This window comes from Streptomyces sp. NPDC087263, from assembly GCF_044744645.1.
GTDB lineage: Bacteria > Actinomycetota > Actinomycetes > Streptomycetales > Streptomycetaceae > Streptomyces.
Map to the genome: position 1 here is coordinate 171,876 of NZ_JBIUYT010000003.1, position 57,671 is coordinate 229,546.

General features: G+C 70.7%; 41 protein-coding genes and 3 pseudogenes (1 of these 44 only partly in view). 14 read left to right on the forward strand and 30 right to left on the reverse strand.

The window, feature by feature from the left end; genetic code table 11:
- Window positions 1-788, forward strand: the 3' portion of a protein-coding gene (locus tag ACIPC1_RS10085; RefSeq protein WP_402515157.1) for an SAM-dependent methyltransferase. It extends 25 nt beyond the left edge of the window; only the last 788 of its 813 coding nucleotides appear in the window; the start codon falls outside the window, past its left edge; it ends in the stop codon at window positions 786-788.
- Window positions 785-2,920: a putative bifunctional diguanylate cyclase/phosphodiesterase gene (locus ACIPC1_RS10090; protein ID WP_402515158.1), complete on the forward strand. Its 2,136-nt coding sequence runs from the start codon at window positions 785-787 to the stop codon at window positions 2,918-2,920. Before ACIPC1_RS10085 ends, ACIPC1_RS10090 begins: the two co-directional genes overlap by 4 nt.
- 549 nt (window positions 2,921-3,469) lie before the next feature.
- On the opposite strand, the gene ACIPC1_RS10095 is transcribed toward ACIPC1_RS10090, so the two are convergent.
- Complete coding sequence (locus ACIPC1_RS10095; RefSeq protein WP_402515160.1) at window positions 3,470-3,880, reverse strand: ester cyclase; 411 nt, start codon at window positions 3,878-3,880, stop codon at window positions 3,470-3,472.
- A gap of 135 nt (window positions 3,881-4,015) precedes the next feature.
- Complete coding sequence (locus tag ACIPC1_RS10100; RefSeq protein WP_402515163.1) at window positions 4,016-4,900, reverse strand: LysR family transcriptional regulator; 885 nt, start codon at window positions 4,898-4,900, stop codon at window positions 4,016-4,018.
- A 120-nt stretch (window positions 4,901-5,020) separates the two neighbouring features.
- On the opposite strand from ACIPC1_RS10100, the gene ACIPC1_RS10105 reads away from it, so the two are divergent.
- The 3 genes from ACIPC1_RS10105 to ACIPC1_RS10115 are packed head-to-tail and all read left to right on the forward strand — an operon-like array spanning window position 5,021 to window position 8,390.
- Window positions 5,021-5,692: a succinate dehydrogenase gene (locus ACIPC1_RS10105; RefSeq protein WP_402516265.1), complete on the forward strand. Its 672-nt coding sequence runs from the start codon at window positions 5,021-5,023 to the stop codon at window positions 5,690-5,692.
- A 2-nt stretch (window positions 5,693-5,694) separates the two neighbouring features.
- Window positions 5,695-7,644 (forward strand): fumarate reductase/succinate dehydrogenase flavoprotein subunit, encoded by a 1,950-nt coding sequence (locus ACIPC1_RS10110; RefSeq protein ID WP_402515164.1) that lies wholly within the window; start codon window positions 5,695-5,697, stop codon window positions 7,642-7,644.
- The gene (locus tag ACIPC1_RS10115; protein ID WP_402515167.1) at window positions 7,641-8,390 is read left to right on the forward strand and encodes a succinate dehydrogenase/fumarate reductase iron-sulfur subunit; all 750 of its coding nucleotides are present in this window, start codon (window positions 7,641-7,643) and stop codon (window positions 8,388-8,390) included. Before ACIPC1_RS10110 ends, ACIPC1_RS10115 begins: the two co-directional genes overlap by 4 nt.
- Window positions 8,391-8,605: 215 nt before the next feature.
- Here the strand turns inward: ACIPC1_RS10115 and ACIPC1_RS10120 are convergent.
- From ACIPC1_RS10120 to ACIPC1_RS10165, 10 genes and pseudogenes are all read right to left on the reverse strand, one after another.
- A pseudogene (locus ACIPC1_RS10120) lies at window positions 8,606-8,716 on the reverse strand (GNAT family N-acetyltransferase); the annotation flags it as partial.
- A 216-nt stretch (window positions 8,717-8,932) separates the two neighbouring features.
- On the reverse strand, window positions 8,933-10,573 hold the full coding sequence (locus ACIPC1_RS10125; RefSeq protein WP_402515169.1) for an amidase family protein: 1,641 nt from the start codon (window positions 10,571-10,573) through the stop codon (window positions 8,933-8,935).
- Window positions 10,574-10,769: 196 nt separating this feature from the next.
- The gene (locus ACIPC1_RS10130) at window positions 10,770-12,152 is read right to left on the reverse strand and encodes an acetamidase/formamidase family protein (protein WP_402515171.1); all 1,383 of its coding nucleotides are present in this window, start codon (window positions 12,150-12,152) and stop codon (window positions 10,770-10,772) included.
- Between the two features lie 230 nt (window positions 12,153-12,382).
- Window positions 12,383-13,120 carry a FadR/GntR family transcriptional regulator gene (locus ACIPC1_RS10135; protein WP_402515173.1) on the reverse strand — a complete coding sequence of 246 codons (738 nt, stop codon included), beginning with the start codon at window positions 13,118-13,120 and terminating at the stop codon, window positions 12,383-12,385.
- Window positions 13,121-13,224: 104 nt separating this feature from the next.
- Entirely contained in the window at window positions 13,225-14,340 is a 1,116-nt protein-coding gene (locus tag ACIPC1_RS10140; protein ID WP_402515175.1) for an acetamidase/formamidase family protein, read from the reverse strand.
- Window positions 14,337-14,768: a RidA family protein gene (locus tag ACIPC1_RS10145; RefSeq protein WP_402515177.1), complete on the reverse strand. Its 432-nt coding sequence runs from the start codon at window positions 14,766-14,768 to the stop codon at window positions 14,337-14,339. The genes ACIPC1_RS10140 and ACIPC1_RS10145 overlap by 4 nt, the downstream gene beginning before the upstream one ends.
- On the reverse strand, window positions 14,765-15,568 hold the full coding sequence (locus tag ACIPC1_RS10150) for an amino acid ABC transporter ATP-binding protein (RefSeq protein ID WP_402516267.1): 804 nt from the start codon (window positions 15,566-15,568) through the stop codon (window positions 14,765-14,767). The genes ACIPC1_RS10145 and ACIPC1_RS10150 overlap by 4 nt, the downstream gene beginning before the upstream one ends.
- 186 nt (window positions 15,569-15,754) lie before the next feature.
- Window positions 15,755-16,369 (reverse strand): annotated as a pseudogene (locus ACIPC1_RS10155) (amino acid ABC transporter permease); the annotation flags it as partial.
- Entirely contained in the window at window positions 16,369-17,262 is an 894-nt protein-coding gene (locus tag ACIPC1_RS10160) for an ABC transporter substrate-binding protein (RefSeq protein ID WP_402515178.1), read from the reverse strand. The gene ACIPC1_RS10160 and the pseudogene ACIPC1_RS10155, both read right to left, overlap by 1 nt.
- A 326-nt stretch (window positions 17,263-17,588) precedes the next feature.
- Window positions 17,589-17,898 (reverse strand): annotated as a pseudogene (locus ACIPC1_RS10165) (ATP-binding protein); the annotation flags it as partial.
- 261 nt (window positions 17,899-18,159) lie between these two features.
- Here ACIPC1_RS10165 and ACIPC1_RS10170 point away from each other — a divergent pair.
- Complete coding sequence (locus ACIPC1_RS10170; RefSeq protein WP_402515180.1) at window positions 18,160-18,930, forward strand: GNAT family N-acetyltransferase; 771 nt, start codon at window positions 18,160-18,162, stop codon at window positions 18,928-18,930.
- A gap of 227 nt (window positions 18,931-19,157) precedes the next feature.
- A complete protein-coding gene (locus ACIPC1_RS10175; RefSeq protein ID WP_402516270.1) occupies window positions 19,158-19,964 on the forward strand; it encodes a lysophospholipid acyltransferase family protein in 807 nt (268 codons plus the stop codon).
- Window positions 19,965-20,020: 56 nt separating this feature from the next.
- Here ACIPC1_RS10175 and ACIPC1_RS10180 read toward each other — a convergent pair whose 3' ends face one another.
- From ACIPC1_RS10180 to ACIPC1_RS10215, 8 genes are all read right to left on the reverse strand, one after another.
- The gene (locus ACIPC1_RS10180; protein ID WP_402515182.1) at window positions 20,021-21,058 is read right to left on the reverse strand and encodes an LLM class flavin-dependent oxidoreductase; all 1,038 of its coding nucleotides are present in this window, start codon (window positions 21,056-21,058) and stop codon (window positions 20,021-20,023) included.
- Between the two features lie 117 nt (window positions 21,059-21,175).
- Window positions 21,176-22,945: an ABC transporter ATP-binding protein gene (locus tag ACIPC1_RS10185; RefSeq protein WP_402515184.1), complete on the reverse strand. Its 1,770-nt coding sequence runs from the start codon at window positions 22,943-22,945 to the stop codon at window positions 21,176-21,178.
- A complete protein-coding gene (locus tag ACIPC1_RS10190) occupies window positions 22,942-24,135 on the reverse strand; it encodes a glycosyltransferase (RefSeq protein WP_402515186.1) in 1,194 nt (397 codons plus the stop codon). The genes ACIPC1_RS10185 and ACIPC1_RS10190 overlap by 4 nt, the downstream gene beginning before the upstream one ends.
- On the reverse strand, window positions 24,136-24,936 hold the full coding sequence (locus ACIPC1_RS10195; protein ID WP_402515189.1) for an alpha/beta fold hydrolase: 801 nt from the start codon (window positions 24,934-24,936) through the stop codon (window positions 24,136-24,138). It abuts the gene before it with no gap.
- 2 nt (window positions 24,937-24,938) lie between these two features.
- Window positions 24,939-25,277 carry a phosphopantetheine-binding protein gene (locus ACIPC1_RS10200; protein WP_402515192.1) on the reverse strand — a complete coding sequence of 113 codons (339 nt, stop codon included), beginning with the start codon at window positions 25,275-25,277 and terminating at the stop codon, window positions 24,939-24,941.
- On the reverse strand, window positions 25,267-29,793 hold the full coding sequence (locus ACIPC1_RS10205; RefSeq protein ID WP_402515193.1) for a beta-ketoacyl synthase N-terminal-like domain-containing protein: 4,527 nt from the start codon (window positions 29,791-29,793) through the stop codon (window positions 25,267-25,269). Before ACIPC1_RS10205 ends, ACIPC1_RS10200 begins: the two co-directional genes overlap by 11 nt.
- A 5-nt stretch (window positions 29,794-29,798) precedes the next feature.
- Entirely contained in the window at window positions 29,799-36,872 is a 7,074-nt protein-coding gene (locus tag ACIPC1_RS10210) for an SDR family oxidoreductase (RefSeq protein WP_402515194.1), read from the reverse strand.
- A 692-nt stretch (window positions 36,873-37,564) separates the two neighbouring features.
- Window positions 37,565-37,738 (reverse strand): hypothetical protein, encoded by a 174-nt coding sequence (locus ACIPC1_RS10215; protein WP_402515197.1) that lies wholly within the window; start codon window positions 37,736-37,738, stop codon window positions 37,565-37,567.
- A 17-nt stretch (window positions 37,739-37,755) separates the two neighbouring features.
- Here ACIPC1_RS10215 and ACIPC1_RS10220 point away from each other — a divergent pair, with 17 nt between their 5' ends.
- The gene (locus ACIPC1_RS10220) at window positions 37,756-38,724 is read left to right on the forward strand and encodes an aldo/keto reductase (RefSeq protein ID WP_402515199.1); all 969 of its coding nucleotides are present in this window, start codon (window positions 37,756-37,758) and stop codon (window positions 38,722-38,724) included.
- A gap of 568 nt (window positions 38,725-39,292) precedes the next feature.
- Complete coding sequence (locus ACIPC1_RS10225) at window positions 39,293-41,161, forward strand: ricin-type beta-trefoil lectin domain protein (RefSeq protein WP_402515201.1); 1,869 nt, start codon at window positions 39,293-39,295, stop codon at window positions 41,159-41,161.
- A gap of 294 nt (window positions 41,162-41,455) precedes the next feature.
- On the opposite strand, the gene ACIPC1_RS10230 is transcribed toward ACIPC1_RS10225, so the two are convergent.
- The 4 genes from ACIPC1_RS10230 to ACIPC1_RS10245 form a co-directional block, all read right to left on the reverse strand.
- Window positions 41,456-42,205, reverse strand: coding sequence for a DUF4232 domain-containing protein (locus ACIPC1_RS10230; protein WP_402515203.1), 750 nt, complete (start codon window positions 42,203-42,205; stop codon window positions 41,456-41,458).
- Between the two features lie 125 nt (window positions 42,206-42,330).
- The gene (locus ACIPC1_RS10235; protein ID WP_402515205.1) at window positions 42,331-43,728 is read right to left on the reverse strand and encodes a serine/threonine-protein kinase; all 1,398 of its coding nucleotides are present in this window, start codon (window positions 43,726-43,728) and stop codon (window positions 42,331-42,333) included.
- A 255-nt stretch (window positions 43,729-43,983) separates the two neighbouring features.
- On the reverse strand, window positions 43,984-44,880 hold the full coding sequence (locus ACIPC1_RS10240; RefSeq protein WP_402515207.1) for a transposase: 897 nt from the start codon (window positions 44,878-44,880) through the stop codon (window positions 43,984-43,986).
- On the reverse strand, window positions 44,881-45,273 hold the full coding sequence (locus tag ACIPC1_RS10245) for a transposase family protein (protein WP_402515210.1): 393 nt from the start codon (window positions 45,271-45,273) through the stop codon (window positions 44,881-44,883).
- A 180-nt stretch (window positions 45,274-45,453) separates the two neighbouring features.
- Here ACIPC1_RS10245 and ACIPC1_RS10250 point away from each other — a divergent pair, with 180 nt between their 5' ends.
- The 3 genes from ACIPC1_RS10250 (at window position 45,454) to ACIPC1_RS10260 (ending at window position 50,832) form a co-directional block, all read left to right on the forward strand.
- On the forward strand, window positions 45,454-46,521 hold the full coding sequence (locus tag ACIPC1_RS10250) for an LLM class flavin-dependent oxidoreductase (RefSeq protein ID WP_402515212.1): 1,068 nt from the start codon (window positions 45,454-45,456) through the stop codon (window positions 46,519-46,521).
- Window positions 46,522-46,832: 311 nt separating this feature from the next.
- Window positions 46,833-47,165: a hypothetical protein gene (locus ACIPC1_RS10255; protein WP_402515213.1), complete on the forward strand. Its 333-nt coding sequence runs from the start codon at window positions 46,833-46,835 to the stop codon at window positions 47,163-47,165.
- A gap of 295 nt (window positions 47,166-47,460) precedes the next feature.
- Complete coding sequence (locus ACIPC1_RS10260) at window positions 47,461-50,832, forward strand: S8 family serine peptidase (RefSeq protein ID WP_402516271.1); 3,372 nt, start codon at window positions 47,461-47,463, stop codon at window positions 50,830-50,832.
- Window positions 50,833-51,018: 186 nt separating this feature from the next.
- Here ACIPC1_RS10260 and ACIPC1_RS10265 read toward each other — a convergent pair whose 3' ends face one another.
- Window positions 51,019-51,171 (reverse strand): hypothetical protein, encoded by a 153-nt coding sequence (locus tag ACIPC1_RS10265; protein ID WP_402515215.1) that lies wholly within the window; start codon window positions 51,169-51,171, stop codon window positions 51,019-51,021.
- 270 nt (window positions 51,172-51,441) lie between these two features.
- Here ACIPC1_RS10265 and ACIPC1_RS10270 point away from each other — a divergent pair, with 270 nt between their 5' ends.
- On the forward strand, window positions 51,442-51,993 hold the full coding sequence (locus ACIPC1_RS10270) for an RNA polymerase sigma factor (RefSeq protein WP_402515216.1): 552 nt from the start codon (window positions 51,442-51,444) through the stop codon (window positions 51,991-51,993).
- Window positions 51,994-52,246: 253 nt separating this feature from the next.
- Window positions 52,247-52,738: a hypothetical protein gene (locus ACIPC1_RS10275; protein ID WP_402515219.1), complete on the forward strand. Its 492-nt coding sequence runs from the start codon at window positions 52,247-52,249 to the stop codon at window positions 52,736-52,738.
- Window positions 52,739-52,771: 33 nt separating this feature from the next.
- Here the strand turns inward: ACIPC1_RS10275 and ACIPC1_RS10280 are convergent, their stop codons facing one another.
- The 5 genes from ACIPC1_RS10280 to egtA form a co-directional block, all read right to left on the reverse strand.
- Window positions 52,772-52,987, reverse strand: a complete 216-nt coding sequence (locus ACIPC1_RS10280) for a dodecin (RefSeq protein ID WP_384382552.1) — start codon at window positions 52,985-52,987, stop codon at window positions 52,772-52,774.
- Between the two features lie 156 nt (window positions 52,988-53,143).
- On the reverse strand, window positions 53,144-54,106 hold the full coding sequence (gene egtD / locus ACIPC1_RS10285) for an L-histidine N(alpha)-methyltransferase (protein WP_384382551.1): 963 nt from the start codon (window positions 54,104-54,106) through the stop codon (window positions 53,144-53,146).
- Window positions 54,103-54,894: an ergothioneine biosynthesis protein EgtC gene (gene egtC / locus ACIPC1_RS10290; RefSeq protein ID WP_402515222.1), complete on the reverse strand. Its 792-nt coding sequence runs from the start codon at window positions 54,892-54,894 to the stop codon at window positions 54,103-54,105. Before egtC ends, egtD begins: the two co-directional genes overlap by 4 nt.
- Complete coding sequence (egtB, locus tag ACIPC1_RS10295; RefSeq protein ID WP_402515225.1) at window positions 54,894-56,252, reverse strand: ergothioneine biosynthesis protein EgtB; 1,359 nt, start codon at window positions 56,250-56,252, stop codon at window positions 54,894-54,896. Before egtB ends, egtC begins: the two co-directional genes overlap by 1 nt.
- On the reverse strand, window positions 56,249-57,655 hold the full coding sequence (gene egtA, locus ACIPC1_RS10300) for an ergothioneine biosynthesis glutamate--cysteine ligase EgtA (protein ID WP_402515228.1): 1,407 nt from the start codon (window positions 57,653-57,655) through the stop codon (window positions 56,249-56,251). The genes egtB and egtA overlap by 4 nt, the downstream gene beginning before the upstream one ends.
- Window positions 57,656-57,671 lie beyond the last annotated feature (16 nt).

The following is a 57,671-nucleotide window of genomic DNA, read 5'->3' on the forward strand; positions in this document are numbered from 1 at the left end:
GGAGCATTGACATCTCGGCGCCGAGCGTGTCCCGCATATACGACTACTACCTTGGCGGTTCGCACAACTTCGAGGTCGACCGGGACGCGGCCCGCAGGGCGATGGAGTTCATGCCGGGACTTCCCAAGATCATGCAGGCGAACCGGGCGTTCATGCGCCGCGCGGTGCGTTTTGCCACCGGCGAGGGCATCACGCAGTTCCTCGACATCGGCTCCGGCATCCCGACCTTCGGCAACGTCCATGAGATCGCCCAGGAATCCAGACCCGGCGCGCGCGTCGTGTACGTGGACAACGACCCCGTGGCCGTCGCGCACAGCCAGGCCGTCCTGGAGGGCAACGACGACGCGGACGTCATCGCCGCCGATCTGCTCAAGCCCCGGGAAATCCTGGCGAGTTCCCAGGTTCAGCGGCTGATCGACCTGAACCGGCCGGTCGCCCTCCTGCTCGTTGCCATACTTCACTTCGTGGAGGACGCGGACGACCCGTACGGAGCGGTGGCCGAGCTGCGCGACGCGCTCGCGCCGGGCAGCCTGCTCGTCGTCACGCACGCCTCGTACGAGGGAATCCCACTTCCCCAGGAGCAGGCCGAGGGCACGGTCGACGTGTACAAGAACATCCGCAACCCGCTGATCATGCGCTCGCGCGAAGACGTCGCGCGGTTCTTCGAGGGGTACGACATGGTGGAACCGGGACTGGTGCCGATGCCGAAGTGGCGGCCCGACACGGCACCGGAGGACGAGGATCCGTATTCCTTCTCCGGATTCGCCGGCGTGGGACGCACATCGTGACCGCCGAACCGGACGGGCCGGAGGACAGACTCCGCAGATTCGCGACGATCTGGAGCCGGGCGGTCTTTCCGGTCACCTCGACGTCGCTGACCAGGCTCGAGTTCGAGGTCCAACTGCTGCCGCTCGCCCGCCGGTTGAGCGACGCGCTGCTGGCCAGGACCTTCGAGGGCGCCGAGGGCCAGGCGGTCGGCGCCGCGCTCATCGACGCGCACTGCACCGACCCGGAGGCACTCAGCCGCACGCTCGACTGTGTCGACGCCTATCTGGTGCTCTACTGCGGCGAGGACGGGCCCCAGGAGGCGCTGCGGACCCGTTCGGCGCGGTTGCAGCACGCCATGGCCGCCGGGTTCGCGCATGCGCTGCGGGAGCGGACGCTGGCCGAGCAGGAGGCCATCTCCCGGGCCGCACTGAACGCCCGCAGTCTGGTGGCGGAGGCGCTGCACGCGAGCGAGGCCCGCTTCCGTGCGGTGTTCGAGGGCGCGGCCATAGGCATCGGCATCGCCGACCTCGAAGGCAACATCCTCCAGGTCAACGGAGCGCTGCTGCGCATGTTCGGCGGCTCCGAGCAGTCGATGCGCGGCCGCCGGGTCCCGGAGTGGACGCACCCCGATGATGCTCCCCAAGTATGGCCGCTGTATGAGGAGTTGGTCCGTGGCGAGCGCGAGCACTACCACGTCGAGAAGGCCTTCTACCGCCCCGACGGCACGGCCCTGTGGACCAATCTGACGGTCTCCTTGCTGCGTGACGCGGACGGCGTGCCGCAGTACCAGCTCGCGCTCATGGAGGACACCACCGAGCGGCGGCTGCTGAATCTGCGGCTGCGCTACGAGGCCACCCACGACGCGCTCACCGGGCTGCCCAACCGGACCCTGTTCTTCGAGCGCCTGGAGAAGGCGTTGTCCGCGGGCGACGGTCAGCGCTTCGGGCTCTGCTATCTCGACCTCGACGGTTTCAAGACCATCAACGACAGCCTCGGGCACGCGGCCGGCGACCGGCTGCTCGTCGAGGTCGCCGACCGGCTGCAGTCCTGCGCGACGGCCTCCGGTGAGATGGTCGCCCGTCTCGGCGGCGACGAGTTCGTGGCGTTGACCATCGGACCCGACACCGAGCGCGAGGTCGACGAACTCGCCGGGCGCATCATGAACGCGCTGGTCACCCCGATCAGTATCGACGGGCGTGACCTGACCGTGCGTGGCAGCATCGGCGTCGTCGAGGGTCCCGCCGGGGAGCGCGGCCCCGCGGAGGTGCTGCGCAGCGCGGACATCACCATGTACCGGGCCAAGTCCGCGGGCGGCAACCGCTTCGAGCTCGCCGACCCCGAGGCCGACGCCCGCGCCATCACGCGGCACGGGCTCACCACGGCGCTTCCGGCCGCCCTGGAACGGGGTGAGTTCTTCATCGAGTACCAGCCCCTGGTCCACCTTGGTGACGGCAGCGTGCGGGGCGCCGAGGCGCTGGTGCGCTGGCTGCACCCGCAGCACGGCGTCCTCGGCCCGGACCAGTTCATCCCGCTCGCCGAGCACACCGGGCTGATCGTGCCGCTGGGCCGCTGGGTCCTGGAGCAGTCGGTCCGCCAGGCCCGCCTCTGGCAGGAACGGCACTCCGACGCGGGCTCGTTGCGCATCAACGTCAACCTCTCGCCGTGCCAGCTGACCCACCCCCGCCTGGTCCAGGACACGGTCGACATCCTGGAGCGGTCCGGGCTCGCCCCGGACGGACTGTGCCTGGAGGTCACCGAGTCCGCGCTGATCGGCGCGGACGACGATCTCCTCAAGCCGCTCCGCCGGCTGGCCGAGATGGGCGTCGACATCGCCCTCGACGACTTCGGCACGGGCTACTCCAACCTCGCCAACCTGCGCCGTCTCCCGGTCAGCGTCCTCAAGCTGGACCGGTCCTTCACCCAGAGCATGCAGCGGTTCCCCGCGGACCCGACCGACCTGAAGATCGTCGAGGGCATCGTCACGCTGGCCCACAGCCTCGACCTCGCGGTCACGGTCGAGGGCGTGGAAACCGGCGCCCAGGCCGAGCAGTTGCGGATACTGGGCTGTGACACGGCCCAGGGCTGGTACTACGCCCGGCCGGGCCCGCCGGACCGGCTGCACGATCTGGCGCTGGTGGACGCGGTCGGCTGAGGCGTACGTGGCGGGCGCGGTCTCCGGTGCGGAGACCGCGCCCGCCCTTCGGGCGCCCGTCCCCGTGCCCGGTCAACGCCACCATGCCCGACCCCTTGTGATCGACTACAACGCGGGGAAAGCCCCTGGTCGCCTTCTCCGAAGCGCTGTCCAAGGAGGTCGGTCCCAAGGGCGCTGTCGGTCGGACGCGGGTCACCGGGTGGGTCGGCCGCGGTGTCCGGAATTGGCGAGCGATGGAACGCCGACACGGCACATACTGTTCCTGAAGCCGCGGCCGCGACTGAGAACGCCCGGGTCTTCCATCGCGATGGCTGGTTGCCCGCACGGGCCACGGGTACGGCTCCCCCCCGCCGCAGTTACGTGGTGGGCCATGCCCGTCCGCCCTGGGGTCTTACGCTTCCGTCGAAGCGCCAATTAGTGGACTGGGCAAGCGTGTTGGATCGCCCTGCCGCACTCGTGTGCCGAGGCTGAACTCGTGAGGACGTTGGGTACCCCGGGGCGATGACTGGGCCGGTTCGGTCCAAAAGGCTGCCCCGTGACGGAAAGCCTTCAGTCGGCGGCGCGGTCGATCGCTTCGAGGACGCGTAGGTCGTCGCGTACCGCCCAGTGCTCGACGATCTGGTCGCCCGCCACGCGGAACACGTGGAGTTGGGGCCAGGCGATGGGGCGTCCGCTGGGCGCTCGGCCCTTCATCCAGGGGAAGGCGCTGCCCACGTGGTTGGCGCGCAGGGTCAACCACACGAGTACGCGGTCGCCGTCATGGGCCGCGGCGTGGAGATCGACCTCGACCGCGGCGAAGCTGTGGGAGAGCCACTCCTCGACCGCGCGCCAGATTCCGACGCCGCGTCGGCCGCTGACGTGGTCCAGGACGTCGGGTGCGAGCAGGGCCAGAAGTGGTGCTGACGAGCCCCGTAGGAAAGCGACGTAGGCATCGGCAATGTCCGTCTTTTCCCTTGGCATGCCGCCGATGCTACGCATCCGTCCGACTCGTGATCCGGACGTTCTACGGAAGCTGGCGTCGGCGGACGGGCCACCACGGTCAGGCAGGTGTGGGCACCGATGACAACCTGCGTGATGAGCGTCGAGACCTGACGCTCAGCGCTCCAGCAGCATCCGCTGCAACTCCCTGGCCGCCCGCGGCGGAGCCACATCGCTGCGGTGCGCCAGCGCGATCGTGCGGTGCAGTCCGGGCCGGGCCAGCGGAGTCACCCGCAGCCCGCGCCCGGAACGGGTGGCGACCATGCGGGGGACGACGGCCATGCCGAGCCCCGCCCGGACGAAGCCCAGGACCGCGTCCATCTCACCGCCCTCGACGGCGAAGTCGGGCTCGAAGCCCTCGGCACGGCAGGCCGCGACCGTCAGTTCGCGCAGGTCGTAGCCGTGCCGGAACATCACCAGGCGTTCGCCCTCCAGGTCGCGGACGCGTACGGTACTGCGGCCCCACCCGGGCGCGGGCGCGGCCGGTGACGACACCACCACCAGGTCCTCGCGCAGCAACTCCACCGTCGTCAGGGCCGGGGACGGCGTGGGCAGCGGCAGCACGACCAGGGCGAGGTCGAGGGCGCCGCGCGCGAGTTCCCGTACGAGATCGTGGGAACCCCCCTCCTCGATCAGCAGCTGGATGCCCGGATAGCGGTCGTGGAAGGCGCGCAGCACGTCCGGGAGCAGGCCCGTGCACAGGCTCGGAGTCGCGCCGAGACGGACCCGGCCGCTGCGCAGCTGGGCCAGCTCCTGCACCTCGTGCCGGGCGGTGTCCGCGTCGGCGAGGATGCGGCGGGCCAGCGGGAGGAGTGCCTCCCCGGCGTCCGTCAGCGTGATGTTGCCCCGCGCCCGCAGGAACAGATCCGCCCCCAGTTCGCGCTCCAGCGACTTGATCTGCTGGGAGAGCGACGGCTGCGCGACATGCACCAGCTCGGCGGCCCGGGTGAAGTGCCGGGTCTCGGCGACGGCCACGAAGTACTGAAGCTGTTGGAACTGCACACCAGCCACGATAGGGCATGCCTATGGAAACGAGCCGGACCATGTCTTGGACCGATCACCCTCCTCGGCCCTAGCGTGCGTGGCATGGCACTGGCAACGCGGACGGACCGAAAACCGTCCTTGACGCGCACCGTGTGGGACTCGTCCCTCGGCAAGAAGACCGTGATGGCCGTCAGTGGCCTGATCATGCTGCTGTACCTGGTCGTCCACATGCTCGGCAACCTGAAGATCTTCTTCGGGCCGGGCGAGTTCAACCACTACGCGCACTGGCTGCGGACCCTCGGCGAGCCCTTCCTGCACTACGAGTGGGCGCTGTGGATCATCCGCGTCGTCCTCGTCGTGGCCGTCGTCGCGCACGCCACCGCGGCGTACCAGCTCAGTCGCCGCGACATCAGGGCGCGCCCCAGTGGTTACGTCCACAAGAAGAAGCGGGCCACCTACGCCACACGAACCATGCGCTGGGGCGGGATCATCCTCGGCCTCTTCATCGTCTGGCACATCCTCGACCTGACGACCGGCACCGTCCACCCGGACGGCTTCCAGGCCGGACACCCCTACCAGAACGTCATCGACACCTTCTCGACCTGGTACGGCGACACCGTCTACATCGTCGCGCTGCTCGCGCTCGGCCTGCACATCCGGCACGGCTTCTGGAGCGCCGCTCAGACGCTCGGCGCCGGCAGCCGCTCCCGCGACCGCGCCCTCAAGATCGTCGCGAACGTCCTCGCACTGGTGCTGACGGCGGGCTTCCTCGCCGTACCCGTCGGCGTCATGACCGGATTGGTGAGCTGACCATGACCTCCTACGCGGACTTCGCGACCGGTGAGCCGGTCGTCGACGGCAAGGCCCCGCAGGGCCCGGTCAACGAGCGCTGGGACACTCGCCGTTTCGAGGCCAAACTCGTCAACCCCGCCAACCGCCGCAAGCACACGGTGATCGTCGTCGGCACGGGCCTCGCGGGCGGCTCCGCCGGTGCCACGCTCGCCGAACAGGGCTACCACGTCGTGCAGTTCTGCTACCAGGACTCGCCCCGCCGCGCCCACTCGATCGCCGCGCAGGGCGGCATCAACGCGGCGAAGAACTACCGCAACGACGGGGACTCCGTGCACCGGCTCTTCTACGACACCGTCAAGGGCGGGGACTTCAGGGCACGGGAGTCCAACGTGCACCGGCTGGCCCAGATCTCGGTCGAGATCATCGACCAGTGCGTCGCCCAGGGCGTGCCTTTCGCGCGCGAGTACGGCGGCCTCCTCGACACCCGTTCCTTCGGCGGCGTCCAGGTGTCCCGGACCTTCTACGCCCGCGGGCAGACGGGCCAGCAGCTCCTTCTCGGCGCGTACCAGGCGTTGTCGCGGCAGATCGCCGCAGGCAACATCGAGATGCACGCGCGGACCGAGATGCTCGACGTGATCGTCGTCGACGGCCGGGCACGGGGAATCGTCGCCCGCGACCTGATCACCGGGAAGATCGACACGTACTTCGCGGACGCCGTCGTGCTGGCCAGCGGTGGCTACGGCAACGTCTTCTACCTCTCGACCAACGCCATGAACTCCAACGCGACCGCGATCTGGCGGGCACACCGGCGCGGCGCCCACTTCGCCAACCCCTGCTTCACCCAGATCCACCCCACCTGCATCCCGCGCACCGGCGAACACCAGTCGAAGCTCACCCTGATGAGCGAGTCGCTGCGCAACGACGGCCGGATCTGGGTGCCGAAGGCGCAGGGCGACACCCGCCCCGCGAACGAGATCCCCGAAGACGAGCGCGACTACTACCTGGAGCGCATCTACCCCGCCTTCGGCAACCTCGTGCCCCGCGACATCGCCTCCCGGGCCGCCAAGAACGTCTGCGACGAGGGGCGCGGTGTCGGCCCCGGCGGCCAGGGCGTCTACCTCGACTTCGCCGACGCCATCCAGCGGATGGGCAGGGCCAAGGTCGAGGAGCGGTACGGCAACCTCTTCGACATGTACGCCCGGATCACCGCCGAGGACCCGTACACCGTGCCGATGCGGATCTACCCCGCCGTGCACTACACGATGGGCGGACTGTGGGTCGACTACGACCTCCAGACCACGATTCCGGGCCTGTTCGCGATCGGCGAGGCCAACTTCTCCGACCACGGCGCGAACCGGCTGGGTGCCTCGGCCCTGATGCAGGGTCTCGCCGACGGCTACTTCGTCCTGCCGTCGACCATCAACGACTACCTCGCCCGCAACCCCCACCCCGAGCAGGTCACCGACGAACACCCCGACGTCCAGGAGGTGCTGGCCGAGACCGAGGACCGGCTGCGGCTGCTCCTGGCCGTCGACGGCGACCGCACCCCCGATTCCTTCCACCGTGAACTCGGCGAACTCATGTGGGAGTTCTGCGGCATGGCCCGCACCGAGACCGGACTGCGCAAGGCACTTGAGCGCATCCCGCAGATCCGTGAGGAGTTCTGGCGGCGCATCAAGGTGCCCGGCACCGGCGAGGAGTTCAACCAGTCGCTGGAGAAGGCCAACCGGATCGTCGACTACCTGGAGCTCGCCGAGCTCATGTGCCTCGACGCCCTGAACCGGTCCGAGTCCTGCGGCGGGCACTTCCGCGAGGAGTCCCAGACCCCGGACGGCGAAGCGGCCCGCAAGGACGAGGAGTTCTCCTACGCGGCCGCCTGGGAGTTCACCGCCACCGGCGACGCGCCCGTCCTGCACAAGGAAGACCTGGTCTTCGAGTACGTCCACCCCACTCAGCGGAGCTACGCATGAAGCTCACCCTGCGCGTCTGGCGGCAGCGCAACGCCGGCGCCGACGGAGCGATGTCCACCTACGAAGTGGACGACATCTCGGCCGACATGTCCTTCCTGGAGATGCTCGACACCCTCAACGAGGAACTCATCCTCAAGGGCGAGGACCCCGTCGCCTTCGACCACGACTGCCGCGAGGGCATCTGCGGCGCCTGCTCGCTCGTCATCAACGGCGACGCGCACGGCCCCGAGCGCACGACCTCCTGCCAGCTGCACATGCGGTCCTTCAAGGACGGCGACACCATCGACGTCGAGCCGTGGCGCGCGTCGGCGTTCCCGGTGGTGAAGGACCTCGTCGTCGACCGGTCGGCCTTCGACCGGATCATCCAGGCCGGTGGCTACATCACCGTCCCGACGGGCGCGGCACCCGAGGCCCACGCGACGCCCGTGCCCAAGCCGGACGCCGACTTCGCCTTCGAACACGCCGAGTGCATCGGCTGCGGTGCCTGCGTCGCGGCCTGCCCCAACGGCGCCGCGATGCTGTTCACTTCGGCGAAGATCAACCATCTCAACGTGCTGCCGCAGGGTGCGCCCGAGCGCGAGACCCGCGTCCTCGACATGGTGGCGCAGATGGACGAAGAGGGCTTCGGCGGCTGCACCCTCGCCGGAGAATGCGCGACCGCCTGCCCCAAGGGGATCCCGCTGGTGTCCATCACCGGGATGAACAAGGAGTGGCTGCGCGCGACCCGGAAGTCGGGAAAGCGGTAGTCGTACGACGTTCGCCGTCAATGTGCGGACGGGCGGGACCGGGGGTAGTGCTCAGCCCCGGTCCCGTCTCGCTTCTGCGGAGCGACGGATTCCGCGGAAGCGCTCGACCCGCCGTCCCTGGCATTCGGCATCCTCACATCCTGACGCAGCCGCAGCCGCAGCCGCAGCCGCAGCCGCAGCCGCAGCCGCAGTCGCAGTCGCAGTCGCAGTCGCAGTCGCAGTCGCTGTGCGGCGCGGACGCGGTCCTCGTCGCGGGCGAGGGTCGTGGTGGAGCGGGTGGGGGCGGTCGACAGTGGGGAGCTGTCGAGGGTGGATACGTCGGTCATGGCATTCCGCGCAGGCCAGTGAGGACACCGACGACCGGGAGAACGTCGCGCACCTCGGACGACTCGACCTCGGCAGGACCGGCCGATGGCGGAGCCCTGCGCCAGGCGATTCGGGGCATTGCACGGTCGATGGCCGGTGCGGCCCGGACAATGTCCGGGCCGCACCGGCCATCAATGCCAGTGAGCGCGTCCAGCCTTTGGCCTGCTCGCCTTGGGCTACCGCGCCAGAGGCGGTGTGCTGCGCGGTGGCTTCCGGGTGTCCGTGGCCTTCTCATAGGCATATGCGAGGGAGAGGAGCAGCGGCTCGTCGAACTCGCGCCCGAGCAACTCCGCGCCCACCGGCACGCCGAGGGGAGCTGCCTCGGTGGGGGTGGAGAATCCGCCGGGGAAGCAGATGGACGGGAAGCCCGTGCCGTTCGACAGGGTGCCGTTGCGCTCCGGCTGCGGTACCCCGACCGGGGAGACGAGTACCTTCTGCAGCGGGTACAGGATCGTCTGAATGTCGAGCTCGGCCATCTTTGCCGACACCGCCAGCCGAAGCTTCTCGCGGTTGACGAAGTGGTCCTTGTAGGTCGGGTCGTTCAGCCCGTCGACGATGGCCAGTTCCCGCTCGAGAGATGCCTGCGCCTCGGGCGTCGCCGTCTTGGAGGCGACCAGCTGGTCGAAGGTGCGCACCGGGGCGTCCGGGCCGAGTGTCGCGAAGTACGCGTCCATGGCCGTGTGGCATTCCCAGGTGGAGGTCACCACGATGCTCTGGAGGGCGTCGTACTCCGGCAGGCTGAACCGGATGATGGTCGCGCCCTGCGACCGCATCGTGGAGATGACCTTCTCCATCACGCGGTTGACCTCCTGGTGGCGCGCCTCGGTGCCGAACAGGTTGGTCATCACGCCGATGCGCGCGCCGCGGAACGCGTGGCGGTCCAGCTGGTCCGCGTAACTGCGCGGAGGGTGGCCGACGCCGTACCCCGTGACGGGGTCGGTCGGGTCGTAACCCGCCATGACGTCGAGCATCCGGGCCGCGTCCTCCGCGGTGCGGGTGATGGGGCCCAGCTCGTCCTGGGTGATGCTGGCCGGTATGACGCCACTCCGGCTGATCAGACCCCTGGTGCAGCGAACTCCCACAAGGCTGTTGGCGGAAGCGGGGGAGCGGACCGACTGGCCCGTGTCACTGCCGGTGCCCAGGACGGCGAAGTTCGACGCGATCGCCGCCCCGGTCCCGCCGCTGGATCCGCCGGGCGTCCGGGTGAGGTCGTAGGGGTTGAGGACCTGCCCGCCCAGCGAACTGATGGAGTTGCCGCCCCGGGCGAACTCCTGCAGGTTGGCCTTGGCGAGGATGACGGCCCCCGCCTTGCGTATCTTGGCGACCGTGAACGCGTCGGTGGGCGGCACGGAGGTACGCATCGCCGTGTTGCCGCCGGTGGTCGGCATGTCGAAGGTGTCGTAGTTGTCCTTGAGGATCACCGGGATGCCGTGCAGAGTGCCGGTCAGGCCGGAACGCCGGTACTCGCGGTCGAGTTCGTCGGCGATCTCGAGCGCACGCGGATTGACGGTGATGAGCGCCTTCAGGGTCGGGCCCTGCTTGTCGTACGCGGCGATCCTGTCGAGGTATTGCCGCACCAGTTCCCGGCATGTCAGCTGACCGCGGCGGTAGGCGTCGTGAATGTCGGCGACGGTCGCCTCGATCAGCTCGAAGCCTCCCGAACCGGACTTCGATCCGGACGTGCCGACAGCTGCCCTCTCGGCTGCCGCCCCTTGGGCGGAGGCCGTCCCTGCGGTCTCGCCGACGACACCCAGCGCGCCGACCGCGCCCACGGCACCGATGAAACCACGTCTGTTCAGGTTGCTGTGCTCGCTCACGAGTCCACCAGTCCTCTCTCGTACCGCTCTTGGGCGGCGGCAAGGTATGTGCATGGTGCTGGGTCCGCGGCGGCCAGAGCCGCGGACCGATGAGCACGGGAGGACCGACAACGATTCGGCGGTGTCCGTGCCACTGGAATGCCGGCGGGTGCGTGCTGCCGGCGGGAAATGGCCGTCGGGGTGCGGCCGACGCGCTTTACGCGCGGTGCCGGGCGGGGAAGTGCGCCTTCTCGATGACGCCGTGTACGCCCACGGTGCGGTCCACGACCTGCGAGACCTCGAAGTCGGCGGCCGCCGACAGATACGCGTACGCCACGGCCCGGTCCATGCCGAGGTCGTGCTCGAGGAAGTCCAACGCGTTGACCACCGCGCGCCGCATGGCGATGTTCAGGTCGGTGCCCTGGCCGTTCAGGCCGCCGTCGGGGTCCGACAGACCCACGGCCACCCAGGCGTCCTGGGTCTCGGCGAAGGGGTAGTGGAAGGCGACGGACGGGGCGTCGCCGGAGCCCTTCCGGCACACGGTGAGGCGGAAGGTGGTGCGCAGGGAACCCTCCATGGCCGTGAGGGCCACTTCGCCGTTGCCCATGGCCAGGTGCGGGTCGCCGGTGTAGAACAGCGCGCCTTCGGAGAAGACCGGAAGGTAGAGGGTCGAGCCCTGCTGGAGCAGATTGATGTCGATGTTGCCGCCGCCGAGGGTCGGCGGTATCGAGTTGAGGGTCGGCGCCGTGAGGGTGTCCGCGGAGGTGAAGGCGACGCCCATCATGCCCATGTGAGGCTTGAGCGGGAAGGCGACTTCACCCGAAGTGCCCAGCGGCACCACGCCGTTGAGAGCGCCGGCCTTACCGCGGCGCACCGGTGTGAACACCGAGACGTTGCCGTAGTGCTCCGGGTCTCCCGTGGGCCGGCCATCCGTCGCCACCGGAGGCATGACCTCGTCGAGCGTGATCCCCGTCGGGGCCGAGCCACCCACCTGACGGGCGAGGGCACCCTTTCCGTGGCGACTCGACACGATGCCGTAGGGCACCCGCGGCAGCAGAGAGAGAATCTCGATCTTCAGTACGTCACCGGGGCGTGCCCCTTCGACGTGGATCGGGCCGGTGACCACGTGCGGACCGTCCACGTCGAAGTTCCGGGTGCTGCGGGTGTAGTCGCGGGCGATGGCGACCGCGTCCCTGAGCACCTGATCGGCCGGGACACCCTGGCTCTTGAAGTAGGCCGCGGGGTCGCGTCCCTGGTCTTCCAGGAGACCTTCGTGGGAGACCGTGTCGACGGTCACCGACTCCCCGGAGCGCATCCGCAGCACCGGCCGGCTACCGACCGAGGGAACGTATCCCCAGCGGACCTGCTCAGGAAGGGAAGGCACGTAGTGCTTGCCGTGGATGGGGCCCTTGCCGGGCTGGAGGATCTCCTCGGGAAGCGCGGTCGTCGGTTGTGCTGCCTGCGCCGTGCCACTCGACAACAGTGTCGCCGCGGTGCCCGCGGTGGTCACGGCAGTGGCCGCGCGGAGGAAACCGCGGCGCCCGAGGCCGGAGATGAGCAGCTCCCGGGCGTCGCCGGGGTCCATGGCGGAGGTGTTCATGGGTACTCCAGAGTTCGTGTCGTTGGATCGGGTCTGCCGTCAGGTGGGTCCCGGCAGGGCTGGAAACCGGTGACAGAGCCGTGTCGCGGAAGCGCGCGAACAGCACCGGTGGAGAAGAGGGCCGACAGGGGAGTCGCGCCGGCCGTGGTGGGCCGAGCGGTGGAGAGGTGTGCCTGGCCCGGGTAGCCCTCAGACCTTGTCGGCTGAGGGCGTGCCTGGGCGGGGCGAGGTCAGGCCTGGTCGGCGGAGGCTGCGCTCTCGTCGCGCGTGCGCCGGATCAACTGGTCGACGTCGGCGAGGTGAAGGACCATGGCGTGGGCTGCCGCCGCCGGGTCACGGGCCTCGATCGCGTCACGGATCGCCTGGTGGCCGGCCAGCGAGGCCCGGCGTCCTTCCGGCGTGCTGTGGGAGTCCTTGCGCACGGGCGTGGTCCACGAGCTGACCATCGTGGTGAGCGCGGTCAGCAGTGGGTTGTGACTCGCCCTGGCCAGCGTCAGGTGGAACCGGATGTCGAGCTCGAGCGACTCGGCATCCTGCAGGTTCTCGTGCGTGGCGTGCAGGATGTCGTCCATTTGCAGCAGGTCGGCGCTGGTGGCGCGCAGTGCCGCGAATTCGGCGATCTTCGGTTCGATGACCGTCCGCAGCTCGGCCACATTGCCCAGTTGCCGGTCGGCCTCGGCCACCTCGGCCAGACTGGTGTAAAGATCGTCGACCTGGGTGGGCGGAGCCAGCACCACGGTGCCGCGGCCGGGCCGCCGCTCGATGAGGTGCTTGGCCTCCAGCTGGTGCAGGGCTTCCCGCAGCGAGGTCCGCGACACCGACAGCGACTCGGCCAGTTCCCGCTCCGACGGCAGCCTGTCACCCGGGGCGAGTTCGCCCAGCGCGATCATCTGTTCCAGATGGGCGACCAGCGCGTCACTGATGCTGTGAGTACGGGTACGCAGCGGCGGAACTTTCGCCACTCCCATGCCCGTTACCTCCTCGCCGAATGTGCAGCCAGCGTACCGTGTGCGATCACGCCGGGTCTGGGCCCCTGCCCACGGCCGTGTTCTGTTCCGGCAGTCTTCCACGATCATGTCCACGCGCCGAAGTCGCTCTTGCGGATCAGGCAGTGGACGCCCTTGACGTCGTCCACCACCTGGCTCACCACGAAGTCCGCGGCGGCGCTCAGATAGGCGTACCCGATGTCCGTCGGTACCTCGTACAGGTCGGCAAGCACGCGGAGGGCCTCGCGGACCGCTTCGCGGAACGCCTCGTTGAGATCGCGGTGCAGCCCGAGCGCGATCCAGTGTTCCGGAGTCTCACCGAAGGGCCGCCGCAACAGCCCCAACAGGGCGCGGCTCTCCGCCGCCGGCAGCACCGTCGCCCGGAGGGTCGCGCGCAGTGGGGCCTCCAGTGCGGTCAGCGCCACCTCGCCGTGCCCCTGGGCGTAGTGAGGGTCTCCGACGAACAGCCCGGCCCCGTCCACCTGCACCGGCAGGTACAGGCTGGTGCCGGAAACGAGGTCCTTGACGTCCATGTTCCCGCCGAACGGTCCGGGCGGGACCGAGTGCAGCGGAGTCGTACCGGCGTGCGTCACTCCGACGAGCCCGAGGAACGGCGCGAGGGGAAAGCGCAGCTCACGGCCTCCCGGTACCTGCATGCTGCCCGTCAGGTCCGCGGCGGCGCGGCAGAACGTGGAGACGGTTCCCGCCTTCTCCGGGTCGCCCGGGTCGGGTACGAAGCCCGGATGCGGCAGGTGGGGGAGCTCCCCGGCCAGAGCGCCGTAGCCGTGCCTGCTGGAGATGACGCCGTACGGCGCGCGCGGCACGAGGTCCAGGAAGTCGACCCGCAGTACGTCGCCGGGTCTCGCCCCGCTGACCGCGATGGGCCCGGTGGTGACGTGTGGTCCGTCGCCGCCGGCGTCGCGGGCGGGGTGACCGGCGGCGATGTCGACGGCGTCGCGCAGCACGTCCGTGGGGTCGATCCCGAACTGCCCGAAGAAGGCCACGGGGTCCCTGCCCTGGTCCTCCATGATGCCCTCGTGGGACACAGTGTCCACGGTGATCGTCTCCCCGGAGCCGATCCGGGCGACCGGTGCAGCCCCTTCGGCGGGAAGCCATCCCCAGGTGACCGTGTCGCCGGTCGACGCCAGGTAATGGCGGCCGGAGATGGGCCCCTCGTGGGGCTGAAGGAGGGGCAGGCTCATGGGTGGTTCCTCTCCGGGATGCCGGCGATGAGGTCGATCTCGATGGCGGCCCCCACGGCGAGGCCGGTCACGCCCACACAGGTGCGGCTCGGCAGGGGGCCGTCGAACCAGGTTGCGTAGGCCCTGTTGAAGTCGTTGAAGTCGTCGAAGTCGGTCAGGTAGACGCGGACCATCACCACGTCGTCGAGCGTGAGGCCGAACTGCCGGAGCACGGCCTCCAGATTGCGGCGTACCTGCTCCGCCTGGGCGAGCACGCCGCCCTCCACCAACCGGTCGGTCGCCGGGTCGGTGGGCATCTGGCCGGTGACGAAGACCAGCGATCCGAAGCGGGTCGCGTGGGCGAACGGGCCCACCTGCGGGGGCACGCCGTCCTCGGGCGAGAAGACGAAGGTCTCCTTCCCCGCCGGGACATCGGCTGGGACTGTCATGCGACCCCTCCTATGGTCTGCGCTCCCATGACCCGCAGGAACCGGGCGGTTGCCGGATGCCTGGGGCGGGTGAGGAGTTCCTCGGCGGGCCCCTCTTCGGTGACCGAGCCGTTGCTGATGAACACCACGCGGTCGGCGACCTCCTGGGCGAAGCGCAGCTGGTGGGTGGCGATGAGCATGGTCAGTCCGTCCTCTCGGGCGAGGGTGCGGATCACCTCGAGTACTTCGTGGACGAGTTCCGGATCCAGGGCGGAGGTCGGCTCGTCGAGCAGCAGTACCCGGGGACTCGGCGCGAGCGCGCGGGCGATGGCCACGCGCTGCTGCTGCCCGCCCGAGAGGTGCCGCGGCAGGGCGTCCGCCCGGTGAGCGAGACCGACCCGTTCGAGCAGCTCGGCTGCCCTGCGTTCCGCCTCGTCGGCCGGTATCCGGTGGACCCACCGCAGTGGTCCGGCGACGTTCTCGAGGGCGGTGAGGTGGCTGAAGAGATTGAAGTGCTGGAACACCATGCCCACACCGACCTCCGCGCGGGTCTGCGCGATCCTGGCGGGGGAGAGCGGCTTGCCGTCCTCGCGGTAGCCGATGCGGCGGCCGCCGATCAGGACAGACCCCGAGTCCGCCTCCTCCAGGTGGTTGATGCTGCGCAGCAGGGTGCTCTTGCCGGACCCGCTGGGGCCGAGCAGGGCCACGACCTCGCCGGTACGGACGGTCATGTCCAGCCCGTCGAGTACGACGTGCTCTCCGTAGTTCTTGTGCAGGGAGTGGACCTCGACCGCGGCCGGCGCTCCGTCGAGTGCGGCCACGCGGGCTTCACGCTCCCACGGCTCGGGTGGCGTCGGCGGCACCCATGGATCGTCGTCGGCGACGGCGCTCTTCGTCGCTGCTGCCACCGGTTCCGGCGTGGCGGCGGGCCGGCGGATCGGCAGCAGCCGGAGTAGCCACGACCGGGAGGCGGGGCGGTCCAGGTCGAGCGCGCGTTCGGCGGCCAGCTGGATGGCGCTGATGCCGCCGGTGAGGACGAGATACATGACGCCGGACGCGAAGAAGACGGAGAAGAAGTCGAAGGTGGAGGAGGCGAGTTGGGTGCTGCGCAGGGTCAGTTCCTGGACGGCGATGAAGGAGGCGAGTGAGGAGTTCTTGAGTGTCGTCACGGCCTCGTTTCCGAGAGCCGGGACCATGAGGCGTACCGCCTGCGGAGCGATGACACGCCTCATGGTCACGAGCGGCGTCATCCCGAGCGCCTGGCCGGCGACGACCTGGCCCTTGTCCACCCCGAGTACGCCGGACCGGAAGACCTCCGCGATGAAGGTGGCCTCGTTGGCCGCGAGCGCGAGCCCCGCCGCCGTCAGAGGGCTGAGCGTCAGACCAAGGTGCGGCAACGCGTCGTAGGCGAAGACCAGTTGGAGGATCAGCGGGGTGCCGCGGAAGATGATCGTGTATCCGCGCGCCACCGCGGACAGCGACCGGTGCCGGGACAGCTGCATACTCGCCAGGACGAAGCCGAGTACCAGGCCGCCGAGCAGCCCCAGCGCGGTCAGCTCCAGGGTGACCAGGATGCCCTGCAGCAGATACGGCAGTTCGAGGTAGTGGAGGAACCGGTCCATCAGCCGGTCACCAGCCGCGGCGCCTCCAGGGTGCCCGTCTCGAGCGACCACTTCTTGAGCAGTTTCGTCTGTGTGCCGTCCTTCTGGATCTCCACGAGAGCGGCCTTGATGGCGTCGCGGAACTGGGTCTTGCCCTTCGGTACGGCGATGCCGATGGAGTAGGGCAGCGTCACGGCGGTCGCCTTGCCCAGCTCGTCCGGGTGCGCCTCGACCGCCTGGGTCACCGTGTTGACGTCGTTGATGTAGGTGTCCGCGCGGCCGGCGAGGATGGCCTGGATGCACTGGGCGTTGTTGTCGTACAGCTGCACCTGCGGAGCCGGACGGCCGGCTTCCTTGCACGCGCCGGCCAGGTTCTGGACGAGGGGCACCTCGACGAACCCGGTGTTGAGCGCGGCGGTGGCTCCGCACAGGGAGGTGTTGATGCCGGTGAGCTTCTTCGGGTTGCCCTTCCGGACCAGCACCCCGTCGTAGACCTTCGAGTAGGTGACGAAGTCCGCTGCCTTGGCCCGTTCCTCGGTGGCGTAGATGTCGGAGATGACGAGGTCGGCCTGACCGCTCTGCAGCGTGGGCAGCAGTGCCGGGAAGGCAACTGGCTTGTAGTCGAGCTTGAAGCCGAGACAGTTGCCCAGAGCCGTGCCGAGATCGATGTCGAACCCGACGTATCTGCTCGGATCGTTGGGGTCGAGCGCCTCGTAGCCGGGCGTGTGCGGATTGAGCGCGTTGGTGAGTGTCCTGCCCACGAGATCCGGGTCGGCGGTCTGTAGTCCCTTGCAGGCGGGCGAAGCGGAGGTGGCGGGCGAGTCCGCGGAGTTCGACGTCGACCCGGCGCCACAGGCCGTCAGGAGGGTGAGGGAGGCGGCGGACGCCGCGGCTATCGGCAGAAGGGGGCGCATGGGTGCATTCCTCTGGTTCGTTGGAGGAGGTGAGGTGAATGGTCCGATGGTCGGACCAAGTGGCGCTCACCCTATGAACGCCTCACGGATGCGTCAGTAGCCACGCACAAAACGTCATGGCGTTCTTACGGGGACGCAACAAACCCCGCCGTCACAGAGGTCCCGGACACCCAGAGGAAACTGGACCGTTGCCGAAAAGGTGGCGTTCGGGAAATCCCGGACGCCGTCCGGGACGACGGCCCACATTGCCGCGTGCTGTCCGTCGGGGTCGGCGCCCGCCCGCCTCCCGGCCACCTGTGCGGCGCGGCGGAGAACCGTAGGAGCCAAAGATCCTGTTCAGTCCAGATGACCTTGCCGTCGGCGGTGTAATGGGTCCACCAGCACTGGGCGAGGTGGGCGACGAGGACAAGCCGCGTCCGCCCTCGTCGGTGATGGCCGCACGTCGCAGATGGGGTGAGGTACTGCTGGTGTCGGACACTTCGCAGATCAGGCTCTGGCACGGGGCATGCGCACCCGGATGGGTCCGGTGGCATGTCGAATGGCATGGGTGATCAGTTCGCTGAGCATCAACTCCGTGGCGAAGCCGAGCTCGTCCAGGTCCCCTTCGGACAACTGCCGGGTGAGGGCGGCCCGTGATCCGTTCCTCCGCGGATCGGGGCACGGCCGTCGTCGTTCCTCGTCAATTCCGAGGAGCGGCTCAGCGGTGCGTCATCCCACCGCGCGGATTCCGTACGGGCGCCCGTCCTTGCCGGCCCCTGCCATTCAGCATCCTCACATCCTGGCTCTCGGCACAGGTCACGCGCAGGCCAACCGGCGTCGGAAGAACAGGAGCGCGCAGACCGAACAGATCCGGGCTGCCACCGCTCCGCCGAACCGGCCCGTGACCAGGAGAGTGCCATGACCGGCGTATCCACGCTCGACAGCCCCCCACTGTCGACCGCCCCCACCCGCTACACCGTGACCCTCGCCCGCGACGAGGACGACGTCCGCGCCGTACAGCGGCTGCGTCACGAGGTGTTCGCGGGGGAGATGGGCGCCCTGCTGACCACCCCCCAACCGGGTCTCGACATCGACGTCTTCGACGCCTACTGCGATCACCTCATGGTCCGTGAAACGGAGACCGGTCAGGTCGTCGGAACCTACCGCCTGCTGCCGCCCGAGCGGGCCGCCGTCGCCGGACGCCTCTACTCGGAAAGCGAGTTCGACCTCGGCCCGCTGGCCGCCATCCGCTCCGGGCTCGTCGAGGTCGGCCGCTCCTGCGTGCACCCCGACCACCGCGACGGCGCCGTCATTGGTCTCATCTGGGCCGGGATAGCGCGCTACATGGTCGAGGGCGGCCACGAGTGGCTGGCCGGCTGCTGCTCCATCCCGCTCGCCGACGGCGGCCCGCTCGCCGCGGGCACCTGGGACCGGGTCAAGGCCAAGCACCTCGCGCCCGAGGAGTACCGCGTACGGCCGCTGCTGCCCTGGAGCGCCGAGGGCGTCGCCCGGCCCGCGCGCACCGAACTGCCCCCGCTGCTGCGCGGCTATCTGCGCCTCGGTGCCTGGGTGTGCGCGGAGCCCGCGCACGACGCGGACTTCGGTGTCGCCGACCTGTATGTGCTGCTGTCGATGCGCAAGGTCAACCCGCGCTATCTGCGGCACTTCCTCTCGCTCGTACCGGCCTGATGAACGCCTCCCGCACCGGCGTCATAGGCGCCGCCACCCGCAACGGGGTCCTCCGCGCGTCCCGGGTGGGTGTGATCCTGCGCCCTCGCCGTGACACGGCGGCGCTCGTCAACCCGGCTGTCGCCAAGGCGGCCCTCCCGGCCGGCACCACGAAGGTGCCGTCGCCTCGCCGGGCCGACGTACGGCCGGTCACCTTCCGGCCCGTCCGGACGCCCACCAGCGCCTGGCTGCCCAGCGCCCCGTGCACCCCGCGCCGCTGCGTGGACTCCACGGGGTCGACGGCCGCCGTACCGCTCGCCGTACTGCGGCTGGCCACGCTCCTGTTCGTGCTCACCTTCGGGATCGTGCTGATCCCGGTCGTCGGCAGGATCCAGGCCGCGCCGCGCGACCGGCTCATCAGGATGTGGTGCCGGACGATGGTCCGGGCCGCCGGCGTGCGCCTGCGGATCACCGGTTCCCCTCCTCCCGCCGGCGGCCTGCTGGTGGTCGCCAACCACATCTCCTGGATGGACATCCCACTGCTCGCTGCGGTCCGTCCCGGGCGGATGATCGCCAAGGCCGAGATCCGGCAGTGGCCCGTGGCGGGCGCGCTGACCGCGAGCAGCGGCGCGCTGTTCATCGAGCGCGACCGGCTGCGCGCACTGCCGCAGACGGTCGCGCGCATCGCGGACACCCTCCGTGCCGGGTCGACGACGGTGGTGTTCCCCGAGGGCAGCACCTGGTGCGGCCGGGCACAGGGCTACTTCCGGCGGGCCGTGTTCCAGGCCGCGCTCGACGCCGAGGTGCCCGTCCAGCCGGTACGCATCCACTACCGCCTGGCCGGGGGAGCGGCGAGCACCGCGCCCGCGTTCGTCGGGAGCGATTCCCTCCTCACCTCGGTGTGGCGTGTCGTCGCGGCCCGAGCCCTGGTGGCCGAGCTGGACCTGCGACCCGTACTCGCACCGGGCGACCACAGCGACCGCCGTGACCTGGCCCGCGCGGCGCAAGGAGGACTGCGGTCACCGGGTCCGCACGCTCATCCCTACGGGGATTGAGAGAGCGCGCGAGAGAAAGGGCCGTCGTGCTCCGTGGGGAGTACGACGGCAGGGCCTCAGGCCGCCGTCAGTCCCGCTACCCGGGCGAGCCTCCGGTACGAGTCCAGGAGGGCGTCCCGGTCGTACGTACTGGTGGTGACCAGGACTTCCTGGGCGCCGGTTTCCTTGATGAGGGTTTCCAGGTCGTGGGCCACCTGTTCCTCCGTGCCGGTGATGTGACCGGTGAGGCCGGACTCGTAGAAACTCCGCTCCTTGGGGGTCATCGGCAGGGCCTCGACCCGTTCGGCGGGCGGCAGGGGCGGGAAGGTGCCATGGGTGCGGGAGTACGCCATCGACCAGGCCTCCGGGAGGAGCAGGCGGCGGGCGTCCTGCGGGGTCGCGGCGACCGCGATCGTGCCGGAGATCACGACGTACGGCTCCGGGGCCCAGAGGGAGGGGCGGAACGTCTCGCGGTATCGGTCGATCCCGCGCCGCATCCTGTCGCGGTCCCTGAGGTCGCCGATGACCATGGGCAGGCCGGCCCGCGCCGCGATGGTGGCGCCCTCGCCCATGGCGAGTACGAAGGGAGGCACGGTCAGGCCTTCGGAGGGGCGGGCGTGGACGCCGGTCGACGACGTGCCGCGGAACCAGTCGAGGAGTTCGGCGAGCTGTGCCGCGAAGTCCTCGGCGTCGTCCTTCTCCCGGCCGAGCGCCTTGCGCACCCCGTCCGTGAAGCCGACGGAACGGCCCAGGCCCATGTCGATCCGGCCGGGAAACAGGGACTCCAGGACGCCGAACTGCTCGGCCACGACCAGCGGTTGGTGGTTCGGCAGCATCACGCCGCCGGTGCCGACCCGGATCGTGCGGGTGGCGGCGGCGACCGCGGCGGCCAGTACGGTCGGGGCGGAGCCGGCGACTCCCGGCACGCCGTGGTGCTCCGCGACCCAGAACCGGTGATAGCCGAGCGCCTCCAGGTCCTGAGCCAGCCGTACGGTGTCCCGCAGGGCCTCGGGAGTGGCGTGCCCTTCACGGGTGCGGGAGCGGTCGAGCACGGAGAAGCGCACGGCTTCAGGGCGCGGCCCCGGTGCGGCGGGCGGCTGGTGCGGGCTCGGCATGAGTGCTCCGGCGGAGTTCGGTCGTTGTCGTCGTCAGGGACGTCAACCACGGATCTCCGCCGGAGCTTCCCGGCTGCCGACCCCCAGATCTGGGGTTCGGCAGCCAAGAGTCGGCCCTTACACCTGGGGTTCGGCCGCCAGGAGCTGCGTCGCCGCGAGTTCCCGGTAGAGCTCGTCGTCGTCGACGAGGGTGCGGTGGGTGCCGATCGCGCGGACGTCACCGTGTTCCAGGACCACGATCTGGTCGGCCCCGGTCACCGTGGACAGCCGGTGCGCGATGAGGAGGACCGTGCACTGCCCGGCGGTACGGCCGACCAGTTCGCTCAGTGCCTGCTCGTTGCGGGCGTCGAGCTGGGCCGTCGCCTCGTCGAGCAGCAGTACCTGGGGGCGGCGCAGCAGGGCGCGGGCGATGGCGAGGCGCTGGCGTTCGCCGCCGGAGAGCGTGACGCCGCGCGGGCCCACCGCCGTGTCCAGGCCCATGGGCAGGCGGCCCACCAGGCTGTCGAGGCGAGTGACGGCCAGAACCTCGGACAGCTCCTCGGCGGTCGCCTCGGGCGCGGCGTAGAGCAGGTTCTCGCGGAGGGTGCCGGACATGACGGGGGAGTCCTGCTCGACGTACGCGATACGGCGTCGTACCTCGCCGCGCGGCAGGGTGGAGATGTCCTGGCCGCCGATCCTGATCGAGCCCGCGGTCGGCTCGTAGAAGCGCTGGAGGAGCGAGAAGAGCGTGGTCTTGCCGGCGCCCGACAGACCGACCAGCGCGGTCTGGGTGCCGCCGGGGACGGTGAAGCTCACGCCGCGCAGCGCCGGGGGGCGGCCGGGGTAGGTGAACTCGACGTCGGTCAGCTCGATGTCCGGCGGCGGGCCGAAGGCGGTGACCGCGGGGAAGTCGATGTCGTCCTCGATCGGCAGTCCGGTGGCCTCCTGGATCCGGCCCACCGCGCCGAGCCCCTGCTGGAGCTGGGCGGCGCCGCCGACGAGTTGGGAGACGGGACTCGCCAGGAAGAACACGTACAGCAGGAAGGCGATCAGCTCGGAGACGGACATGGTGCCGTTCGCGACGAAGGCTCCGCCGACGCCGAGTACCACGAGGAACGCGGTCTGGATGGAGGCGCCGCCGACCATCGTGACCAGGGCGCTGTAGCGGGCGCCGACCAGTCCGGCCGCGTACGCCTCGTCGACCGCCTCCTCGGCGGCACGTGTCTCGCGGCCCTCGGCGCCGTTGGCCTTGACCGTGCGGGCCGCGCCGAGGGTGCGGTCGAGCACCGCGCCGACCGCACCGACGGACGTCTGCGAGCGGGCCACCGCGGCCTTGATCCGCGGCAGGATCATCGTGATCACGATGCCGACCAGGCACAGGACGAGGAAGGTGACACCCAGCAGGCGTACGTCCAGCGTCGCCATCATGAACAGGGCCCCGGCGAAGGTCAGTACGCCGTTCACCGTCATGATCAGGCCCTCGGTGGCGGCGCTCTTGAGGAGCGTGCTGTCGGAGGTGACGCGGGCGATGAGGTCGCCGGGCGCCCGCTGGTCGAGCTCGGAGACCCGCAGCCGGATCAGCCGACGCACCAGACCGGTCCTGACCTCCCGGACCACCCGTTCCGAAGTCCGTTGCTGGAGCCAGGCGTTGATCCCGGTGAGCACGGCGCCGGCGGCCAGGAACGCGGCGAGCAGCGCGACCGGCTCGGCCACGTCGACGCCCTTGTCGAGCCGGTCCAGGATCGCCTGGGCGAACTTCGGCTGGACCAGACCCGAGAAGCTGGCGAGGAGTGTGAGCACGAGGGAGAGGAACAACACCCGCCAGTGCGGCTTCGCGTAGCCGATGAGGGCGCCGAACGAGCCGGAGGGGGTGCCTGGTTGGGCGGTGGACGGGCTGTTCTCGGTCATGCGCCTCGTACTCCGGTCGCGGCCACTTCGGCCAGCAGTGTTTCGAGCCGGGTGGCGGCGGCCGCGCTGCCGCCCGCTGCCCGGAAGGACTCCCCGATCTCCTCGGCCACCTTGCGGTGACCGCCGGAGGGGTCTAGCACGGTCTCGACCGCGGCAGCGATCTTCGCCGCGTCGGCCCGCCCGAAGCGCAGCCGTACGCCGGCTCCCGCGTCGACGACCTGACCGGCCACGATCGGCTGGTCGTCCCGGATGGGGGCGACGACGAGGGGGACGCCGTGCCACAGCGTCTCGCAGACCGTGTTGTGTCCCGCGTGGCAGACGACGGCGTCGAGCCGTTCCAGCAGGGCGAGTTGTGGCACGTGCGGGCGCACCAGGATGTTGTCGGCGACGGGGCCTTCGACGACCCCGCCGGGATCGACGAGCACGGCACGTACCCGGTCCGCCATCCCGGCCAGCGCCGCCACGGCCGTGTTGAGGAAGCGGACACCCGCGTCCGTGTTCGCCGTGCCGAGGCTGACGAGGACGGTGGGCAGCGTGGACTCCTCCAGCCAACTCCACGGAAACTCGTCGGGACTTGCCGGGCGGGCGGCTATGGACGGGCCCACCAGCCAGACCTGGTCGGGGAGTTCGGCCGGGCCGAGCAGTGCGCGTGTGGTGAACGCGAGAACGCCGTGCGGCGAGAAACGGGGATCCGCCGTGCCCGAGCCGTCCGCGATCCGTGCGCGCAGGTCCGCCAGGAGTCCGTCCAGCCAGGCCGCGACCTTGGGCATGCCGGCCAGCGGGTCGATCAGTTCGGCGGAGGTGGTGGCCGAGGTCACCCAGGTCAGTCCCAGGGACTCGGCGATCAGCGCGCCCGCCACCGCCTGCTGGTCGCTGACGATGACATCGGGACCGTACGCCTCGATCGCCGCGCGCACGCCGGGTGCCATCGCGTCCGCGAGCGGGATCAGGAAGCTCTCCCAGAGGAACTGGAAGGCGGCGGGGCCCTTGAGCTCGGCCGGCCGGGACAGTGTGTCCTCGGGCAACGCACACGGGAACACGACGGCGTCGGCTCCCGCGAGGCTCCGGATCAGCTCGGGGTGACCCGCCCAGGCGACGTCGTGCCCGCGGGCGGCCAGCGTCGCCGCGGTGCCCACCGCCGGGTTGATGTGCCCGACCAGCGGAGGCACCACGAAGAGGAACCTGCCCATCTAGCGGGCCTCCCGCAGGGCGTGCGTCTGGCTGAACAGCCAGTCGCGCACCAGGACATACGTCTCCTTGGTGGCTTCCACCAGCACCGAGTGACCCCGGTCGGGCAGCACGACGGTACGGCAGTCCGCCAGTGAGGCCTCCAGCATCGCGGTCTGTGCGGAGAGCTTCGACGCACCGCCGAAGATGGCGAATACCGGGCAGCGGATCGCGGAGAGGTCCTCGTCGATGAGGTCGCTCCGCGGGATCTCCTGGGCGAGGTCCGTCTCGTCGAGCACCCTGCCCGCGGCCCGGAACGGCCGGGCGTTGCGCTCGCCCGGGTTGTCCCGCAGCCACTCGGTGACCTCCTGGACCACCAGGCCGCCCTGTTCGCCGACCAGGCCCTCGTACATGCTCTGTGCCCAGGGCCGGGCGGGCGGTTCGGCCTCGATGGCGACGACGCTGGCGACCCGCTCGGGGTGCGCGGCGGCCATGCCGTACGCGACGGCGCCGCCGAAGGAGTTGCCGACGAGGTGAACCGGACGGTCGATGGCGAGCGCGTCGAGGAGCTCGTCCAGGTCGGTGACGAAGTCCTCGATCCGGTAGCCGGTCGCCGGTCTGGTGGTCTTGCCGTGCCCGCGCAGGTCGTACATCACGACGTCCATGCCTTCTTCGGCGAGCTGCGGGGCGAGGCTGAAGTAGTAGCTGGCGAGGCTGTCGATGAGCAGACCGTGGATGAGGACGACGACGGGACGCGGCACGTCACCGGTGTGGCCCAGACGCTGGACGTGGACGTCGATTCCGTTGACGTGGATCGTGGGCATGGTCAGCCCACCTCCGCGACGGCGAGGGAGCCCACCACGTAGCCGACGAGGTCGCCGACGGTCAGGGCGATTATCTCTTCCAGGCCGCGGTCGGCTATGAACGCGGCGAAGTTGACGCGCTCGCCGTAGAACTCGCGCAGCTGGGCGGAGAGCGTGACGAGGTCGATGCTCTCCAGCTCGAGGTCGTCGTGGAAGGACGTCTCCAGGGTGATCTCGGCGTCGTCGAGCCCGTACTCCTCCAGCACGGTGCGCAGGATGGCCGAGATGTCCGCCAGCGCGGTCGCCTCGTCGGGGGCGGCCAGGCGCACGGTGCCTTCGAGTTCGGTGAGTTCAGTGGTCATCTGCGTTCTCCTGATCATTGACGGCCGTCCAGGCGACGACGTACTCCTTGCCGGGTTGGCCGGCCGGCTGGGGGGTGGTCAGCTCGCGATACCGCACGAGGTACTCCTCGCCCGCGGTGCGTACGGTCAGCAGGGCGCCGTCCGCCGCGGTGATCTCGAACTGTTTGGGCTCGCCGCCGAGTCCGGTGCCGCGCGCCTTTGCAACGGCTTCCTTGGCGGCCCAGAACCGGGTGAACCAGAGTCGCTCCGGGGTGTCCTGGGAGAGTGCTCGGAGCAGTTCGCGCTCGTGCGGGGTGAGCGCGACGACGAGGGTGCCCTCGGGGCGGTCGGTGATCTCCTCGATGTCGATGCCGCAGGGCCCGTCGGTCCTGGCCATCGCCACCGCGGTCTCGCCGCGGTGGGCGAGGGAGACGTGCAGCGCGGGCAGGGTCTTGCCATAGCCGCCGGTGACGAAGGGCTTGCCGGTCGGGTCGTTGCCGACCCGCAACTCGGCGGGGAAGAGCGGGCCCGCGCCGCCGTCCCACATCAGGTGGCGCACCGCGTCCTTGACCGCGATCCGTCCCAGCAGCCACTGGCGTCGGCCTCGCGGTGCGTGGGTCGCGTACTGCTCGCGCTCCTCGCCCGCCAGGACGTTCCGCATGATCAGTTCACGGGTGGCCAGGTCCGGCCACTCCTCGTGGACCAGCGCCCAGCCGCCGGGCTGCATCAGGGAAAGGGTGTTGAGCTCGGGCTCCCGGTCCACCGCGCGAATCCGCGGATTGCTGTCGAAACGGCGGTCCTGCCAGCCGGTGAACTCCGCCCACACCTGGCCCTGGTGGACCAGCTGCATATCCGCTTCGAGGGCGGCATCGGTGACGGACGTGATCTTGATCAGGCACTCCAGCTCCTCGCCGGGGGCCGGATGCGGTCCGTGGAAGCGGATCTCCTTCATGCCTACCGGGAACACCGTGGTGCGGACCGGAAGTCTGGACATGATCCAGTAGCCGAGCAGCTGCCCCACGTTGTCCAGCAGCGCGCCGGGCGCGGGCGGGGTGACGAGGAGGCCACGCACATGCCGGTCGCCGACGGCCGTCAGCTCGCTCACACCCTGGAACCGCGGCCCGTGGAACATCCAGCGGCGGGTGTAGAGCTCCGCCGCCGTCAAGTCGGGCTTCTGTTCCTGTGCGGCGGGGAAGGTCCAGGGTGCGACGGGCGTGAACTGCCCGTGATCGGGGGCGAGTTCGACGACAGCCTTCGCGTAGGGGCCGAGCGAGGCGGTGACCCGGTCCGGGCCTTCGGGCACGATCCGTACCGGGATGTCGACCGACGGGGTGGCGGTGACCCACTGGTTCAGCTGTACGTCGTGGACGGCCACCGCGCGCCGACCGGGCGCGGCCTGCTCGGCGAAGTCCATGAGGTGGGCGATCACCGTGGTGCCGGGGACGACGGGCCAGCTGTCGGCCGGTTCGGCCTGGGCGGGCTGCTTGAAGAAGCAGTGGTCCAGGAGGTACGGCATGGTCTCGACGGAGACGTGGAGGGTGGTTTCGAGAGGTTCGGGAGGGTGGACGGGACGGGGTCGGGGATCCGCCTCGGCCGGGTGGACGGCACGAGGCCGGGGAACCGGAACGGCGGGGGCGGAACGGCCGGGCGCGGCAGTGCCGGGTCTGCGTCGGCTCGCCGTCACCACGTCCGAGGCGAGTGCGCTGGCGTCACGCAGAAGTGCCGTCAACTCCGCACCCAGGGCGCCCTGTTCGCCGAGTCCGGCCAGGTCCAGGCTCGTCTGCGGAACGGGCGTCCGGTGCAGTGCCGCTCCCACCCGCCGACGCGTCTGCGTGTCGAGGGAGACCGACGCGCCCCCGAGGTCCAGCTTGATGGGGCGGCTCCGCCGCACAGGAGCCGCGGTCTTGGCCGCGCCGAGCAGCAGTGCCGGCTGCGGCTCCGCACCGTCCGCCCACAACGCGCTCACCACGCGGTGCAGTTGGGGAAGCCCCGAGCGGTGCGGCGAGTGCGCGGGGACGACCAGGTGGTCGCGCCCGTTGAGCGTGTCGTCGATGAGCGAGCCGAGCTGGCCGGCCCCGAGCTGGACGAAGGCCCGGAAGCCCGCCGCGTACATGGTGTCGACCAGCGGCCGGAAGCGGACCGGTTCCAGCAGATGACGGACGAACAGGGCGCGGATGGCGTCGGGTTCGGCCGGGTAGGGGGCGACGGTCGTCGCGGACCACAGGGGCAGCTGTGCCGGGTGCAGGGAGTAGGTCTCCGCCGCCTCCCTGATCGGATCCAGATACGGCTTCAGCATGGGCGTGTGGAAGCCGGAGCGGAACGGCAGGATCTGCGAGATCACCGCCCGGGCACGGAACCGCTCGACGAGTTCGGTGACGGCGGTCTCCGGGCCGCAGATCATCGACTGGTTGGGCGCGTTGTCGTGCGAGAGCACCACGTCACTCTGGCCGGACAGTTCCGCGAGCACCTGCTCCGCCGGGGCGCCGACCACGGCGAAGGCCAGCCCGGGGACGCTCAGCGAGTCGGGGTCGAAGCCGGCGAGGAAGGCGTCGACCTCGTCCGGCGCGTGGATCCCGGCGGCGGCCATCGCCGTCCACTCGCCGAGGCTGTGTCCGGCGAGCGCGTCGGGGACGACACCGAGCCGGCGCAGCGCGGTGTCCAGGAGTCGGCCCAGTTCGAAGACGCCGGTGCCCTGGCGGCCCACGTCTCCGACGGTGGCCTCGGCGACGGCGGTGAGCCCGAAGTGCCGTGCGATGTCCGCGGAGTTGGGCGTGAACTCGGCCTCAAGGCCCGGGAAGACGAACGCGAGCTTCCCGCCGCCGGGGCCAAGGAGCGGGCGCGGCACGAACCACACGTCGTTGCGGCCGCGCCAGCCCTTGCCCTTGGCGACCGCCTTGCGCGCCAGCGCCAGCCGCTTCGCCGTGGGTCCGACGATCGCGAGCCGTACCGGGTCGGAGCCCGACGCGACCGCACGCTCGTCGAGACCGGCCGCGAGGACCGTGGCGTCGTCGCGGTCCAGCAGCGCGGCCATCGCCTCGGCGGTCGGCGCGGTCAGCCGCAGCACCGGCTCCGGCTCGTAGACCTCGGTGAGGCTGGCCACCGGCTTCGCCGCGACCTGTTCGATCACCACATGCGCGTTGATGCCGCCGAACCCGAAGGCGTTGACGGCGGCGCGGCGTACGGGCTGCCGTTCGTCGGCCTGCCACGGGCGAGCGGTGTCGATCGGGGTGAACCGGGTGCGGGCCAGCCCCGGATGCGGGTCCTCGCAGTGCAGGGTCGGCGGCAGCACGCCGTGATGGACGGCGAGCGCGGCCTTGACGAGCCCCGCGACGCCCGCGGCGGGCATGGTGTGCCCGATCATCGACTTCACCGAGCCGATGACGGCGGCCGGCCGGTCCGCGCTCACCTCCTCCGGCGGCGGCCCGAACACCTCGGCCAGCGTGGTGAGTTCGGTCCCGTCACCGGCCGGGGTGGCGGTGCCGTGCGCCTCCAGGAGCCCGATCGAACCGGGCGCCGCCGGGTCGAGCCCGGCGGCCTCCCAGGCCTGCCGTACCGCGCGGACCTGGCCGCCGGAGTCCGGGGCCATCAGACTGGTCGTACGTCCGTCGGAGGCGATGCCGGTCCCGGTGATGGCGGCGTAGATCCGGTCGCCGTCGCGCTCGGCGTCGGCGAGCCGTTTGAGGACGACGACGCCGGTGCCCTCACCGATCAGCACACCGTCCGCACCCTTGTGGAACGGCCGGATGCGCTCGCTCGGCGAGAGCGCCCCGAGCTGGCTGAACACACTCCAGAAGGTGATGTCGTGGCAGTGGTGCACCCCACCCGCGAGCATCACGTCGCAGCGCCCGCTGGCGAGTTCACGCACCGCCTGGTCGACGGCGATGAGCGAGGAGGCACAGGCGGCGTCCACGGTGTACGCCGGACCGCGCAGGTCGAGCCGCCCGGCCAGCCGGGACGCGGCCAGGTTGGGCACGAGCCCGATCGAGGACTCCGGCGCCTCGGGACCGAGCCGGTCGGTGAACGCCTGCCGTACCGCTTCCAGTTGGTCGGCGCCCAGGTCGGGCAGCAGCTCGCCCAGGGTCCGTACCAGCTGGCTCGCGGTGCGGACCCGCTGGTCGAGCCTGACCAGGCCGGGGGTGAGGTAGCCGCCCCGGCCGAGCACCACGCCGATCCGGTGCCGGTCGACGGGCAGCCGGTCCGCGCCCCCCGCGTCGGCGATGGCCTGCGCGGCCACCTTCAGCGCGATGAGCTGGTCGGGCTCGGTGGCCGGCACCGCGGCCGGCATGATCCCGAACTCGGTGACGTCCACCTCGGCCAGCTCGTCCACGAAGCCGCCGCGTCGGCAGTAGACGCGGTCGGCGCGCGGCTCGGCGCCGGGAGCGTAGTGCTCCTCGACGTCCCAGCGGCCCGGCGGGACCTCGGTGATGGCGTCGGTGCCGGCGACCAGGTTCTGCCAGTAGGTGGCGAGGTCGGGGGCGCCGGGGAAGAGCACCGACATCCCGACGATGGCGATGGGTTCGGCGCGTGATCCTGTCATCAGGTTCACCAGCCGGAGGCGGTGTAGACGACGGCGGTGTCGCCCTCGGGGCCCCAGGCCAGTTCGCGCAGCAGGCTCATGGTGCCCTCGTCGGGATCGATGAGCTGGATGCCGCGGCTCGCGTAGTGGCGCATGAGCTCCGGCGTGACCATGCCGTGGTTGCCTTCGCCCGTCGGTGCCCACGGGCCCCAGTGGACGGTCAGCCCGCGGCGGCCCTCGCCGTCGGCCGCCCAGTCGGTGCCGAGGGTTTCCAGGGCGTCGTTGGCGGCGGCGTAGTCGGACTGGCCGCGGTTGCCGAGGGTCGCCGCGATGCTGCCGAACAACACCGCGAACCGCGGCCCGTCCGCCAACTCGCCTATGGCGTCGAGCAGTTCACGCGCCCCGTCGACCTTCGTGCGGAACACCCTGTCGTACGACTCGGGGGTCTTCTCCGCGATCAGCTTGTCCTCGATCACACCCGCCGCGTACACGACGCCGTCGAGCCTGCCGTACTCGGCGTGGATCTCCTTGATCGCTCCGCGTACGGCCTCACTGTCCAGTGCGTCGACGGCGCGGTAGCGCACCTGGGAGCCGAGCCCGGTGAGCTTGCGCAGTGTGCCACGCACCTCGCGTTCGGCCTGGATCCGGCCGATCGCCCGCTCGATCTCGGCGGGCACCCGCAGTCCGCCCGCGATGAGCGCGGTCCGCAGTTCGCCCGCGGTGCTCGCGGCGGCGAGGGCGGGGTCCTCCGTGCCCTCGGCAAGGGGGGTACGGCCGAACAGTTCGATCCGGCAGCGGCTCGCCCCGGCGAGGGTGGCGGCGAAGCGGGCGGTGATCCCGCGCGCGCCGCCCACCAGGAGCACGACCGAGTCGGAGTCGAGGCCGAGTGCGGTGGCCTCGGCGGCGCCGTCCCCGGCCGGTCCCGCACCGGTGCTGCCGAGCAGGCCCAGGCCCTCCTCGGTCATCCGCAGTCCGCGACGGGTGCCGGGAGCGCGCAGGACGACCGGCTCGCGGTCGGGAGCGGTGAGTTCGGCGACGAGATCGGCGGCGATGTCCTTGGGCGCGGTGCCCGGGTTGTGCTCGACGACCCGGGCGACCGTGTCGGGGTACTCGCGTGCGACCGACCGGAAGAAACCACGCAGTCCGGCCGAGGCGCCGGCGGCCAGCACCCAGCGCGGGCTGTCCGCCAGTACCTGCTGGTAGGCGGAGAAGACATCCGGCAGGACGAGCCGGCCGTCCGCCGCGACGACGTGGATCAGCCCGTCGAAACTGCGCCCGGCCGGAGGCTCGTCGGCGGTCACGGTCTTGGCTCCGTGCGTGGGGAGGAGGGCGGCCACCGCGTCGGCCACCGGTCCTTCGCCCAGGATCAGAAAGCTACGGCCGGTCAGCTCACCCTCGGCCGGGACGGCGGGGGAGAGGTCGAACTCCTGCATGACGAGACGCTTGGGAGCCACCACGACGGCGGGCGAGTCCGCAGCGGTTTCCACGGGCTCGACCACGGCCACGGCGGTCGCTGCCGCCGGTGCCTCGGCGGGGGCTGCCCCACCCCGGACGCCCGCCAGCAGCGCGGCGATCCCCGCGGCGGTACGGGCCTTCGCCAGCTCCTCCACGTCGGTGTCACCCGTCGCGGTCAGGCCCAGTCTGCCTGCCAGCTCTCCGGCGATCTCGGCGCGCTTGATGGAGTCGACGCTGAGGTCGGCTTCCAGGTCGAGGTCCGGTTCGATCATGTCGACCGGGTATCCCGTCCGCTCACCGATGACGTCGAGCACCAGCGCGAGGACGGACTCGACGCTGGGTATCTCGGCTCCGGCGGTGGCAGTGACAGCGGGCGCCGGGACGGGAGCCGATCCGGGCCCGGTGAACCGCTCGACCAGGGCGGTGATGGCGGCGGCGGTACGGGCCTTCGCCAGCTCCTCCACGTCGGTCTCGCTTGTTGCGGTCAGGCCCAGTCTGCCTGCCAGCTCTCCGGCGATCTCGGCGCGCTTGATGGAGTCGACGCTGAGGTCGGCTTCCAGGTCGAGGTCCGGTTCGATCATGTCGACGGGGTATCCCGTGCGTTCACCGATCACGTCGAGCACGACCGACAGCACCGAGACACCGGCGGGCGCCGCCGCCAGGGCCGGCACCGGACTCGCGGCAGGCCGCTGAGCAGGGACGGCGGGCAGTGCGGTCACGGTGACGGGCGCGTCCGCGTACGTGACGCGGGCGGGAGCGTCCGCATAGGCGAGCGGGGCGGGAGATATCGGCCGTACCCCTGGATCCGTCCCCAGATACCCCAGCATCACATCCCGCTGAGCCGCGATCATCTCCCGGCTCGTCCGCAGGAACTCGGTGATAAGAGCCTCGGACCCGGTGGCGGCCACCGGTCCGGCTGACGTGCTGTGGGTCACGAGGGCCTCCGGGAGACGCTGGGCGGGATGGAGTGCGGCGGCGGGGAGAGCGCCGTCCGCGGAGCGGAGCAGATGTCCGTCGACGGTCCACGCGGCGCGCTTGCGGCGGGTGGCACGGGCGTCGGCGGTGACCGCGTCCCGGCCCTGGAAGAGCCAGGCGGTCCTGATGTCGACGCCGGCGACGGCCAGTTGGGCGAGAGCGGAAAGGAAACCGGTGAGCCCGCTGCGCGGGCCGTCCTCCAGCGCGACCGTCCGGTGCGGCCGGTCGCCGAGGATCTTGTTCACCAGCCGAGTGAGCACCGCGCCGGGGCCGGCCTCGACGAAGATCCTCGCCCCGGCCTCGTACATGGCCTCGATCTGGTCGGCGAACCGGACGGGTGCGCCGATCTGGGCGGCCAGTTCGGCCCGGATCGCCTCGGGCGACTCGGGGTAGCGCTCGGCGGTGCGGTTCGACCACACCGGGAAGTCGGTTACGCCGACCGGGACTTCGGCCAGCACCTCGGCGAACGTCTCGCCGGCCGCGGCGACCAGCGGGCTGTGGAACGCGCACGCCACCGGAATCCGCTTCGCGCTGAGCCCGTGCGCCTTCAGCCGCTCCACGGCGGTGAGGATGTCCTCGGTGGGACCCGAGATCACTGTCTGGCGGGGCGAGTTCCGGTTCGCCGTCACCACTGTTCCGGAGAGGCCCGCGTCCACGAGGGCTGCCGCGACCTCCGGCTCGCCTCCGGCGACGGCGGCCATGGTGCCGGGGTCGCCGTCACCGGTGGCGCCCAGGATGGCGGCGGCCCGGTCGCGGCTGGCCCGCAGCAGCACGTCGGGTGCGAGAGCGCCCGCCGCGGCCAGTGCCGCCAGTTCTCCATAGCTGTGTCCGGCGGCCATCGCGGGCCGTACGCCGGCCCGGCTCAGGAGCTGGTGTGCGGCGAGTGCGGTGATACCGAGGGCGGGCTGCGCGACGGTGGTGTCGGTGATCCGCTCCTGCTGCTCCTTGCGGCTCTTGTCGTTGAAGGCGGTCGGCGGGAAGAGCACCCGCGCCGTGTCCTCGTCGAGCCGCAGATGACGCTGGAGTTCGGGGAAGGCCACGAACAGTTCGGCGAACATCCCGGGCCGCTGGCTGCCCTGTCCGGGGAAGAGCAGCGCCAGGTCGCCGGGCTCGGTGTCGTCGGCGGCGAACAGGCCTTCCTTCGGCGCGTGTTCACCCGCCACGGCCCGGCGCAGCAGCGCCGTCAGGTCCTGCGTCGACTCGGCCACGAGCGCGATCCAGACCCGCGCGCCACGCGTGGCGACGGACTCGGCGCGCCGGGACGCGGCGAGCGCGAAGTCCCGCAGCCGCCAAGGCTCGTACGGGCCGGAGTCCCCCTCGACGAGGGCGAGCAGATCAGCGGCGGCACGTACGGCCGTGGCCCGGTCGGAGCCCCGGAAGGTGAACAGTTCGGCGGGCCACTGCTGGGCCGCCGTGACGGGCGGCGGACCGTCCTGGTAAGCACGCAGGACGACATGGAAGTTGGTGCCACCGAAGCCGAACGCACTGACTCCGGCGACGCGTTCGGCCGGAGCCGCCGCCCAGGGACGGGCCTCGGCGTGGAAGGCGAACGGGCTGCTCTGCGCGTCCCAGGCCGGGTTCGGCTCGGTGAGGTGCAGGGTCGGCGGCTTCACGCCGGTGTGCAGGGCGAGCGAGGTCTTGATGAGCCCGGCGAGACCGGCGGCGCACTTGGTGTGCCCGATCTGCGACTTGACCGAGCCGAGCGCGCAGCTGCCGGGCTTGGCACCGGCATCCTCGAACACCCTGGTGAGGGAGCCGAGTTCGGTGCGGTCACCGACGACGGTGCCGGTGCCGTGCGCCTCGACGAGACCCACTTCGGCGGGCGAGACACCGGCGTTTCGGTAGGCCCGGGCCAGCGCGTTGTACTGGCCCTCGGGCCGGGGCGCGGTGAGGCCGAGGGCCCGGCCGTCACTGGCGCTGCCGACGCCCTTGATGACCGCGTAGACCCGGTCGCCGTCGCGCTCCGCGTCGGAGAGCCGCTTGAGGACGACGCAGCCGACACCCTCGCCGAGCGCGATGCCGTCGGCCGTGCTGTCGAAGGGGGCGGAGCGGCCGGAGGGCGAGAGGGCGTGCGCGGAGGCGAAGAGCAGGTAGTCGTTGATGCCGTTGTGCATGTCGGCGCCGCCGCACAGCACCATGTCGCTGGTACCGCTGGTCAGTTCCTTGCAGGCCACGTCGACTGCGGTGAGGGAGGACGCGCAGGCCGCGTCCACCGTGTAGTTGGCGCCGCCGAGGTCGAGACGGTTGGCGATCCGGCCGGAGATGACGTTGGCCAGGATGCCCGGGAAGGAGTCCTCGGTCAGGCGCGGCAACTGCTCGTCGAGCGCGGGCGGCAGGTCGCCCAGGTAGGCGGGCAGTACGGAACGCAGCGTCAGGGCGTTCGACAGGTCGCTGCCGGCCTCCGCGCCGAACACGACCGACGTGCGGGCCCGGTCGAAGGTCCGGCTCCCGTAGCCGGAGTCGTCGAGTGCGCGGCGCGCGGCTTCGAGGGCCAGTAGCTGCACGGGCTCGATGGCGGGCAGCGAGGCCGGCGGAATGCCGTACCGCAGCGGCTCGAAGGGGATCTCGGGGAGGAAGCCGCCCCAGCGGGACGGCGTCTTCTCACCCACGCCGTCCGGGTCGTGATAGAGGTCCGTGTCCCAGCGGGTCGCGGGTACCTCGGTGACCGCGTCGTCGCCGGCGAGGACGTTGGCCCAGAAGGTGGCCAGGTCGGGGGCGCCGGGGAACATGCAGGCCATGCCGACGATGGCGATGTCGAGCGGCTCGGGGGCGGCCGGGGCGGCCGGCTCCTCGATACCCAGGCCGCGCAGCCGCGCCGTGAGGAAGTGCGCCGCACCGGTGGTGACCGCCGTGTGCAGCGCGGCGACGGTGGTGACCTCGGAGCGCAGCACGGCGACCTCGCCGGCCATGAACATGCCCTCGGCGAGCTGCCGTTCCTCGCCGACCGCGCTCAGGCCGCTTGCGACCCGCTCGATGCCCTTGCTGGCCAGTCGCAGTCGCCCGACGTTGAGCTGCTCCAGCTGTTCCCAGGCCTCCCGGCCGGGGATCTCGCGGGCAGCGAGGTCCTCCTTGACGGCCGCGAACTCGTCGGTGAACGGGCTGTTCACGCAGCGGGTGGCGTGTCCGGGAGCGGTCTCCAGGAGATCGGTGCGCTCGGCGTCGATCACCTGCTGCTGGAACAGCGGCAGCACCGCGCCCGCGGTCACGGCCTCCTCGGTGAACAGATACGCCGTGCCCATCAGTACGCCGACGGCGGCACCCTGCGCGCTGAGTGGCGCGGCGAGAGCGGTGACCATGGCGGCCGACCGCTCGTCGTGCACCCCGCCGGCGAACAGCAGCTGCAGTTCGGCGGCCTTGGCCTTCTTTGTGCCCGCCAGGAAGTCGTCGAGTACGCCGAGCTGCGCCTCCCACAGAGGGAAGCTGTTGCGCGGACCGACATGGCCGCCGCACTCGGCGCCCTCGAAGATGAACTTGCGTGCGCCCGCCTCCAGGAACTGCTTGAGCAGCCCCGGCGACGGCACGTGCAGGAAGGTGGAGATGCCCACTTCCTCCAGCGCGGCGGCCTGCGCCGGACGGCCGCCCGCGATGATCGCGTGGGAGGGGCGGATCTCTCGTACGACGTCGAGCTGGGCGGCCTTGATCTCCTCGTCGGCGAATCCGAGGACACCGACGCCCCACGGCTTGTCGCCGAGTGCGTCCCGGGTCTCCTCGAGGACGGCGCGAGTCTGCTCGGCGCCGGAGAGCGCGAGGGCGATGAAGGGCAGTGCGCCCGCGCGGCCCACCTCGGCCGCGAAGGCGGCCTGGTCGCTCACGCGGGTCATCGGCCCCTGGGCCACCGGTAGCTGGGTGCCGAGCGCCTGGCTGCCGACGCCGCCGGGGGCGAGCGCGGGACCGGCGTTCTTCAGGGCGTCGAGGACCGAGTCGCGTATCCCGCGCACCGCCGCGTGGACGGTGCCCCACCGTTCCTGGAAGCGGGCCGCGAGGAAGCCGTCCTGGCCGATCTCGGGGGCCGGGGAGTCGCCCTCGGCGGGTACGGCGCCGGGCCTGCGGCGTCGTACGACGCGGCGGCCGTCCTCCACGGTGGTCTCGGAGCCGTCGAGCCCGGCCAGCAGGGTGATGGTCTCGGCGGGCAGCTCGGACTCGGCCTCGGAGAGCAGGGCGAGCTGGGTGTCGAGGACGACACCAGCGCCCCCACCGGCGACGACGGCAGCCGCGGTGTGCGGGCCGGCACCGCCGCAGGCCCAGACCGGCAGGTCCAGCTCCGGGTCGGCGAGCAGCTGTTGCACCAGCACGAAGGTGCTCAGTTCACCGATGGGGCCGCCGGCCTCGTGACCCCGGGCGATGAGCCCGTGGGCTCCGGCCGCGGCGGCCGTCAGGGCCTGCTCACGACCGGTCACCTCGACGAGCACGCGGCGGCCGGGGAACTCGGCGGGCGTGCACGAGGCGTCGCTGGTCAGCAGGACCGTGTGGACGGCGGCGGGCAGCTCCCGCGCGGGAAAGGCATCGTTGTCGGCCAGTCGTACACCGAATCCGGCGGCCGACCACTCCTCCGCGAGCGCGAGTTGTGCCGCGGCACGGCGCCCCCCCGAGGTGAGGTCGAGCACGCCCAGACCACCGGCGCGCACGGCAGCCGCGGTGAGCCGTGCCGAAGCGACGGCGAAGGGGTTCACGGCGATGACAATGTCTTCGACGGCAAACAGCCCGGAAGTAACAAAATTCGGCACAGGCACGCGAACGCTCCAAATCACACAAGTGTGAGGATGAGTGGGGGAGAGCGCTGGAACGCGCAGCGACTTCGGTGCGCGGCACGCTCATAGTCATTGCGCACCCCTGTGAAAGTCAAACTCTCAAAGAGCGAGTGGGCGTGCGTCATTTAACGTCATCGACACAGCTCCGGGGGTCTGACTTACCAACTGGTAACCAACGCCCCACCAGAAGCACAGCTGGAACTGGTCAGTCGTTCACTCTTGCCCGCGTCTGCCCCAACTCGTCTGCTACCAAGCGGACTTGACGATACGTCAGAAACCGGGGTCTGTGGATCGTCCGGGAGGGGAATGTTTTCGGTCACGCAAATTGAATGTGCAACAAGTTTTTCTTCACATAGCTGAAACGTGGCTTTGCCTAAAAGGGTGGGATCCGACACTTCGGCTTTAATGGTCGGCTTCGTAATGTCCGGACCGGTCCTGTTCCACCCCCTCGACGCCATTTTTGTCCCGCATGTCGACATGGCGTTTGGGTAAACGAGATTCGGCTCTTGTCGGTCCGGCCGCCCCCGTCGGCGCCGCGCGACGTCCTCTTGACGGCCAAGCGGCACGGCCAAGCGGCACGGCCAAGCGGCACGGCCAAGCGTCACGGCCAAGCGTCACGCGATGCCGATGCCGATGCCGATGCCGACGTCCATGTCGCTGTCGTCGGCGCCCGCTGCGGCGGAGGCGGTCGTGCGCCTGAGCGGTCCGTGACCGAGAATGGCTCTCCCGAAGGTCTGGACCGCGGCTCGACCACGGCCGTCGTGCCGGGCCCGACCCCCCACCGTCATGGAGAGCAGGAGTGAGCATGCAGTACGTGAAGCTCGGTTCGACGGGCCTGGACGTGTCCCGGATCTGCCTGGGCTGCATGAGCTTTGGGCTGCCGGATCGCGGCACCCATGAGTGGACGCTCGACGAGGAGGCGTCACGGCCGTTGATCCGCCAGGCGCTGGAGGCCGGGATCAATTTCTTCGACACCGCGAACGTGTACTCGGACGGAACCAGTGAGGAGATCGTCGGCCGGGCGCTGGCGGACCTCGCGCGCCGCGACGAACTCGTCATCGCCACGAAGGTGAACGGCTCGATGCACGAGGGGCCCAACGGCCACGGTCTGTCCCGCAAGGCGATCATGACGGAGATCGACAACAGTCTGCGCCGACTGGGCACCGATTATGTCGATCTGTACCAGATCCACCGCTTCGACCACGCCACCCCCATCGAGGAGACGATGGAGGCCCTGCACGACGTGGTCAAGGCGGGCAAGGCCCGGTACATCGGGGCGAGTTCGATGTACGCCTGGGAGTTCTCCAAGGCCCAGTACACGGCCCGGCTGAACGGCTGGACACGGTTCGTCTCCATGCAGAACCACTACAACCTGCTCTACCGGGAGGAGGAGCGCGAGATGCTGCCGCTCTGCGCGGACCAGGGTGTAGGGGTACTGCCCTGGAGCCCGCTGGCCCGCGGCCGGCTCACCCGCGACTGGGACACCGACACCGCGCGCAGCCGGACCGACGAGTACGGCAGGAACCTCTATCAGGACGGCGACCGCGAGATCGTGGACGCCGTCGCCCGGATCGCCGCCGCGCGTGACGTGCCGCGCGCCCGGATCGCCCTCGCCTGGCTGCTGCACCAGGACACGGTGACCGCGCCCATCGTCGGCGCCACCAAGCCGCAGCACGTCGAGGACGCGGTCGCCGCGCTCGACGTGGAGTTGACGGAGAAGGAGATCGAGGAGCTGGACCAGCCTTACGCGCCCAGGGCGATCAGCGGCCACTGACCGTTCGAAACGCGGTGCCCCTCGGCGGACGGGCCGGCTGCCGCGGACGTGGTGATAAGCAATGAGGCATGGGGAGCGCTCCCCATGCCTCATTGCATTACATGGGCAAGCAAGGGCGACAATGGCGCTTGAGTGTCTTATGGGCGGTCGAGATGTTCGCCTGGTGGGCGGAACGGCGAGTTCGGCGGGGTGCGCCCGGCCGCGACGGGAATCCGAAATTCATTTGCGTGATCCCCGCGGTCCGGCCGCCCGTCGATATCCCCACTCTCGAAGAGAAAGGGAAAATCGCGATACTGCTTGTTCCGGCTCGTCACCCTGTGCAAAGGTGTGCGTTGTCGGCGTGCAGACAATTTTGCCGTTCTGTGCGCATACGGTGCACTCGTCCGCCCCTCGCCCGACCAGAGCCGCCTGAGGTGGTCGTTCGCAGTGCAACCCCCCATGGGTAGTCCCTCCATGCTTCGTCGGGTGGGCTACATACCCATTGGTATGGACTAATTCCTACGTTACCTTTGGGAGGAAAGCGGACGTGAAGGATGCAGGTCTGTCCAATTCTCCAACAACCGCGCGCTTGTTCGAGTTCCCGGACGAGCAGCTCTCCGCCGATCTGAAGAAGAGTCTGGGGAACACACCGGCGAACTATCCCGTCGGTGAACTCCTGGACCGCCACTGGGAAGCCGTCTTCTCTTACGCACGAATGTGCACGAACGGTGTGCGTCCCGCGGGAATGCTCACCACGGCCACATTCACCAGACTGTTCGGGGAATCACTGCGGCAGACGGGGCCGACGGCCGCATGGCGCCCGCAGCTGCTCGTCACCGTGCGCCGCATAGCCGCCGAATGGCTCATGGACCAGCGGGCCGAACAGGTCCATCCCGAACTGAGGTCCGGTCCAGCCCACGACGAGCGTGCTGCCGTACGACTTCTTCCGCCCGCGAACAGACGCCTGCTGGCCAGGGCCTTCCAACGGCTCCCGGAGCCGGCCCGCTGCCTGCTGTGGCACACCGGGGCCGAGGCGGAGCCACTGAGCCTGCCCGCCGCCCTGTTGGGCCTCGCCGACGACGACGCCGTCGTGGAACTGCGGCGGGCCCGCGAACGCCTGCGCGAGGGCTGCCTGGAGTTCCATCGTGAACTGGCCCCCACGGAGGAGTGCCCGCACTACAACCGCATGCTCGACGTGTCCCTCAGACGCGGCGGCACCGACCTCGACCCCGACCTGCGGCGCCATATGGCCAGTTGCGAGCACTGCCACAGTGCCGCCGACCAGTTGAACCAGTTCAACGGCGAACTCGCCCTCCCGCTGGCCGAAGCCGTACTCGGCTGGGGTGCCCGCGCCTATGTCGAAATGCGGCAGGGACGCGCCACCGAGATCGTGGAAGCGACCGAGACTCCCGGGTCCGGGGTCGCCGCCCCGACGGAGTACCTCCACCTTCCGGCCGACGCCCCGCTCCCCCCGAGCTTCCCCCCTCGGCCCGTGCCGCGCCGTCACACGCACGCCGACTCCCGCACGTCGACGCGCAAGGCCCACCGGCGCGCGCCGCGTCGCCGGAACGTCGCCCTCGCCGTGCTGACCGTGAGCGGCCTGATCCTGGCCCCGCTGGTCCTGTGGACCGGCCTGGGTTCCGGCGGCGCGGACAGCACGGCCGACGGCACCTCGGGGGCGCCCAGTTCGGGCCAGGACGAGGCACCCGGCGGGAACCCGTCCTGGGTCGGGTCCGGGGGCCAGTCGAACGGCAGCGTGGGCGGCCGGCTGCGCAACTCCGGCAACGGGCTGTGTATCGGCGTCGTCGGCGACAAGCCCGTGAAGGGCGCCGAGACCCAACTCACTTCGTGCACCTCGAAGTCGGTACAGCAGTGGACGTACGAGGAGGACGGCCTGCTGCGCAACGTGGCCGAACCCGACCTCTGCCTCGACTCCCATCTCGGCTACTCGGTCCAACTGGCCCCCTGCACCGGCGATTCCCAGCCGGGCACCAAGAACGTGCGCTACGACTTCACCCTCCAGGGCGCCCTCGTGCCGCGCTGGAACCAGGACCTGTCCCTCACCCCCGCCTCCGCCGAGGAGGAAGCGGCCGTGGTCCTCAAGGTCCGCGAGGAGGGGTCGGCCCAGCGCTGGACGCTCGACACCACCTCGCCCTCCCTCCAACTGGAGGTGGTCAATTGGGGTTCCACCAGTGAATCCGAGGCGCCCGCTCCCGGCCCCGTTCCCACCTCGTCGGCGACACCGTCGCCCAGCATCACACCCAAGCCGTCGGCGACAGCGTCGCCCCCGGAGTCGACACCGTCGTCGTCCGCGTCCGCCGCGGACGGCTCTTGCGTCTACCCCTATTTCTACTGCCCCGGAGACGTGCAGTACGGCGGGGGCGGCTACGACGGCGGCAGTGGAAACGGCGACAGTAACGGAAGCGGAAGCGACGGAGGTGGCGGAGACCACCGGTGAGCGCTCAGGACCCCGCAGTACCCGTCGCCGCGGCGGCCGTCCCCAGGAACTCCGCCGAGCCGCCCAGGGGCGACTGTCCGGGGACGAGGCCGCGCAACTTCCGCAGCACCGCGGGGTCCTGAGCCTCCGGCCACTCCACGAGATGCCCGCCTAGCGCCGAGGGTGCCGGTCGTCGCGGTCGGTGGACGCCTGCGTGAGCTGCCGCAAACCGCTGCTGACCTGTGGTCGCGGGGACGGAGACCCCGCCGGCCGGCTCTGCGGGCGGCAGGGCATGGGACCGGGGTGAGCCGGTGGTCAGGAACCGGTGCCGGCGCGGACCACCGTCAGGGACACCGCCGAGGCGTTGCCGGAGACGGGCACCTTGCCCTGGGTCCACTTCACCTTGAGCGAGTCCTTCTCGTCGGGCGGTGTGACGAGCAGCGCGGCGGGTGTCGCCGTACGGGCCCCGCTGATCTCGGGGTTGGAGAACGTCAGCCCGGCCCAGGCCTGCTTCCCAGGCGCCAGCGTCACCGTCGTGGGCGACTCCGAGGACCGCTCGGGGTCGGGTCCCAGCTGCTTGCCGGACGCGTCGATGAACGCCGCGCCGGGGAAGCCGCGCAGGGTGCAGGTGCGCTGGGAGCTGTTGGTCAGGTTGATCGGGAAGTTCTCCTGCCCCGCGCCGGGATCGTTGCCGCCGACCGAGACGGTCAGTTCGGAGGTGTGGCAGCGGGTGCTGGAGGTCGCGGTCGTGGAAGTGGCCGGGGTGGCCGTGGCGGGGTCGGGCGCGGTGGTGCTGTCCGGTGTGCTGTCGGTGGTGACGGGGGTGCTGCTTCCGGCCGAGTCCGTGGTGTGGTCGCCGGAGGCGGGTTCCGCCGTACCGGGAAGCGTTTGCGGCGTACTGCTCGCGCCGTTGTCGGAACCGCAGCCGGTGAGCAGGCCCACCATCGCGATGCCCGTGACCAGCGCCGCCAGACGAGCTGGGGCCGGGGTACGGCGTGCGCGCACCGCGTCGGTCCGGTCCGAGTCCGGGGCCCGGTCTGCCGTGCCATGCCGGAAGGTCGCCATCTCAGCACTCCTCGAGAAATCCACCGCACGCGCCCTGGCGCGTGCGCACGGTGCCACATGCCCCGTCATCAGTGTCCGATGCACCGTGACGCCGAAAAGTTCACGGTTTCGGCAGCTGATTCGCGTCAGCCTGTGACCCGCACCGAGCCAAGCACACCGTCCGTCGCGTCGGCGCCGCCGTCCTGCCGGATCTGTACGTACACCTGCGGCTGTTCGTCGCCGTCCGCCGGCGTGAGCGCCGCCTCCGTCAGGGAGCCTGCGCCGCCCGGACAGTCGTCCCAGGTCCGTATCAGCCCGTGCCAGCGCGCGCCGGTGTAGGGGCGGCTGCCGCCGAAGTGGCATCCGTTGTGGGCGATCGCGCCGACCACGGCGGTGACGTCGCCGTGTTCGCTGAGGCCGATGAACGCTCCGTTGACCCCGGAGCGCAGGTCCTGCCACCTGGCCAGGTCGTTTGCGACGACGAGACCGGGTTCAGTCCCGTCCGGCAGGCCAAGGGTCTTCGGATTCCAGCCGGAGTCGCGCAGCTGGCGGCCCCACGCGCGGGGTACCTCGGCCGAGACCCGTCCGGAGCCGTCCTGCACCTGGACGACGGTCTCCGCGGTGTGATCCCGGGTGACGACCAGGGCGGTGACGCCGACCGCGGCGATGGCGAGCCCGGCGGCCAGCGTCGTGACCACGGCCCGTCGACGACGGCGCGGCCGGGGAGCCGCGGACAACTGGTCGGACAACTGGTCGGCCAACCGGTCGAGTTCCGCCGCGAAGTCCGACGCGGTGGACCAGCGCCGCTCGCGGTCGGGTTCCATGGCACGCAGCAGCGCCCGCCGGACATCCGGCGCCAGGTCCGTACGGAGGCGGTCCGGTCGTACGACCTTGCCGGGCGGACCGGGGACCGATCCCGTGACGAGGTGGTAGCCGAGGGCGCCCAGGCTGTACACGTCGGCCCGCGCGTCGATCCCGGACCCGGGCTCGGCCTGTTCGGGCGGCGTGTAGCCCGCCGAGCCCGCCGCCATGGTGAGGCCGGACGCCTGGGCCAGACTCTTGGCCAGGCCGAGGTCCGCGAGCAGGACGCGGTCGGAACCGCCGGGCGAGGAACGCAGCAGTACGTTGGACGGCTTGATGTCCCGGTGCACGATGCCGGCTTCGTGCAGCGCGGCCGCTCCCCGCGCCGCGAGAGCCGTCAGCCGCAGGGCCTCGCCGACGGGCAGCGGTCCGGCGCAGACCTGGTCGGCGAGGGTGCCTCCGTCGGCGTACTCCATGACGAAGTAGGGCCTGCCGTCAGGGAGTTCACCGATGTCGTAGACCTGGACGACCCGATTGGAGTCGGCGCGGCGCAGCAGGCGGGCCTCGGAGAGGAACCGCTCCCGGATGTCCAACTGGTCGGCCCAGTTGTCGGACAGCACCTTCACGGCGACGGCCGCCTCCAGTACGTCGTCGTGGGCGAGCCAGACGACGCCGAAGCCGCCGGCGCCCAGACGCCGGTCCAGGCGGTAGCGGCCGATCCGATCCAGGGGATACCTCAGCATGGGCGAGCCGCCGGAATGCCTGTGAACTGGTGGGGTCGCCTCGTGTGTTCACCAGCGGGCATGTGCCCCTCCAGGGCGCGCGGATGCCACGAGCGCGACACGGTGGCCGCTGCTCCACGGACGGGTGCTGCTCCTGGCAACGATCGGGTGGTTGAAGCCTACCCGTCACCTCATCCACCGGGTACGCCGCGCTGTGCGGAGCGCGCTCTTCCTCGCAGGGCTGTTGCCCGGTCGTGTGATCCGACGCTGTGCTGGTCAGCTGATGCCGAGGAGGTCCGGTGGGCGGGTGAAGGGCTGGTAGGAGACATGACGGGGGGCGGCGGCGATGTTCTGGTGCCCGGCGCCTCGGAGGGTGCTGACGGCGAGGTTGCGCAAGGCGGCCATGTTCTCCGGTCCGCGGCCGGTACGGATGCGGCCGGCGTCCTCGGCGAAGGTCGAGTCGCGCACGAAGTGCAGCCGGTCTTCGATATCCCAGTGCGAGCGTGCCAGTTCGCCGAGCTGCTGCGGCGACGCCTGCGCCGAGGGCAGGTCGGTGATCGCGTGGATCGTCTCGAGGGTGAGCCGGCCGGTTCTGGCGTTCGCGTGAAGGCGCACGATCCGGGCGGCCGGGGCCGCGCCAGGAAAGTCAGGCTCCAGCCCGTCAACGGTCAGCGCCCTGACGACCCGCAGATCATGCCGACCATGCCCGCGGCTGCGGGCCGTACGGCGGGCGGTGACCCGGCTCCAGGGCAGCGAGCGCAGCGCTGTGAACAGGGACGGCTGGTTGTTCTTGCTCTTGCCAACGGCAGGTAGTGCGCCAGATCCCGGGTGAGGAAGCGGACGTGCTCGCGCTGGGTGTGCAGCGCGTCGGTGGTGACGACGATCCGGGTCAGGTCGAAGGGGGTGAGCAGCCGGGCAAAACCCGTGATGTCGTTGGGTCTTGTCCGGCACCCGCACCTGACTGATCGTCCGCCCGCTGCCCGCTGCCCGCTGCCCGCTGCCCGCTGCCCGCTGCCCGCTGCCCGCTGCCCGCTGTCCGCTGCCTGCTGCCTGCCGTCCGCTGTCCGCTGCCTGCTGCCTGCCGTCCGCTGCCTGCTGCCTGCTGCCTGCCGCCCGCCGCCGCGGCCAGCAGATGTGCGGACGGGACGTGGCCGTTGCGGGAGTCGCGGGCACTCATGCCGTCCACTGCGACTGTGGTGTGGCCCCGGCCGGATCGCCACCGGCCAAGTCGGCCGGCCCACGTGGGCGGACCCGCTCCAGCACCCGGCCGATGGTCGCGGCACTGGACGCGATACGCATCGGGAAGGCGCCGACGAGCCGGGCACCCAGCCGGGCCAGGGTGGTCTGCGGGGCCGCGGCGACCCATGGCCCGATCGCCGTGTACGAGCGGGCGCCGGCCACTACCGCGGACGCCGCGATCAGCACCACGCTCACGAACGGATGACGTACTCCCCGCTCGCGGCGCGGGTCCGGCAACCTGACCAGCCGCTCGGTCAGCGACATGTCCGCCACCCGGTGCGGCGGCAGGGTCTTGACGAGACACGGCATGGCGGACTGACGGCACATTGAAGCTCCGTTGCAGGCAGGCGACTTGGGAAGGTCATCCGCATCAGCGGGGTTTCGTTGCGTCAGGCACGGCCACCCCGCTCTGCGACGCCACAAGTTCACGCGGCTCCGCAACGGGCCTGCGCCGGGACCTGCCATGCTGAGCAGGTTCGATTCGATCCTCGCGCCTTGGAGGTTTTGATGCGTGCAGGCGTCGTTGTCGCCGCGCAGCCCGGTGTGGAGGATCTCGCCGTGCGGGCCGAGGAGTTGGGCCTGCACAGCTTCTGGGTCAACGACACCCCCATGGTCCACGGCGACCCCTTCGTCGCCCTGAGCCTGTGCGCGAAGGCCACCAGCCGCATCAGGCTCGGCATCGGCGTGACCTCACCGGCGCTGCGCTCGGCCCCGGCCACCGCGAGCGCGCTCGCCAGCCTCAACGCCCTGGCACCCGGCCGGATCATCTGCGGAGTCGGCACCGGAAACACCGCCCGGCGCACCCTGGGCATGCGGCCGACCACGGCGGCCAGGCTGGAGAACTTCACCGTCGCACTGCAGGACCTGTGTGCCGGACGTTCGACCGAGTACCGCGAAGGTGACCGGGTCCGCGACATCCGGTTCCTGCACGCCGGGGCGCACGTGAACACCACCGATCCGATCGAGTTCGTCGTGGCCGCGCTGCTCGGACCGAAGGCCGCCGCCGTCGCCGGCCGCCGCGGCACCGGCCTCATCTCCTTCGGCCTGCTGGACCCCACCGCCTGGCACGCGCTGCACGACACCCGCCGCCACGCCGCCCAGGGCGCACCCCGTGCCCCCGACTCCCCTACGGACTCCTACGTGGTCACCTCCCTGCACCTACTCGACGAGGACGAGGACCCCCACGGCGACGCGGCCCGGGACGCGACGGGCCACCTCGTCCTGTCGCTGCTGGCCTTCGCCGCCGACACAGCCGCCGACACACCCGCCTCCGCCGAGCAACTCGGCCCCGAGGAACGCGAGGCGGTGCGGCGGCTCCTCGACCGGCGCGGCACTACCTCCACCGCGCAGGACCGGCACACCAAGCTCTACCCCAACTACCTCGAACGCATCGCACCGCAGGACCGGGACCTGGTTCTGCCCTCGCTGATGAACACCCTGGCCCTGGTCGGCACCCGCGACGAACTCCTCGCCCGCATCATCACCCTGGAAAAGGCCGGCGTCGACGAGCTCCTCATCCAGCCGGTGATCGACCCGCCCGCCGAGATGGCCCTGCTCGCGAAACTCCTCAGCTGAGCTGACCCGCCTGCCGCACGTCCTCGACCCTGCACACCTGCAAGATCACCAAGACTTTGCAATCGACTGCTCTTCCTCGGGACCCGGGTCCCGTCGGCAGCTGATACGGCCGCGACTGCGTTCGTCGAACGGTGAGGCCCAAGTCGAATGAGTAATTCCGGATAGCCCGTGTCCTCGACCGGGTTGACGAAACCCCGCGGCCGTCGGTGCTGGCGGGTGGTGAGGTCTGGGATCGTACGCGCAGGGCTGCCGGTGTGTGGAGTTCAACTGCCACCAGGGTTGATGCCAATGGGAGCATCACGGATGTCGCGGTGGCTGCGTGGCCTGATGGCACGCTGCAAGTGCAGGTGGTGGTCAACGGTTTGATCTATGACCGGGCCAGAAGCGCGAGCGGGACGTGGAGTACTGCTTCTACGCTGATCGATTCCAACGGTTCGATCACCGACGTGGCTTCGGTGGGTCTGCGTAACGGCGATCTGCATGTCGAGGCCCTGGTCGGCGGTTCGGTCTTCGACCGGGTCCGCAAGGGCACCACCGGTAACTGGAGCAGCACGGCCCTCCAGGTGGACGGCAACGGCGCCATTTTCGGCACCTACGCCACCGCCACCCCCGACGGAACCCTCCACGTCGGAACCAACGCCTGACCCGTCCATGCCGAGGATCCGCCCGAGGGGTTCCTCAGCATGGGCAACCCCCAGCGGGCGATCGGCTTGACCAGTTCGTCCCTACTGGCTCCTCAGGCAGCGCCACCGGGTGACGCTCCGTCAAAAACAAACGACGAGTTTTGACAACCCGATGGCACTCCCCTCCGTCTCTAGGGCGAGCCGTCAGGCATACGGGTGAGACACCGGGGTCTCCGGGGTCGCAGGACGGCTCCTGTCCTACGGCGAATCATCAGGAGTTCAGGTGGAGTTACGCGGAAGACGAAGGCGTGCGGTACTGGTGGCAGGGGCTGTTTCGACGGTCCTTGTGCTGGCCGGCGTCCCGGGCGGGGTGGCCCAGGCCGCGCCGACCGACGGGCCGCTGGGGGCTCTGACCCAGGCGGCCGACGGCGCGGGTACGGCCGGGGCGGTGAAGACGGTGACGCTGGTCACCGGCGACCGGGTCCTGGTGGACGGCGCAGGCCAGGTCGCCGGAGTGGAGCGGGCCGAGGGCCGGGAGGGCGTGCCGTTCTCGGTCCGGGAGGTCGACGGACACATCCAGGTGGTACCCGGTGACGCCGAACTGCTGCTGGCACAGGGCAAGTTGGACACCCGGCTGTTCGACGTGACCCAGTTGGTGGCCGACGGCTACGACGACGCGGGCCGTTCCGACGTGCCGTTGATCGTCACCTTCCGGGGGAAGAAGACGCCCTCGATGAGCCCGTTCACCGGGGCCGGGGCGCGGCTGGGCCGTGCGCTGCCCGTCGTCAACGGGAAGGCGATGCGGTCCGTCAAGGAGCGTGGCGACGCGTTCTGGGACGCCGTGACCGGTGCCGGTACCGACACGTTCGTCGCCTCGACGGCCGTGGAGAAGGTCTGGCTCGACGGTCGGCGCAAGGCCTCCCTCGACAAGAGCGTCCCGCAGATCGGCGCGCCGACCGCCTGGGCCGCCGGGTTCGACGGCACCGGTACCAAGGTCGCCGTACTGGACACCGGGATCGACACCAGCCACGCCGACCTGGCGGGCCAGGTGATCGCGGAGCAGGACTTCTCCGGCTCCTCAGGACCCGGCGACAAGTTCGGCCACGGTACCCACGTGGCGTCGATCACGGCCGGGACCGGAGCCGAACTGGGCGGCAGGTACAAGGGTGTCGCCCCGGGGGCGAAGCTCCTGAACGGCAAGGTGCTGGACGACAACGGCTCCGGCTCGGACTCCGGCATCATCGCGGGGATGGAGTGGGCGGTGGCGCAGGGCGCCGACGTCGTCAACCTCAGCCTCGGCGGCACGGACACGCCGGGCATCGACCCGATGGAGGAGACGGTCAACCGGCTCTCCGCCGAGTCCGACACGCTGTTCGTCATCGCGGCAGGCAACGATGGCGAGTTCGGCGAGAAGACCGTCGGTTCGCCCGGCAGCGCCGACGCCGCGCTCACTGTCGGCGCGGTCGACGGCGGCGACCAGCTCGCCGCGTTCTCCAGCCGTGGCCCGCGCGTCGGTGACGGCGGGGTCAAGCCCGACCTGACCGCACCCGGCGTCGCCATCACGGCCGCCTCGGCCGCAGGCAGTGTCCTGTCGGAGGCGATCCCCTCCGACATACCCGGCTACCTCACCCTCGACGGCACATCCATGGCGTCCCCGCACGTCGCGGGCGCCGCCGCCCTCCTCGCCCAGCAGCACCCCGACTGGACCGGCGAGCGCCTCAAGGCCGTACTCACCGGTTCCGCGAAGCCGGGCTCGTACAGCTCCTTCCAGCAGGGCACCGGCCGTACCGACCTGGTCCGGGCGATCGAGCAGAGCGTCATCACCGAGCAGGGGCCGCTCGACTTCGGCGGCCAGCAGTGGCCGCACACCGACGACAGTGCGGTGACCAAGCAGCTGACGTACCGCAACCTCGGTACGGAGCCGGTCACCCTCGACCTGTCCGTCGACGCGTTCGCGGTGGACGGCAAGCCGGCAGCCGACGGCATGTTCTCCGTGTCGCCGCAGCAGCTCACCGTCCCGGCGGGCGGCACCGCCGCCGCCGACGTCACGGCGGACACCCGCGCCGGCAGTGCCGACGGCACCTTCGGCGGCTCGGTGCAGGCCACTTCGGTGGACGGCAAGGTGCAGGTGCGTTCCGCCGTCGGCGTGGAGCGCGAGGTCGAGTCGTACGACCTGACGCTGAAGCACATCGACGAGAACGGCGAGCCGACCGGTGACGCCGCAACCGATGTCATGGGCCTCGACAGCGACTTCTACGCCGGCTACACCGACGAGCAGGACGGCGAGCTCACGGTACGGCTGCCCAAGGGCGACTACACCCTCAGCGGGGTCATCCACCCCTCCTACGCGTCCTCCACGCACGCCGTGCTCGTGCAGCCGAAGCTGAGTCTGGACGGGGACACCAGTGTCACCGTCGACGCCCGGCAGGCACAGCCGGTGGAGGTCTCCCTGCCGGACGCGGCGGCCGAGAACACCGAGGCCACGGTCGCGTTCGACTACGCGCGGGGCGAGGGCCTGCGCGCGGGCAGCCTGCAGTACCTGCTGCCGACGTTCGAGGGCAGCCGGTTCGGGCGGCTCGGAACCGCGCAGTCCGAGAGCGACGTCACCGCGCTGTTCACCGGCGACTGGACACGGCAGGACGAAGCAGGCCGGCCGGTCACCTACCACCTGGCCTGGGACCGCGCGAGCGACCTCGACGGCTTCACCGCCGCGGTCGAACAGAAGCAGCTCGCCAAGGTCGACCTCCAGGCGGGCGTACCCGTCGAAGGCAGGAACGTCCAGGTCGAGGTCAGCCCCCACACGGCCGACGGGAACCTGGTCAGCAGCTTCAGCGACCTGCGCGGGAGCCTGCCGCTGAGCACCACCGACTATGTCCTCGACAGCGGTGTCGAGTGGTCCTTCCGCATGTGGCAGACCAGCGGCGAGGGCCGAGACACGGTCTGGGAGAACTTCCTGATGCGGATGCCGCAGACCTGGCAGGCCGGACAGACCTACCAGGAGCGGTTCAACGTCGGCGTCTTCGGCCCGGTCCTGCCCGGCGCCACCGACGCCGGACCGGAGCAGGGACTCCCCGGTGTCGTCCGGACCGGGAACACCATCCGGGCCTTCGTGCCGCTGTTCGGCGACGGCGCCGGGCACTGGGGCCTCAGCGACCACACCACGCAGGAGAGCACGCTCCGGATCGACGGCAAGGAGACCGCCGACGACTACGGGATCCCGGTGACGGACGGTGTCACCGAGTTCACGGTTCCCGCTCAGGACAGCGCCTACGAGCTGACCCTGGACAACACCCGTGATCCCGCGGTGTACCCGGTCAGCACCCGCGTCAGGACGGAGTGGACCTTCCGCTCCGCCGCTACCTCCGGCGACGGGTCGACCACGCTGCCGCTGTCGGTGATCCGCTTCTCCCCGGAACTGAGCCTGTCCAGCACGGCGCAGGCGGGCAAGCCGTTCCAGGTCCCCTTCACCGTCGAGGGCGCGGCCGCCGGACAGCGGCTCAAGAAGCTCGCCTTCGAGGTCTCCTACGACGAGGGCACGACCTGGCAGTCCGCCAAGGCCGTCGGCGGTACGCACCTGTCACTGACCCACCCCGTCAAGGCGGGCTCCGTCTCACTGCGGGCCAAGCTGACGGACCGTGAGGGCAATACGCTGGTCCAGACGATCGAGCGCGCCTACCTCACCCGGTAGTCCGCCCGGATCCCACACCTGGTCCTGCTCGGGGCGGCGCCGATGCCGCCCCGAGCGGGGCTGTGGCGAGGTGGGGGAGTGGCGGTCGTACCGCTCTCGGCCTCAACTGCACCCCTGAACAAGGGGCTTGCCGCTGCGTCGCCGGGTCTGGCACGATCGCTGCTCCCGCAACGGCTGGCCCGGTCCTCACCGCGCAGCTTCCACGAGCGCCACCCAGGCCAGGAGGAAGGGGTACTTGAACGCGGTGGGCAGGTCGTCGGCGGGCAGCAAGGCCGGCAGCGTGCTCGCCGTCCCCGCGCCGATCACCCAGCGGAAGGCGTGCATCGGGGACCGTTTCATTCGGTACTCGCGCGGCAATGGTTCGTATCGCACAGCCACCCCCAGTTCGACGTGCCCCAGCCGTCCACATCACCGATGGGGCACCATGGTGAAGCTCCAACTCACCGGTTTCGAAGGCCCGTTGTGACTTGGTAGCCAATTCGGGCTGCTCCTGTTCCGACCCCCGAACATGGAAGCCGTCGTCCCCGCTGCTCGCTCTTCGGCCGCGTCCCCGGAGATCGCGTGCGACTATCGTGCGTGGCCTCTGATCGACCCCGAGGGGAGCATGCTGTGCAGGACGCGGCGGAGACCGAGGAGCTGGCTCGGCGCGCGGCCGCCGGTGACGGGGAGGCGCTGAACGCGCTGCTCCAGAAGGTGCGGCCCGAGGCCGTACGGCGCTGCGGACGTTTCCTGCCCTGCCGCGAGGACGCCGAGGAAGCGGCACAGGACGTACTCCTCCAAGTGGCACGGAAGATCACCACCTTCGAGGGCCGGAGCCTCTTCAGTACCTGGCTGTATACGGTGGTCGCCAACTGCGCCCGCCAGAAGTACCGCGAGCTGAAGCGCCGGGCGGCCGAACAGCCGGTCGAGATCGACGCCTCGCAGCATGTCGATCCGCGTACGACGAGCGTGATCGCGGGCTCCCGCGTCGACCTTCTGGAGGCGCTGGAACGCCTGGAGCGCGAACACCCGCATCTGGTGGCGCCGCTCGTCTACCGCGACATCTGCCAGTTGGACTACGCCGAGGTCGCCGAGCGTGTCGGAATCCCGCTGGGCACCCTCAAGTCACGTCTCCACGAGGCGCGCAAGCAGGTCAGACCCTGGCTCGCCGACGCCTCGTGATAGATCGGCTTGCGCCCAGGTGGACTCCGCCACGCCTCCGGAGACGTGGCGGGGAGCCGGAGCGGCCATGTCCTCCACCCGTTCCGCGAGGTCGATATATCGAACCGTATTCGACATGCGGTGCGAGGCATGACGGCAGGGGCCTGCTGCTGCAGTGAACCGAGTCCGCGGCGACGGAAGTTGGGCGTGCGCGTGCGGGGGAGCGGCTGCCGTGGTGCCTCCGGTGCCGCGGGCCCTGCCTAGTCTGGTGCGCGTGACACAGAAGAGCAGCAGACCACTCGCCGTGTTCGACCTCGACGGCACCCTCGCGGACTCCGCGCACCGGCAACGGTTCCTGGAGCGCAAGCCACGGGACTGGGACGCCTTCTTCGCGGCCGCGCCGCACGATCCGCCGCTCGCCGAGGGCGTGGCGCTGGCGCTGAAGAGCGCGGAGGAGTGTGAGGTGGTCTACCTCACCGGCCGCCCCGAGCGGTGCCGCCGCGACACCCTCGCCTGGCTCGCCGCGCAGGGGCTCCCCGAGGGCCGCGTGTGGATGCGGCGCAACGACGACCGCAGGCCGGCCCGCCGCACCAAGCTGGAGATCCTCCGCCGGCTCGCCCGCGACCACGAGATCCGCGTCCTCGTGGACGACGACGAACTTGTCTGCGAGGACGCGGAGCGGGCGGGCTTCACGGTCGTACGGGCACGCTGGACCGGCGCGTCCGAGGCGCTGAAGAACGCGCAGGAGCGGGAGGGACGGACCTGAGGTTCGCCGGGCCGTGGCGGGGTTACGGGGTGGTCAGTCGCCGTCCTCCAGGCGGAAGCCGACCTTCAGGCCGACCTGGTAGTGCTCGATCTGCCCGTTCACGATCTGCCCCCTGACCTGCGTGACCTCGAACCAGTCCAGCCCGCGAAGGGTCTGCGAGGCGCGGGTGATGCCATTGCGAATGGCCTGGTCGATGCCCTCGTGGGAGGTCCCGACGATCTCGGTGACCCGGTACGTGTGGTCGGACATGCGGGTGCTCCTCTCCGCCGTGGCAGGTGTGCCACGCGTCATTCCACGGTGCCCCACAGTGCGGCGGTCCGCGAGGTGTGGGGGGGGTACCGGTGCCGCACAGGGCGGCGGTCCGCGAGTGTAGGGGCACACCGTGGATGACGTACGCGGCCGCCGCTACCCGGCGGTGCTCAGCGACAGTGCGAAGCGGCCCGCCGCGTCCGTCCACCAGTGGGCCAACTCGAAGCCCGCCGAAGCCAGTTCACCGCGGACGCCCTCCTCGCGGAACTTTGCCGAGATCTCGGTGCGCAGTTCCTCGCCGTCCGCGAAGTCGACGGTGAGGTCGAGGGCGGGGATCTTCACGGTCTGCTCGGTGCCCGAGCGCAGCCGCATCTCGATCCACTCCTTCTCGGCGTCCCAGAGGGCGACGTGCTCGAACGCGTCGGGGTCGAAGTCGGCGCCGAGCTCGCGGTTGACGACGCTGAGCACGTTCTTGTTGAACGCGGCGGTCACCCCGGCCGCGTCGTCGTACGCGGCGACGAGGACCGACTCGTCCTTGACCAGGTCCGTACCGAGCAGCAGCGTGTCGCCGGGCGACAGCAGGGATCGTACGGAAGCCAGGAACGTGGCGCGTTCGGCGGGCAGCAGGTTGCCGATCGTGCCGCCGAGGAAGGCCACCAGCCGCGGCCCCGGCGTGCCGGGAAGGGCGAGACCGCCGGTGAAGTCGGCGATCAGCGCGTGCACACCGAGCTCCGGGTGCTCGGCGATCAGAGCGTGCCCTGCCTGCGTGAGGGCGGACTCGCTGACGTCGACCGGCACGTACGTGTGCAGCCCCGGCAGCGCGTCGAGCAGGAACCGCGTCTTCTCGGACGAGCCGGAACCCAGCTCGACGAGGGTGCGTGCGCCGGTCGCCCCGGCGATCTCGGCGGCTCGGGCGATCAGGATCTCGCGCTCCGCCCGGGTGGGGTAGTACTCGGGCAGTTCGGTGATCTTCTCGAAGAGTTCGCTGCCGTGAGCGTCGTAGAACCACTTCGGCGGCAGGGATTTCGGGGTGCGGTTGAGACCGTGCAGCACATCGGCGCGCAGGGCGGCCTCTGTGGCGCCCTCGGTCAGGGTGCGGGTGAGAAGGAACGGACTCACGTGCGGGGCTCCTTCGATGGTGCTGATGCCATGTGGGCGTGCGGGTCCTTCAACGGGGTGAGCAGCACGTCGTCGCGGGTCGCCGACAGCAGCGTGCGATCCGGCACCTCCTGCCAGCGCGGGTCGTCGTCGTACGGCTCGGACGCCACGACCGTGCGGTGGCCGGGCTCGGAGAGGTACCAGAGGGTGTCGCCCCACGCCGTCGCGGTGATCGAATCGCCGTTGGTGAGGAGCAGGTTGAGCCGGGATCCGGGCGCCGCCTCGGACACCTCGACGACCGTGTCGGCCAGCGCCTGGCTCTCGTCGTCGCCCCTGCGCAGCCGGTGCAGCAGCAGCGCCCAGACGAGCGCCGAGTCGCAGCGCGCCTCCATCGACAGCAACTCCACGGCGGGCAGGCTCTGGACGAGCGGGGCGAGGGAGCGCGGCCAGCCGAGCACCGCGCCGTTGTGGCTGTACAGCCAGGGTCCCGCGGCGAACGGCGCCGCCGCGGCCTCCCCGTCCGCGCCCGCCAAGGTCGCGTCCCGGACCGCCGCGAGCAGCGCGGTCGTCCTGACGACACGGGCCAGGTCGGCGAACGACTGGTCGCCCCAGATGGGCCCGGTACGGCGGTAGCGGGCCGGTACCGGATCACCGTCCGCGTACCAACCCACCCCGAAACCATCGGCGTTGACCGTGCCGTACCGCTGCTGCCGGGGTGTCCAGGACTGCTGGAACAGGCTGTGCGGCGGCTCCACGAGCAGGCTGCCCATCGTCTCCGCGGACCCCAGGAACGCGAGATGACGGCACATCAGGCATCCCCCGAGCGTGCCGTACGGAACCCGGAGAAGATCTGCCGCCGGATCGGATAGTCCCAGTTGCGGAACGTGCCCCGGCAGGCGACCGCGTCCACCGCGAACGAACCGCCGCGCAGCACCCTGTGCTCCGGCCCGAAGAACACCTCCGAGTACTCCTTGTACGGGAAGGCCGCGAACCCGGGGTAGGGCGACAGTTCGCTCGACGTCCACTCCCACACATCGCCGATCAACTGCCGTACGCCGAGGGGTGATTCACCGGCCGGATAGCTGCCGGCCGGGGCCGGGCGCAGATGGCGCTGTCCCAGGTTGGCATGTTCGGGGGTGGGGTCGGCGTCGCCCCACGGGTAGCGCGTGGAGCGGCCGGACGCCGGGTCGTGGCGGGCCGCCTTCTCCCACTCGAACTCGGTGGGCAGCCGCCGCCCCGCCCAGCGGGCGTACGCGTCCGCCTCGTACCAACTGACGTGCAGCACCGGCTCGTCGGGTGGCACCAGCTCGGTGACGCCGAAGCGGCGCCGCAGCCACTGCCCGCCTTCGCGGCGCCAGAACAGCGGTGCCTCGATGCCGTGTGCCCGGATGTGGTCCCAACCCTCCGGGGCCCACCAGCGTGCGGTGCCGTAGCCGCCGTCCGCGATGAAGGCCTGGTACGCGGCGTTCGTCACCGGCGTGGTGTCGATGAAGAACGAGGGGACCATGCGCTGATGCGCGGGCCTCTCGTTGTCCAGCGCCCACGGCTCGGTGGACGTGCCCATGGTGAACGGACCGCCGGGAACGAGGACTTCGGCGGGTCCGGTGAACAGGGGTGCGGGCGCGGGGTCCGGGGCGGTCAGGGCCGCCGGTCCCCTGCGGAGCTGATGGGTGATCAGCATGGTCTCGTCGTGCTGCTGTTCGTGCTGCGCGATCATTCCGAAGGCGAAGCCGGCCTCGGTCAGCCGGGTGGCGCCGAACGCGGTGCTTTCCAGGATGTCCAGCGCCCGCCCGCGTACCTCGGCGGCGTACTGGCGGGCCTCTCCTGGCGGCAGCAGCGGCAGCGTGGGCCGCTCGGCCCGCGGATGCTCGAACGCGTCGTACAGCCCGTCGATCTCCGGCCGCATCGCGTCGCGCCCGGCGACCGCCCGCAGCAGCCACAGCTCCTCCTGGTTGCCGATGTGCGCCAGGTCCCACACCAGCGGGGACATCAACGGCGAGTGCTGCGCCGTCAGTTCGGGCTCCTCGACGCACGAGGTGAGGAGCGCGGTGCGGTCACGGGCCCTGGTGAGCGCGTCGAGGGCGCGCTCCCTGAGCGACTCCGGGTCCGTGGATGACGCTGACTCCGTGGGTGACGCTGACTCCGTGAGGGATTCGGGGGCGGTCATGAGCCGATGTCCTTCCGGTGGGACCGACCGTGGAACTGACCGTGGGGCTGGTCATGGCACTGGTCATGGCGCTGGTCATCGAACTGGCCGTGGGGCTGGTCATGAGGCCGGTCATCGAACGGGTCGCGGCGCTGGTCGTCGGACCGGGCCCCGAGCCGGGCGAGCAGATCGTCGGCGGGGCAGCGGCCGCGGGCCACAAAGCGCTCGGTGTACTCGGCGACGGCATCCAGAACCTCGGTCGTGGCGCCGAGCCTGGGCAGGGCCTCGGCGGCCGCCGCGAAACAGATGACGGCGACCTCGTGCAGCTCGGGATCGGTCAGACCGTGGCGTGCGGCGTCCTCCCACAGCGGATTGCGCGGAGCGGGCAACGAGCCCGCCCGCTCCGCGAGGGGCTTGACGGTCCGGTAGGCGATCTCGGCGGCCTCCGGGTCGTCGAAGAGGGCCGTCGTGACGGCGAGCGGGACGATCCATCCGTGGTCGCCCGGCTGCGCGTCGATCATGCGGAGTTCCAGGTGGCCGCGCGGGCGCACCGGCGGGAACAGGGTCGTCAGGTGGTAGTCGAGGTCCGCCCGGTCCGGCGGGTTGTCGGAGCGGGTCCACTCCCGGAAAGTCAGGCCTTCCGGTACGTCCCAGGGGCCGTCCGGCGCCCGAACGCACATCACCGGCGCGTCCAGAACACGCTGCACCCAGGCGGCACGCGGTTCGGGCCCCAGCGGCGGCGCGTCGGTCCGCCCGGGATCCATCGCCGCCCACAGCGACTGCCGCGAGGAGCGCCAGCCGGTGTGCCGCCCCCGGGCCATCGGCGAGTGGGCGAACGCGGCCACCAGGACCGCACCCAGCTGGTGCGCCATCCACCAGCGGCGCCCGTGCCCGAGCGGGCCCGGTTCCTCGTGGCCGGCGTCCAGGCACACCTGGACGGAGGCGGAGGAGCACATCATGGCGCGGCCCTCGGGGCCCGCGCGGTCCAGATACCGCTCCATGGCGTCGTACCGCGGCTCATGAAGGAAGCGGCTCGGGGGGTTCCAGGGATCCTGGCCGTAGCCACTGAGGCCGAGACCCACCTCGCGCAGTACCGCGCGTACGGCGTCGAGGTCGGCGGACACGGACCCGATGCACTCCATCAGGGAGGCGGCCGGAAGGGAGCTGAGCTCCAGCTGTCCGCCGGGTTCGACCGTGAGCGCCGAACGCAGGGGCAGGGTCCGCAGTGCGGCGTAGGCCGCTTCCAGTCGTTCTGGTGTTGCCGGGAGCCGCGGCTGCCACAGCTCGTGGACGAGCCATTCCACTTCGACACCGAGATATCGAGGGGGTCCGGTCTTGAAGCAGATGCCTCGGACCAGCGCTTCCACCTCGGCCTCGGTGACGGCGGAGCGGAGCTCCGTACAGTCACTCGCCGAATCGGACATGTCGGGATCCTCCTGA

Excerpts from the sequence above, each read along its gene's own strand:
- ACIPC1_RS10095 (WP_402515160.1), bottom strand. The coding sequence starts at position 3,880 with ATGCCAAGGGAAAAGACGGACATTGCCGATGCCTACGTCGCTTTCCTA.
- ACIPC1_RS10110 (WP_402515164.1), top strand. The coding sequence starts at position 5,695 with ATGACCTCCTACGCGGACTTCGCGACCGGTGAGCCGGTCGTCGACGGC.
- ACIPC1_RS10115 (WP_402515167.1), top strand. The coding sequence starts at position 7,641 with ATGAAGCTCACCCTGCGCGTCTGGCGGCAGCGCAACGCCGGCGCCGAC.
- ACIPC1_RS10130 (WP_402515171.1), bottom strand. The coding sequence starts at position 12,152 with ATGAACACCTCCGCCATGGACCCCGGCGACGCCCGGGAGCTGCTCATC.
- ACIPC1_RS10135 (WP_402515173.1), bottom strand. The coding sequence starts at position 13,120 with ATGGGAGTGGCGAAAGTTCCGCCGCTGCGTACCCGTACTCACAGCATC.
- ACIPC1_RS10140 (WP_402515175.1), bottom strand. The coding sequence starts at position 14,340 with ATGAGCCTGCCCCTCCTTCAGCCCCACGAGGGGCCCATCTCCGGCCGC.
- ACIPC1_RS10145 (WP_402515177.1), bottom strand. The coding sequence starts at position 14,768 with ATGACAGTCCCAGCCGATGTCCCGGCGGGGAAGGAGACCTTCGTCTTC.
- ACIPC1_RS10160 (WP_402515178.1), bottom strand. The coding sequence starts at position 17,262 with ATGCGCCCCCTTCTGCCGATAGCCGCGGCGTCCGCCGCCTCCCTCACC.
- ACIPC1_RS10170 (WP_402515180.1), top strand. The coding sequence starts at position 18,160 with ATGACCGGCGTATCCACGCTCGACAGCCCCCCACTGTCGACCGCCCCC.
- ACIPC1_RS10180 (WP_402515182.1), bottom strand. The coding sequence starts at position 21,058 with ATGCCGAGCCCGCACCAGCCGCCCGCCGCACCGGGGCCGCGCCCTGAA.
- ACIPC1_RS10185 (WP_402515184.1), bottom strand. The coding sequence starts at position 22,945 with ATGACCGAGAACAGCCCGTCCACCGCCCAACCAGGCACCCCCTCCGGC.
- ACIPC1_RS10190 (WP_402515186.1), bottom strand. The coding sequence starts at position 24,135 with ATGGGCAGGTTCCTCTTCGTGGTGCCTCCGCTGGTCGGGCACATCAAC.
- ACIPC1_RS10195 (WP_402515189.1), bottom strand. The coding sequence starts at position 24,936 with ATGCCCACGATCCACGTCAACGGAATCGACGTCCACGTCCAGCGTCTG.
- ACIPC1_RS10200 (WP_402515192.1), bottom strand. The coding sequence starts at position 25,277 with ATGACCACTGAACTCACCGAACTCGAAGGCACCGTGCGCCTGGCCGCC.
- ACIPC1_RS10205 (WP_402515193.1), bottom strand. The coding sequence starts at position 29,793 with ATGACAGGATCACGCGCCGAACCCATCGCCATCGTCGGGATGTCGGTG.
- ACIPC1_RS10215 (WP_402515197.1), bottom strand. The coding sequence starts at position 37,738 with ATGACGGTGGGGGGTCGGGCCCGGCACGACGGCCGTGGTCGAGCCGCG.
- ACIPC1_RS10220 (WP_402515199.1), top strand. The coding sequence starts at position 37,756 with ATGCAGTACGTGAAGCTCGGTTCGACGGGCCTGGACGTGTCCCGGATC.
- ACIPC1_RS10230 (WP_402515203.1), bottom strand. The coding sequence starts at position 42,205 with ATGGCGACCTTCCGGCATGGCACGGCAGACCGGGCCCCGGACTCGGAC.
- ACIPC1_RS10235 (WP_402515205.1), bottom strand. The coding sequence starts at position 43,728 with ATGCTGAGGTATCCCCTGGATCGGATCGGCCGCTACCGCCTGGACCGG.
- ACIPC1_RS10245 (WP_402515210.1), bottom strand. The coding sequence starts at position 45,273 with ATGTGCCGTCAGTCCGCCATGCCGTGTCTCGTCAAGACCCTGCCGCCG.
- ACIPC1_RS10250 (WP_402515212.1), top strand. The coding sequence starts at position 45,454 with ATGCGTGCAGGCGTCGTTGTCGCCGCGCAGCCCGGTGTGGAGGATCTC.
- ACIPC1_RS10265 (WP_402515215.1), bottom strand. The coding sequence starts at position 51,171 with ATGAAACGGTCCCCGATGCACGCCTTCCGCTGGGTGATCGGCGCGGGG.
- ACIPC1_RS10280 (WP_384382552.1), bottom strand. The coding sequence starts at position 52,987 with ATGTCCGACCACACGTACCGGGTCACCGAGATCGTCGGGACCTCCCAC.
- egtC (WP_402515222.1), bottom strand. The coding sequence starts at position 54,894 with ATGTGCCGTCATCTCGCGTTCCTGGGGTCCGCGGAGACGATGGGCAGC.
- egtB (WP_402515225.1), bottom strand. The coding sequence starts at position 56,252 with ATGACCGCCCCCGAATCCCTCACGGAGTCAGCGTCACCCACGGAGTCA.
- egtA (WP_402515228.1), bottom strand. The coding sequence starts at position 57,655 with ATGTCCGATTCGGCGAGTGACTGTACGGAGCTCCGCTCCGCCGTCACC.